The sequence below is a fragment of the Candidatus Phyllobacterium onerii genome (assembly GCF_028331445.1).
Classification (GTDB): Bacteria; Pseudomonadota; Alphaproteobacteria; order Rhizobiales; family Rhizobiaceae; genus Phyllobacterium; species Phyllobacterium onerii.
In genome coordinates this window covers 1-57,671 of the sequence record NZ_JAQMHX010000014.1, presented here as the reverse complement: position 1 = coordinate 57,671, position 57,671 = coordinate 1, and the positions used below count along the sequence as shown (strand labels likewise).

Annotated in this window: 54 protein-coding genes and 2 pseudogenes (1 of these 56 running past the window's edge); 38 read left to right on the top strand and 18 right to left on the bottom strand. The window is 58.1% G+C overall.

Going from position 1 to position 57,671, the window contains the following annotated elements:
- The 6 genes from PHA01_RS24050 to PHA01_RS24025 all read right to left on the bottom strand — a co-directional run.
- On the bottom strand, positions 1-93 hold the 5' portion of the coding sequence (locus tag PHA01_RS24050; RefSeq protein WP_271898824.1) for an ABC transporter permease. It extends 918 nt beyond the left edge of the window; the window shows 93 of its 1,011 coding nt (coding positions 1-93); it begins with the start codon at positions 91-93; its stop codon lies beyond the left edge, outside the window.
- A complete protein-coding gene (locus PHA01_RS24045; protein WP_271898823.1) occupies positions 90-1,637 on the bottom strand; it encodes a sugar ABC transporter ATP-binding protein in 1,548 nt (515 codons plus the stop codon). Before PHA01_RS24045 ends, PHA01_RS24050 begins: the two co-directional genes overlap by 4 nt.
- On the bottom strand, positions 1,637-2,809 hold the full coding sequence (locus PHA01_RS24040) for a Gfo/Idh/MocA family protein (protein WP_271898822.1): 1,173 nt from the start codon (positions 2,807-2,809) through the stop codon (positions 1,637-1,639). The genes PHA01_RS24045 and PHA01_RS24040 overlap by 1 nt, the downstream gene beginning before the upstream one ends.
- A gap of 11 nt (positions 2,810-2,820) precedes the next feature.
- A complete protein-coding gene (locus PHA01_RS24035) occupies positions 2,821-3,876 on the bottom strand; it encodes a sugar phosphate isomerase/epimerase family protein (RefSeq protein ID WP_224506574.1) in 1,056 nt (351 codons plus the stop codon).
- Positions 3,877-3,903: 27 nt separating this feature from the next.
- Positions 3,904-4,920: a LacI family DNA-binding transcriptional regulator gene (locus tag PHA01_RS24030; RefSeq protein WP_224506654.1), complete on the bottom strand. Its 1,017-nt coding sequence runs from the start codon at positions 4,918-4,920 to the stop codon at positions 3,904-3,906.
- Positions 4,921-5,020: 100 nt separating this feature from the next.
- Complete coding sequence (locus tag PHA01_RS24025; RefSeq protein WP_271898821.1) at positions 5,021-6,046, bottom strand: Ldh family oxidoreductase; 1,026 nt, start codon at positions 6,044-6,046, stop codon at positions 5,021-5,023.
- A gap of 85 nt (positions 6,047-6,131) precedes the next feature.
- On the opposite strand from PHA01_RS24025, the gene PHA01_RS24020 reads away from it, so the two are divergent.
- The 7 genes from PHA01_RS24020 to trhA are packed head-to-tail and all read left to right on the top strand — an operon-like array spanning position 6,132 to position 13,260.
- Positions 6,132-6,842: a GntR family transcriptional regulator gene (locus PHA01_RS24020; protein ID WP_271898820.1), complete on the top strand. Its 711-nt coding sequence runs from the start codon at positions 6,132-6,134 to the stop codon at positions 6,840-6,842.
- A 54-nt stretch (positions 6,843-6,896) separates the two neighbouring features.
- Complete coding sequence (locus PHA01_RS24015; RefSeq protein WP_271898819.1) at positions 6,897-7,829, top strand: SMP-30/gluconolactonase/LRE family protein; 933 nt, start codon at positions 6,897-6,899, stop codon at positions 7,827-7,829.
- Positions 7,830-7,870: 41 nt separating this feature from the next.
- Positions 7,871-9,001, top strand: a complete 1,131-nt coding sequence (locus PHA01_RS24010) for a sugar ABC transporter substrate-binding protein (protein ID WP_224506578.1) — start codon at positions 7,871-7,873, stop codon at positions 8,999-9,001.
- Between the two features lie 56 nt (positions 9,002-9,057).
- Positions 9,058-10,584, top strand: a complete 1,527-nt coding sequence (locus PHA01_RS24005) for a sugar ABC transporter ATP-binding protein (RefSeq protein WP_417021027.1) — start codon at positions 9,058-9,060, stop codon at positions 10,582-10,584.
- Positions 10,581-11,561, top strand: coding sequence for an ABC transporter permease (locus PHA01_RS24000; RefSeq protein WP_271898818.1), 981 nt, complete (start codon positions 10,581-10,583; stop codon positions 11,559-11,561). The genes PHA01_RS24005 and PHA01_RS24000 overlap by 4 nt, the downstream gene beginning before the upstream one ends.
- On the top strand, positions 11,558-12,544 hold the full coding sequence (locus PHA01_RS23995; protein ID WP_271898817.1) for an ABC transporter permease: 987 nt from the start codon (positions 11,558-11,560) through the stop codon (positions 12,542-12,544). The genes PHA01_RS24000 and PHA01_RS23995 overlap by 4 nt, the downstream gene beginning before the upstream one ends.
- Before the next feature lie 59 nt (positions 12,545-12,603).
- The gene (gene trhA / locus PHA01_RS23990) at positions 12,604-13,260 is read left to right on the top strand and encodes a PAQR family membrane homeostasis protein TrhA (RefSeq protein WP_271898816.1); all 657 of its coding nucleotides are present in this window, start codon (positions 12,604-12,606) and stop codon (positions 13,258-13,260) included.
- Here trhA and PHA01_RS23985 read toward each other — a convergent pair whose 3' ends face one another.
- Both PHA01_RS23985 and PHA01_RS23980 read right to left on the bottom strand, forming a co-directional pair.
- Positions 13,261-16,371, bottom strand: coding sequence for an efflux RND transporter permease subunit (locus PHA01_RS23985; RefSeq protein WP_271898815.1), 3,111 nt, complete (start codon positions 16,369-16,371; stop codon positions 13,261-13,263).
- On the bottom strand, positions 16,368-17,591 hold the full coding sequence (locus PHA01_RS23980; RefSeq protein ID WP_271898814.1) for an efflux RND transporter periplasmic adaptor subunit: 1,224 nt from the start codon (positions 17,589-17,591) through the stop codon (positions 16,368-16,370). The genes PHA01_RS23985 and PHA01_RS23980 overlap by 4 nt, the downstream gene beginning before the upstream one ends.
- 260 nt (positions 17,592-17,851) lie before the next feature.
- Here PHA01_RS23980 and PHA01_RS23975 point away from each other — a divergent pair, with 260 nt between their 5' ends.
- The gene (locus PHA01_RS23975) at positions 17,852-18,886 is read left to right on the top strand and encodes an ABC transporter ATP-binding protein (protein ID WP_271898813.1); all 1,035 of its coding nucleotides are present in this window, start codon (positions 17,852-17,854) and stop codon (positions 18,884-18,886) included.
- 99 nt (positions 18,887-18,985) lie between these two features.
- Here the strand turns inward: PHA01_RS23975 and PHA01_RS23970 are convergent, their stop codons facing one another.
- Both PHA01_RS23970 and PHA01_RS23965 read right to left on the bottom strand, forming a co-directional pair.
- Positions 18,986-20,737, bottom strand: coding sequence for an ABC transporter permease (locus PHA01_RS23970; protein WP_417021026.1), 1,752 nt, complete (start codon positions 20,735-20,737; stop codon positions 18,986-18,988).
- A 6-nt stretch (positions 20,738-20,743) separates the two neighbouring features.
- The gene (locus PHA01_RS23965) at positions 20,744-21,718 is read right to left on the bottom strand and encodes an ABC transporter substrate-binding protein (RefSeq protein WP_224506585.1); all 975 of its coding nucleotides are present in this window, start codon (positions 21,716-21,718) and stop codon (positions 20,744-20,746) included.
- Between the two features lie 253 nt (positions 21,719-21,971).
- Between PHA01_RS23965 and PHA01_RS23960 the strand changes: the two genes are divergently transcribed.
- From PHA01_RS23960 to PHA01_RS23935, 6 genes are all read left to right on the top strand, one after another.
- Positions 21,972-23,075, top strand: coding sequence for an ABC transporter ATP-binding protein (locus tag PHA01_RS23960; RefSeq protein ID WP_271898812.1), 1,104 nt, complete (start codon positions 21,972-21,974; stop codon positions 23,073-23,075).
- Positions 23,076-23,147: 72 nt separating this feature from the next.
- Entirely contained in the window at positions 23,148-24,284 is a 1,137-nt protein-coding gene (locus tag PHA01_RS23955; protein WP_271898811.1) for an ABC transporter substrate-binding protein, read from the top strand.
- A gap of 65 nt (positions 24,285-24,349) precedes the next feature.
- Positions 24,350-25,171 (top strand): ABC transporter permease, encoded by an 822-nt coding sequence (locus PHA01_RS23950; RefSeq protein ID WP_271898810.1) that lies wholly within the window; start codon positions 24,350-24,352, stop codon positions 25,169-25,171.
- A complete protein-coding gene (locus PHA01_RS23945) occupies positions 25,168-25,980 on the top strand; it encodes an ABC transporter permease (RefSeq protein ID WP_271898809.1) in 813 nt (270 codons plus the stop codon). The genes PHA01_RS23950 and PHA01_RS23945 overlap by 4 nt, the downstream gene beginning before the upstream one ends.
- A gap of 5 nt (positions 25,981-25,985) precedes the next feature.
- Positions 25,986-27,035, top strand: coding sequence for a LacI family DNA-binding transcriptional regulator (locus PHA01_RS23940; protein WP_271898808.1), 1,050 nt, complete (start codon positions 25,986-25,988; stop codon positions 27,033-27,035).
- 20 nt (positions 27,036-27,055) lie between these two features.
- The gene (locus tag PHA01_RS23935) at positions 27,056-27,829 is read left to right on the top strand and encodes a phosphodiesterase (protein WP_271898807.1); all 774 of its coding nucleotides are present in this window, start codon (positions 27,056-27,058) and stop codon (positions 27,827-27,829) included.
- A gap of 10 nt (positions 27,830-27,839) precedes the next feature.
- Here PHA01_RS23935 and PHA01_RS23930 read toward each other — a convergent pair whose 3' ends face one another.
- Positions 27,840-28,310, bottom strand: a complete 471-nt coding sequence (locus PHA01_RS23930) for a helix-turn-helix transcriptional regulator (protein WP_271898806.1) — start codon at positions 28,308-28,310, stop codon at positions 27,840-27,842.
- Between the two features lie 420 nt (positions 28,311-28,730).
- On the opposite strand from PHA01_RS23930, the gene PHA01_RS23925 reads away from it, so the two are divergent.
- Positions 28,731-29,387, top strand: a complete 657-nt coding sequence (locus PHA01_RS23925) for a L,D-transpeptidase (protein WP_271898866.1) — start codon at positions 28,731-28,733, stop codon at positions 29,385-29,387.
- Between the two features lie 137 nt (positions 29,388-29,524).
- Positions 29,525-30,715, top strand: coding sequence for an RHE_PE00001 family protein (locus PHA01_RS23920; protein WP_271898805.1), 1,191 nt, complete (start codon positions 29,525-29,527; stop codon positions 30,713-30,715).
- 243 nt (positions 30,716-30,958) lie between these two features.
- Here PHA01_RS23920 and PHA01_RS23915 read toward each other — a convergent pair whose 3' ends face one another.
- Positions 30,959-32,584 carry an ISL3 family transposase gene (locus PHA01_RS23915; RefSeq protein ID WP_271898865.1) on the bottom strand — a complete coding sequence of 542 codons (1,626 nt, stop codon included), beginning with the start codon at positions 32,582-32,584 and terminating at the stop codon, positions 30,959-30,961.
- Between the two features lie 198 nt (positions 32,585-32,782).
- On the opposite strand from PHA01_RS23915, the gene PHA01_RS23910 reads away from it, so the two are divergent.
- The 4 genes from PHA01_RS23910 to PHA01_RS23895 all read left to right on the top strand — a co-directional run bounded on the left by PHA01_RS23910 (position 32,783) and on the right by PHA01_RS23895 (position 35,939).
- On the top strand, positions 32,783-33,580 hold the full coding sequence (locus tag PHA01_RS23910) for a hypothetical protein (RefSeq protein ID WP_271898804.1): 798 nt from the start codon (positions 32,783-32,785) through the stop codon (positions 33,578-33,580).
- Positions 33,581-33,711: 131 nt separating this feature from the next.
- Positions 33,712-34,128, top strand: coding sequence for a hypothetical protein (locus PHA01_RS23905; protein WP_271898803.1), 417 nt, complete (start codon positions 33,712-33,714; stop codon positions 34,126-34,128).
- A gap of 524 nt (positions 34,129-34,652) precedes the next feature.
- On the top strand, positions 34,653-35,357 hold the full coding sequence (locus PHA01_RS23900) for a hypothetical protein (RefSeq protein ID WP_271898802.1): 705 nt from the start codon (positions 34,653-34,655) through the stop codon (positions 35,355-35,357).
- A gap of 450 nt (positions 35,358-35,807) precedes the next feature.
- Entirely contained in the window at positions 35,808-35,939 is a 132-nt protein-coding gene (locus PHA01_RS23895; RefSeq protein WP_271898801.1) for a hypothetical protein, read from the top strand.
- Positions 35,940-35,949: 10 nt separating this feature from the next.
- On the opposite strand, the gene PHA01_RS23890 is transcribed toward PHA01_RS23895, so the two are convergent.
- Positions 35,950-37,527, bottom strand: a complete 1,578-nt coding sequence (locus tag PHA01_RS23890) for a GMC family oxidoreductase (RefSeq protein ID WP_271898864.1) — start codon at positions 37,525-37,527, stop codon at positions 35,950-35,952.
- A 157-nt stretch (positions 37,528-37,684) separates the two neighbouring features.
- Positions 37,685-38,356, bottom strand: a complete 672-nt coding sequence (locus PHA01_RS23885; RefSeq protein ID WP_224515537.1) for a GntR family transcriptional regulator — start codon at positions 38,354-38,356, stop codon at positions 37,685-37,687.
- A 153-nt stretch (positions 38,357-38,509) separates the two neighbouring features.
- On the opposite strand from PHA01_RS23885, the gene PHA01_RS23880 reads away from it, so the two are divergent.
- The 10 genes from PHA01_RS23880 to PHA01_RS23835 all read left to right on the top strand — a co-directional run bounded on the left by PHA01_RS23880 (position 38,510) and on the right by PHA01_RS23835 (position 47,999).
- On the top strand, positions 38,510-39,373 hold the full coding sequence (locus PHA01_RS23880) for an alpha/beta fold hydrolase (RefSeq protein ID WP_271898800.1): 864 nt from the start codon (positions 38,510-38,512) through the stop codon (positions 39,371-39,373).
- 41 nt (positions 39,374-39,414) lie between these two features.
- On the top strand, positions 39,415-40,554 hold the full coding sequence (locus PHA01_RS23875) for an FAD-dependent oxidoreductase (protein ID WP_271898799.1): 1,140 nt from the start codon (positions 39,415-39,417) through the stop codon (positions 40,552-40,554).
- 70 nt (positions 40,555-40,624) lie between these two features.
- Positions 40,625-41,218: an amino acid synthesis family protein gene (locus PHA01_RS23870; RefSeq protein ID WP_271898798.1), complete on the top strand. Its 594-nt coding sequence runs from the start codon at positions 40,625-40,627 to the stop codon at positions 41,216-41,218.
- Positions 41,219-41,251: 33 nt separating this feature from the next.
- The gene (locus PHA01_RS23865; protein WP_271898797.1) at positions 41,252-41,710 is read left to right on the top strand and encodes a YbhB/YbcL family Raf kinase inhibitor-like protein; all 459 of its coding nucleotides are present in this window, start codon (positions 41,252-41,254) and stop codon (positions 41,708-41,710) included.
- 70 nt (positions 41,711-41,780) lie between these two features.
- Positions 41,781-42,503: a class II aldolase/adducin family protein gene (locus PHA01_RS23860; RefSeq protein WP_271898796.1), complete on the top strand. Its 723-nt coding sequence runs from the start codon at positions 41,781-41,783 to the stop codon at positions 42,501-42,503.
- A gap of 117 nt (positions 42,504-42,620) precedes the next feature.
- A complete protein-coding gene (locus PHA01_RS23855; RefSeq protein ID WP_271898795.1) occupies positions 42,621-44,252 on the top strand; it encodes a GMC family oxidoreductase in 1,632 nt (543 codons plus the stop codon).
- Positions 44,249-45,178 (top strand): 5-formyl-3-hydroxy-2-methylpyridine 4-carboxylate 5-dehydrogenase, encoded by a 930-nt coding sequence (gene fhmpcd1, locus PHA01_RS23850; RefSeq protein WP_271898794.1) that lies wholly within the window; start codon positions 44,249-44,251, stop codon positions 45,176-45,178. Before PHA01_RS23855 ends, fhmpcd1 begins: the two co-directional genes overlap by 4 nt.
- Positions 45,179-45,308: 130 nt before the next feature.
- On the top strand, positions 45,309-46,139 hold the full coding sequence (locus PHA01_RS23845; protein ID WP_271898793.1) for an ABC transporter ATP-binding protein: 831 nt from the start codon (positions 45,309-45,311) through the stop codon (positions 46,137-46,139).
- Complete coding sequence (locus PHA01_RS23840) at positions 46,136-46,951, top strand: ABC transporter permease (RefSeq protein WP_271898792.1); 816 nt, start codon at positions 46,136-46,138, stop codon at positions 46,949-46,951. Before PHA01_RS23845 ends, PHA01_RS23840 begins: the two co-directional genes overlap by 4 nt.
- Positions 46,952-46,988: 37 nt before the next feature.
- Positions 46,989-47,999 carry an ABC transporter substrate-binding protein gene (locus PHA01_RS23835; protein ID WP_271898791.1) on the top strand — a complete coding sequence of 337 codons (1,011 nt, stop codon included), beginning with the start codon at positions 46,989-46,991 and terminating at the stop codon, positions 47,997-47,999.
- Between the two features lie 37 nt (positions 48,000-48,036).
- On the opposite strand, the gene PHA01_RS23830 is transcribed toward PHA01_RS23835, so the two are convergent.
- A complete protein-coding gene (locus PHA01_RS23830) occupies positions 48,037-48,462 on the bottom strand; it encodes a hypothetical protein (RefSeq protein WP_224515520.1) in 426 nt (141 codons plus the stop codon).
- 150 nt (positions 48,463-48,612) lie between these two features.
- Here PHA01_RS23830 and PHA01_RS23825 point away from each other — a divergent pair, with 150 nt between their 5' ends.
- The 7 genes from PHA01_RS23825 (at position 48,613) to pldH (ending at position 56,116) form a co-directional block, all read left to right on the top strand.
- Positions 48,613-49,590: a putative B6 ABC transporter substrate-binding protein gene (locus PHA01_RS23825; RefSeq protein WP_271898790.1), complete on the top strand. Its 978-nt coding sequence runs from the start codon at positions 48,613-48,615 to the stop codon at positions 49,588-49,590.
- Between the two features lie 80 nt (positions 49,591-49,670).
- The gene (locus PHA01_RS23820) at positions 49,671-51,242 is read left to right on the top strand and encodes a putative B6 ABC transporter ATP-binding protein (RefSeq protein ID WP_271898789.1); all 1,572 of its coding nucleotides are present in this window, start codon (positions 49,671-49,673) and stop codon (positions 51,240-51,242) included.
- Entirely contained in the window at positions 51,239-52,333 is a 1,095-nt protein-coding gene (locus PHA01_RS23815) for a putative B6 ABC transporter permease subunit 2 (protein ID WP_271898788.1), read from the top strand. The genes PHA01_RS23820 and PHA01_RS23815 overlap by 4 nt, the downstream gene beginning before the upstream one ends.
- 3 nt (positions 52,334-52,336) lie before the next feature.
- A complete protein-coding gene (locus PHA01_RS23810; protein ID WP_271898787.1) occupies positions 52,337-53,272 on the top strand; it encodes a putative B6 ABC transporter permease subunit 1 in 936 nt (311 codons plus the stop codon).
- Positions 53,273-53,319: 47 nt separating this feature from the next.
- Positions 53,320-54,126, top strand: a complete 807-nt coding sequence (gene pldA / locus PHA01_RS23805) for a 4-pyridoxolactonase (RefSeq protein WP_271898786.1) — start codon at positions 53,320-53,322, stop codon at positions 54,124-54,126.
- 27 nt (positions 54,127-54,153) lie between these two features.
- Positions 54,154-55,332: a pyridoxamine--pyruvate transaminase gene (gene ppaT / locus PHA01_RS23800; protein ID WP_334312055.1), complete on the top strand. Its 1,179-nt coding sequence runs from the start codon at positions 54,154-54,156 to the stop codon at positions 55,330-55,332.
- A gap of 37 nt (positions 55,333-55,369) precedes the next feature.
- Positions 55,370-56,116: a pyridoxal 4-dehydrogenase, SDR-type gene (gene pldH, locus PHA01_RS23795; RefSeq protein WP_271898784.1), complete on the top strand. Its 747-nt coding sequence runs from the start codon at positions 55,370-55,372 to the stop codon at positions 56,114-56,116.
- Between the two features lie 97 nt (positions 56,117-56,213).
- On the opposite strand, the pseudogene PHA01_RS29605 reads toward pldH, so the two are convergent.
- The 3 genes and pseudogenes from PHA01_RS29605 to PHA01_RS23780 all read right to left on the bottom strand — a co-directional run.
- Positions 56,214-56,402: pseudogene (locus tag PHA01_RS29605) on the bottom strand (hypothetical protein); the annotation flags it as partial.
- Positions 56,396-56,560 (bottom strand): annotated as a pseudogene (locus tag PHA01_RS23785) (helix-turn-helix domain-containing protein); the annotation flags it as partial. The pseudogenes PHA01_RS23785 and PHA01_RS29605, both read right to left, overlap by 7 nt.
- A gap of 189 nt (positions 56,561-56,749) precedes the next feature.
- Positions 56,750-57,226 carry a TetR/AcrR family transcriptional regulator gene (locus tag PHA01_RS23780; RefSeq protein WP_271898863.1) on the bottom strand — a complete coding sequence of 159 codons (477 nt, stop codon included), beginning with the start codon at positions 57,224-57,226 and terminating at the stop codon, positions 56,750-56,752.
- Positions 57,227-57,292: 66 nt separating this feature from the next.
- Between PHA01_RS23780 and PHA01_RS23775 the strand changes: the two genes are divergently transcribed.
- Positions 57,293-57,532 carry a DUF932 domain-containing protein gene (locus tag PHA01_RS23775; RefSeq protein ID WP_271898783.1) on the top strand — a complete coding sequence of 80 codons (240 nt, stop codon included), beginning with the start codon at positions 57,293-57,295 and terminating at the stop codon, positions 57,530-57,532.
- The last annotated feature ends 139 nt before the right edge of the window (positions 57,533-57,671 follow it).

Below are 57,671 nucleotides of genomic sequence, written 5' to 3'. Positions count from 1 at the left end.
AAGCGCCAGGAATGGCGCAACGGCCGTCTTGTCGAGATCCGCCAGCTTGCGGCCAAAACCGCGTGTGTCGGTGATTGTTTTCGTGTCGGTCATGCGTTCCCCGCCGAGTAAAGCTCTGCTTCGTTGATTTTGACGCCCGTGGCGTAGACGACGATTTCGTCTTCGGTCATTGCCTCGCCTGTAACCTCGCCGACAATGCGTGACGAACGCATGACGAGTATGCGGTGGCATATGCCGATGAGTTCCTGCATTTCCGAGGAGATCACGATGACCGACTTGCCGGTTTTGGCGAGATCGGAAATGAATTTATAGATCTGTTCCTTGGTGCCGATATCGATGCCGCGTGTCGGCTCGTCGATGATGACGATGCTGGGTTCAAGCAGCATCATCTTGGCCAAAAGCAGCTTTTGCTGGTTGCCGCCGGAGAGCTGTCCGGCGAGAAGGTCGCGGCGACGGGCGCGAATATCGAAATCGCTGATCGCCTTGTCGAGGCTGTTATCCTCACGCTTGCGCTCGATGAGCGGACCTCTGGTAAACTTCTCCAGCGTTGCCAGCGTGAGGTTCGTGCGCAGATCCTGCGCAAGGAGTAGCCCTTTGCCCTTGCGATCTTCGCTCAGGTAAACGATGCCCGCAGCCATACTGTCGCGAACTGTCTTGAACTTGACTGGATTGCCGTTGAGCTTGACCTCGCCATGGCCGGTGCGCAACCCGACGATGCCTTCAAGAAGTTCGGTCCTGCCAGCGCCAATCAGCCCTGCAAAGCCCAAAATCTCGCCTTTGCGCAAGGTGAACGATGCATCGCGTGCATATCCGGGAACATCGAAGTTCTGGACCTCCAGCACGTTCTGATGGCTCGCCGTATCTTCGCGCTCCGGATAGAGCTTCGACATATCACGCCCGACCATCAGCCGCGCCATATCCACCGGCTGCAGTTCCGAGGCTTCGCGCGTGGCGATGAGCTTGCCGTCGCGCAGCACCGTTATACGGTCGGCGATTGCACCAACCTCGGGCAGGCGATGCGAGATGTAAAGGATAGCCACGCCCTTGTCCCGAAGGTCGCGGATAACTTTCAGCAGCGCTTCCGTTTCGAACGGTGTCAGCGACGCGGTCGGCTCATCGAAGATCACGACGCGATGCGGCACCTGAAGTGCGCGAGCGATCTGGACCAGTTGGCGCCGGGCGATGGAAAGCCGCGAAATCTGCGTCGTCGGATCGATATCGGCTCCGAGACTTTGCACAGCCTCGGCCGATTGGCGGTTCATCTCGCGGTCATTGACCATAAGCCCGCGTTTCAACTCGCGTCCCATGAAGATGTTTTGCGCGACGGTCAGGTCCGGCGCCAGCAATATCTCCTGGTGCACCAGCACCAGGCCACGATGTTCCGCGTCGACCGGTCCGGCGAAACTTACCGGTTCCCCGTCCATCGCGACGGTGCCGCGCGTCGGCTGGAGGTGTCCGCTCAGGAGTTTCATCAGCGTCGACTTGCCGGCACCGTTTTCGCCGATGATGGCATGCACCTCGCCGGGCATGACGCGCAGGCTGATGTCCGTCAATACCTCGACCGGACCGAACGCCTTGGCTATACCGCGTGCTTCAAGCACTGGCACTGCCGCAGCCTTGGTTGGGTTGTCGCTCATCACACCTTCGTCCAAACGCCGCCCGCCTTGGACGACTTCACCGCAGCCTCGATGAATTCCATCCCCGCAAGCCCATCGTCCACAGTCGGAAAAATCACATCCTTAGGCTGCTTTTTTCCACTTCGTGCAGCAATGATCGCCTGCGCAGCCTCGGCGTAGATATTCGCGAAGCCCTCGAGATAGCCTTCCGGATGGCCGGACGGAACGCGGGTCAAACGCGCTGCCTCCCGCGATGCGCCAGCACCTCCGCGCGTGAGCAATTGCTTCGGTTTGCCGAAAGGCGTGTACCAGAGATAGTTCGGATCGGCCTGCGTCCATTCCAGCCCGCCCTTGGTGCCGTAGATGCGCAGCTTGAGGCCGTTCTCATTGCCTGGCGCCACCTGGCTCGCCCAGATCATGCCCTTGGCACCGCCCTCGAAGCGCATGAGGATCTGCACATCGTCGTCGAGCACCCTGCCCTCGCCAAAACTGGTGAGCTCAGCGCAGAGCTGCTTGAGCTTGAGGCCTGAAACGAAGCAGGCAAGATTATAGGCGTGCGTGCCGATATCGCCGATGGCACCGCCTGCACCCGAGCGCTTCGGATCAATGCGCCATTCGGCCTGCTTGTTGCCTGTGGCTTCGGTTTTTTCCGTCATCCAGTCTTGCGGATATTCGGCCTGCACAACCCGAATGTCACCGAGCACGCCTTTTGCCACCATGGCGCGCGCCTGCCGCATCATTGGATAGCCGGTGTAATTATGCGTGACGATGAAAAGCTTGCCGGTCTTGTTGACCAGCGACACGAGTTCCTTGGCCTCCTTGACCGTGGTGGTCAGCGGTTTGTCGCAGATGACGTGGATACCCGCTTTCAGGAATGCCTTTGCCGCCGGGGCGTGCATGTGGTTCGGCGTGACAATGGAAACCGCTTCGATGCCGTCAGGACGCTTGGCCTCGGCCTTCGCCATCTCCTCGAACGAGGTGTAGGCGCGGTCTTCGGCGATACCGATTTCCTTCGCGGAAGCTCTGGCGCGCGCCGGATCGGAAGAAAGCGCGCCTGCGACGAGCTCATACTGATCGTCCATGCGCAGTGCAATGCGGTGGACCGCGCCGATAAACGCGCCCTGCCCGCCACCAACCATACCGATACGGATGCGGCGGCTTGCGGATTTCTCCTTGGATGCTCCAATAGCCATTGTTCGATCCTCTATTTCAGGCCAAGAATACGGCGATTGGCCGCGTCATCGGTACCAGAGCCGGCAAAATCATCGAAAGCGCGCTCGGTGACGCGGATCAGGTGCGCGTCGATGAACTGCGCACCTTCGCGTGCGCCATCCTCCGGGTGCTTCAAGGCGCATTCCCATTCAAGCACTGCCCAACCATCGAAATCATAGGCGGTCAGCTTGGAGAAGACCGCACCGAAATCAACCTGTCCGTCGCCGAGCGAGCGGAAACGGCCTGCACGATCGACCCACGACTGGTAGCCGCCATAAACGCCCTGCCGTCCGGTCGGATTGAACTCGGCGTCCTTGACGTGGAAGGCTTTGATCTTCTCGTGGTAGATGTCGATATAGTCGAGGTAGTCGAGCTGCTGCAGGACGAAGTGAGACGGATCATAGAGCAGATTGGCGCGGGAATGATTTTTCACCCGCTCAAGGAACATCTCGTAGGTTATTCCGTCGTGCAGGTCTTCACCGGGATGGATCTCATAGGCTGCATCGACACCTTGCTCGTCGAAATAATTCAGGATTGGTGTCCAGCGTTTCGCCAGTTCATCGAATGCCGCTTCAACGAGACCCGCCGGACGCTGCGGAAACGGATAAAGGAACGGCCAGGCGAGTGCGCCGGAGAACGTCGGTATAGCCTTCAGGCCGAGGTGTTTTGAAGCGCGCGCGGCACGCTTGAGCTGATCCACTGCCCACTCTTGCCGCGCCTTTGGATTGCCATGCACTTCCGGGGCGGCAAAGCCGTCCATCAACTCGTCATAGACAGGATGAACCGCAACGAGCTGGCCCTGAAGGTGGGTCGCGAGTTCGGTGATGGTCAGGCCATGCGAAGCGGCGACACCGGCGATCTCGTCGCAGTAGTCCTTCGAATCCGAAGCCTTCTTCAGATCGATGAGGCGCCCATCCCAAGCCGGTATCTGGATTCCCTTGTAGCCCAGCCCTGCTGCCCATCCACACATGGCATCAAGCGAGTTGAACGGCGCTGCATCGCCCGCAAACTGCGCGAGGAAAATGGCCGGTCCCTTGATCGTCTTCATGTCAATCCTCCAATTCCAGATTTGCCGTCAAGGCATGTTGTCCCTGAGAAATATATCGATGCGAATATGTTCCTGACCCGGCACGATCGGACGTCCCTCGCGCAATGCAGTCAGGATGCGGGCAGCGCTGCGCGCCATATGACCCGTATCCTGATTAATGAGCGCGTCGACTGTGCCGCGTACGAGATGGCGGCGCGTCGAGGGCGTCAGTTCGTGCGCGACGAAGATGACATCGGAAACGTGGTTTGTCGCTTCGAGCGCAGCGATGACGCCTGCTTGCCCGCCGCCAGCATTGTAAATGGCGACAAGGTCCGGATGGTCCCGCAGCAACGATCGGGCAACGGCCTCAACGCGTGCGTTCTCGTCGCGCGCCTCGCGCACCGGGAGCACTTCGAGGTTTGGATATTCTCGGGAGAGTATCTGTTCGAAACCGAATTGGCGCTCGACGTGATCGCGCAATGCCAGCGACCCGGCGATCATGCCGACCTTGCCCTTGCGCGGCCCGACGAAGCGGCCGATCAGCGAGGCGGCTGTCCGTCCGGCGGCAAAGTTGTCGATGCCGACATAATGCGCCCGCCGAGAATTCGGTACGTCGGACACGAGGGTAAGGACGACCACACCGGCGTCTGCCAGCGCGTTGATCGCCTCGGTGACGGCTGGATGATCAAGCGCAACGACGGCGACACCGTCGATGCCGGACGGGAGCCTTTCGAGAGCAGCCGCCAGCGCCTCGCCGTCGAACGTATCGACGTGCTGGATCGACAGGCGGACACGCTCTTGCAATTGCCGCTCGCGCGTGGCGCGGAACTCGGCGCCAAGGGCCATCATGAATTCATTTTCGCCGGTCGGCAGAATGATGCGGAAATCATAGTCGCGTCCGCGAGCGAGCCGGGACGCATGTGGATCGGGTAGAAAGCCCAGCTGTTTGATGGCCGCATTGACGCGTTCGATGGTGCGCGCGTGCACACCGATCCTTCCGTTCACGACACGATCGACCGTTGCTAAACTGACACCGGCTTCTCGGGCGACGTCTTCGAGCGTCATCTTCCCCACGAGAATTCTCCTCCGCCTAAAGTCTTAGATCAGCGAAATGAGGTGTGCAACTCTTTTTGAGTGGTTTTGATGGGAAAAATTGGTGGTCCGACTAAAAGCCAAGAAACGCCGCTGTGTCGGGGTCGAGCGGTATGCCGTCTCGCAGGCGCTGTTCTTCCACGGCCCATTCGCGATCGCCCGGCGCCATGACCTTCCCGCCATCAACGGCGGGAACTGCCCGAAGCTGATCGAGATAGGCACGTATGCCTGCGGCGAAGATGTTCGCGCCTGCGAAGCGTGCAGGATCGATAGCCAGAACGAAATGTCCCATATTGCGCGGCGTTGAGATGTCGTCGCTGTCGACCATCGGGATAAAATCAGGGTCGAGTGTCGTACCTGTCAGTACGGCGGAAAGTAGTGTCGCGACCCCGGCAAGTCCGGCACCCTTGAAACCGAAATCCGCACCGCCAAGTGGCAACAGGATCTGCGCAACACTCGGATCGCGGGTCGGGGCGCCGGCCGCGTCCGCTGCAACGCCTTCAGGCAACTCTTTATCCAAGGAACGGTAAAGCAGGACGCGGTTGAGCGGGATGGACGAAGTTGCCATGTCGAGCAGCCATGGTTTTTCACCCTTAACCGGCGCGGCAAAGGCAAGCGGGTTGGTTCCGTGAAATGGCTCGGCACCGTCGAAGAGCGCCACGACCGAATTGGTATTGGTGGTGGCAAAGCCGATCATGCCTGCTTCCGCAATGGCGAGCGCATAAGCGCCTGCAGCCCCAAGATGTGAGGAACGGGTCGCGCCAACGGCACCTATGCCGCTTTCCCGGGCGAGCTCGATGGCGACAGCCACAGCGCGATATGCGGTTAGGTGGCCAAGCCCATTGTCGCCGTCGACCATGGCCGTGGCAGGACCCGTGCGGTGGCAGGAAACAGCAGCTCGCGGATTGACGCGCCCACCGCGCAGGACCTTGCAATAATGGGTGATCAATCGGGCGCCATGACTGTCCACGCCGAGGAGAGATGCGTGCATCAGGGCTTTTGTCGTAGCGGCTGCTCCCTCATCAGGGACGCCTTCGGCCACAAGCGCGGCCAGCAGGCGTTTCGCAAGCTCATCAGCCTTAACGAGAATTTCCGCCATCTGCTTCACCATCCCTACAAGTATCTAGGTGTCTATACGGCTAATATATGATATCTCAGATATAAGTACGACAGGAGATGTCTTTGTGACCCTGACGCTTGCAAGAGGTCCTTCACTGACGGAACAGGCGGCCGCGCATATTCGCAGCCGCATTGTACACGGAACGCTGCAGTGTGGCGAACCCTTGTCGGAACTCGCGCTGGCTCAGGAACTGGGCGTCAGCAAGACTCCGGTACGCGAGGCGCTTCTGGAACTGAAGCGTCAGGGCCTTGTCGAGATCCACCCCCAGCGTGGTACCTTCGTCTTCGAAATGAGTTCGGTCCAGGTTGTGCAACTTGCCGAGATGCGTTCCATACTCGAACTCGCCGCCGTTCGTTTGGTCATGGACCGCAATCGGGATGCCCTGCGCCGCCGTTGGGCGGAGCTTGTCGCTGACATGGACGTGGCGATGGCAAATGGAAACACGCAGGATTACCGCGTTCTCGACGGGATGTTCCATCAAGCAATGTTCGATCTCGCAGAAAATCAGTTTCTGTCCGAGACGTTCACCGTTATCGCGTTCCGCATCCAGGCATTGCGCAACCGGCTGTCACTCAATCCTGCACTCAATGAAAAGTCGCATGGAGAGCACAAGCGCCTGCTTGAGTTGGTTACGAGGGGCGACAATGAGAAGGTTGTGGAATTGCTGGCCTGGCATATGGAATGGACACGTTCTTCTTACATTGAATTGCTGGAGATGCCTGCAGCCGATAACAGACCAACACGTGAGCGGCGGCTGAAGACCGGGAAACGATAGCAGCCGTATAGGCTGCGTGAAAAGCATGACAAATCGGCATGGGAGAGCCAAATCATGGGAACGGGAGAGGACTTTCTTTCATCGGACGATGAACAGTTCGCGTCTTTTTTTCCGAATGGCGCCAGGCTGGAGCAGATCGCGACCGGCTTCATCTGGGCCGAAGGGCCGGTCTGGATCAACGAAACGCAAGAACTGCGCTTTTCTGACATTCCCAATAACCGGATGATGTCCTGGTCACAGGATAAAGGCTTGCAGGTGTTCCGGCAGCCGTCACAACGAACCAATGGCAGTACGCTGGACCGGACCGGTGCGATGATTTCCTGCGAACATGGCGGACGCTGTGTCAGCCGCACCGGCAAGGATGGCAGCTACGAGGTTCTCGCCACGCACTGGAAGGGCAAGCGCCTGAATTCTCCCAATGATGTGGTGGTCAAATCCGATGGTTCCATCTGGTTTACCGATCCGCCCTACGGCATCATTTCCGATCATGAAGGCATTCGTGCGCCAAGTGAGATCGGCAGCAATCAGGTTTACCGGCTGGATCCCGACACACATCTTGTAGAAGTCGTTGCGGATGATTTCGACAGGCCGAACGGTCTCGCCTTCTCCCCCAACGAAACTGTGCTCTACATCGCCGATTCCGGGCGTGCACGCGGTCACGGCTTCGGTTTCGACAATTCGCGTCCGCATAACGTGCGCGCTCTCGAGGTGATCGACGGAAGAAACCTTGGGAACAGCCGCGTGGTTGCGGAGATCGACATGGTGCCGGACGGACTGCGCGTCGACACCGAGGGGCTATTGTGGATATCCGCCGAGGACGGCGTTCACTGTTACACGCCTGATGGAAAAAGGCTTGGCCGGATTCTCGTGCCCGAGGTCGTCGCCAATCTCACCTTTGGCGGCCCGGAAAAGTCGCGGCTGTTCATTGCGGCTACGAGTTCGATCTATGCACTGGAGACGACACGGCGGGGTGTGCAAACCCCGTAATTGGCAAGCAAGACGATAATTAACAAGGAGGAGGAACCGAAATGAAAACGACACTTAAATATCTGTTGGCCGCTACAGCTGCCACTCTGGTGATGACGGTATCTGCCAATGCGGCGGGGCCCGAAATCGTCAAAGGTCCGAGCAAGGATGCGGAATGCTTCAAGCCGCTGACGGCGGAAACGAAGTTTTTCCAATGGCCCAAGAAGGCAGGCCCGTATCGCATAGCGCTTGCGAACGGTTTCATCGGCAACACCTGGCGTATCCAGATGATTCAGACCGCCAAGGCCTATGCTGCCTTGCCGGAGGTGAAGGCCAAGCTGAAGGAATTCAAGGTGGTCTCGACTGGCGACGATGTTGCTGCGCAGATCGCGGCAGTCGATAATTTCATCAATTCCGGCTATGACGCCATCGTCGTCAACGCGCAGAACCCGACGGCATTCAAGCCCGTCATCAAGCGTGCCAATGCCGCCGGCGTTATCCTCGTTGCTTTCGACAACACACTCGATACCGATGAGGCCGTCAATGTGAATGTCGATCAGAAGGGCCTTGGCGAATTGTGGGGCAACTGGCTTGTCAAGAATGTGCCTGGCAACAAAGGCAAGCTGCTTGAAGTTCGCGGCGTTACCGGCACGTCCGTCGATCGTGATCGTCACGAAGGCATTCAGGAAGTCCTGAAAAAATCTGGCGGAAAGTGGGAATCCGTAGAAGTTGTCGGCCGCTGGGATGACGGCACCGCGCAGAAGGTCGTGGCTGACGCCATTGCCGTGCACAAGCATTTCGATGGGGTTTCCGTTCAGGGCGGCTCGACCGGAACTGTGCGTGCCATGATCGACGCGAAACATCCCTTCGTTCCGGTGGGCGGTGAAACGGAGAATGGTTTCCGCAAGCTCTGCGCCGAATACTCCAAGGATGGATTGAAATGCACCTCTGCAGGTACTGGCCCTGCGCAGGTTGCCGTTGCCATCAAGACTGCGATTGCCGCACTTGAAGGAGAGGTCGTCCCGCAATCGATTTCGCTGCCCCTGTCCATCGTCGAAGATCCGAATTTCAAGGACGGCGACAGTTTCTATTCAAAAGAAACTGACAACTTCTTCGTTGGCAATTCCTTCCCGACCTGCGGCATCAATTTCAGTGCACAGGAAATCATGGGTCAGACCAAAGCCGATCAGTAAATCTGCAATGCCGGGGCGCAAGATGTGCGCCCCGGTTCTCTTTCTGAGGAGGTTTCGTGTCGGACGCTGCACCAATTCTGGAAATGAAACATGTCTCGAAGCGCTATGGCGGTATCGCCGCGCTGAACGAGGTGGATTTCGTCGCCTACCCAGGCGAGATTCACGCGGTTCTTGGCGAGAACGGCGCCGGCAAATCAACGCTGATCAAGATTGCCGCCGGTGTGACCGACCCGAGCGACGGCGAGGTCTTCGTCGACGGCCGGCGCGTCAATTTTCGCAATCCAACGGAGGCGATGGCCGCAGGCGTGGTCTGCGTGTTCCAGGAGCTCTCGTTACTGCCTGACCTGACGGTTGCGGATAATCTCTCGATCGTCTCCCCTCCCCTTCGCGGAGGATTGATCGATAGTGCTGGACAGCGTCAACGTGCGCGGGAACTCCTTGCGTCGATCGGCTGTGAGGATGTGCATCCGCTCGAACTCGTGCGCGACCTGCCGCTGTCACGGCGTCAGATGGTGGAAATCGCCAAGGCGCTCGGCAAAAAGCCGAAGCTGCTCATTTTGGACGAGGCGACGTCAGCATTGACAGCCGCTGATGTCGAACGTGTCTACGCGATCATTCGCAAGCTTCGATCCGAGGGCGTGGGTATTCTCTACGTTTCGCACCGGATGCATGAGATCGAGGCTCTTGCCGATGTTGCAACCGTTTTCCGCAATGGAAGGAGGATCGAAACGTTCCGGAAGGGTGAGCGCTCGGTCAGCGCCATCGTCCAGATGATGATTGGGCGCGAACTGACACATCACTATCCTGACAAGCCAGCGCCGAAGCCGGCAGAACCGGTAGCATTGTCGGCCAAAAACCTTTCATGGGGTGCCCAGTTGCGCGACATCTCACTTGATATTCGCAAGGGCGAAATCGTCGGACTGGGAGGATTGGACGGTCAGGGACAGCGTTCCCTGCTGTTGGCGCTTTTCGGTGTGCTCAAGGTTGTTTCAGGTACGGTCGAAATAATGGGCAAACCGCACCGTCTTTCGGGACCGCGTTCGGCAATGCGGGCTTCCTTGCCAATGGCGCTCATTCCCGAGGATCGAAAGACGGAGGGTCTGATGCTGCCGATGAATATTCGCGACAATATCAGTCTGGCTTCGTTGTCCCGGTTCCAGAAGGGATTGAGATTGGATGGCGGTAAAGAACATTCGGCTGTCGAAAGGATAATCGACAGCCTGAAAATCAAGATTTCCGATCTTGCCGCCGCAGTCTCCACACTGTCGGGTGGCAACCAGCAAAAGGTCGTGCTGGCTAAATGGTTGATGACCGATCCCGGCATCATCCTTCTCAATGACCCCACACGCGGTATCGATGTAGGCACCAAACAAGAGGTGTATCAGCTGCTTCGGGACCTTGCGGACAAAGGAGTGGCGGTACTCTTCTATTCTACAGACTATGCAGAGCTGATCGGCTGCTGCGACCGCGTTCTTGTCATGTATAACGGCGGCATCGCGCGGGAACTGGAAGGCGAGCACCTCAACGAGCGCACAATCATCGAGACGGCATTGAATGTCGATGACAAGGAACAGGCGGCATGAACGATCTTCGCCATCGCATCCATCACAATGGCGGGTTGCTCGCAGCTATCGGTCTCTTCATCGTGATGTTCGTTATCTATGTCAGCAATCATCCCGTCGGGCTGACGGCGGCCGTGGCGACCACGGCGTCCAACAAGGCGGTTCTGCTTGCGCTGGTCGCTATGGCGCAGACCTTGCCGGTGCTGACACGCGGCCTCGACCTTTCGGTAGGAATGGTCTTCATCCTTGCCAATTGTCTGGCGTCGGTCCTCGTGGTCGGCACGATCGGCGAAGGGTTCCTCGGTATTGCCATTGTGCTTGGTGCGGGTGCGCTGGCCGGTTTCATCAACGGGGCGATCATTGTCTGGGGCCGGCTGCAACCGATCATCACGACGCTTGCGACCGGTGCCGTATATTACGGCATCGCGCTCTATGTCCGTCCGGGCCCCGGAGGTGACGTGCAGTCGGATATCGCCGACTTTGCAACCGGCCAGCTCTTCGGCATCATACCGACAGCACTCATTGTGCTCCTTGCGATCGTGCTGATCGTCTGGGTACCTTACCGGAACTCCGTGCTTGGCCGTGCAGCCTATGCCGTAGGATCGAACGAGCAGGCCGCCTATATGTCCGGCGTTCCGGTGCAGCGGGCGAAGCTCCTTGCCTACACGCTTGCCGGTTTCCTTGCCGCCATCGGCGGACTGATGCTCACCTTCAACACCTATTCAGGCGAGGCATCGTCGCCGATCGCCGGAACCTATACGCTCAATTCCATCGCTGCGGTGGTGATTGGCGGGACGTCGCTGTTTGGCGGTTGGGGCTCGGCGATCGGATCGATCTTCGGCGCGTTCGTGCTTCGCACCATCGAAGATCTCCTGTTCGTGTTTGATCTGGATCCGTTGTGGCAGCCGCTGTTCCAAGGGGTCGTTCTGCTTGCGGCGGTAAGTCTCGGCGCATTGCGCGTCCTGCGTATTCGCAACCGCCTGGAGCTTTTCGCATGAGCGAGTCGAAACTTCCGGTCGCCACCATTCCTGCCCTGCGGTTTGCGTTCGACCGTTCGCTTGTCATCGCGTTCTCCTGCATCATCCTCATGCTGCTTGGCGGAGCGCTTTATTCCCGTGAATTCCTCTCACCGGAATATCTGCTGCAGCAACTGCAAATCAGCGCCTTTCTCGGTATCATCGCCTCGGGCGCAATGATGGTCATCCTGATCGGTCACATCGACCTTTCGATCCCGTGGACGGTGACGCTCGGCGCGATGATGGCGACGGCTATTGCGGGCTGGTTCGGCGAGACCGGCAATCTTCTCGCCATTCCGGTCGGGGTATTTTGCGGCGCGATGATCGGATTGCTGAATGGCCTTGGGGTGGCCTATTTGCGGCTGCCTTCGATGATTTTCACGCTTGGCATGAACGCCGTGGTGCAAGGGTTGATGGTGTTGCATACGGGCGGTTTTGCACCGCAGGACCATGCCACCGATGCGATGCATTTCCTGGCTGTCGGTCGGCCGATCTTCGGTATTCCGAATGCCCTGCTGATATGGGTCGTCGTTGGCGCGCTCACCATCTTCCTTTTGACTCGTACGGCATTCGGCCGGCGCGTCTATGCGGTGGGCAATCGCGAGGCTGCAGCTTACCTCTCCGGTGTGAATACCAATGCGGTGATCATCTGGTGTTTTGTTCTGTCGGGGGCGGCCGCCGCCTTTGCCGGTGTGCTACTGGCGGGTTATTCAACCAAGGCCTATCAGGCCATGGGTGATCCGTATTTATTGCCGGCCATTGCGGCCGTTGTCCTCGGCGGGACCAATATTCTCGGCGGCCGCGGCAACTACCTCGGTACGATTGCTGGCGTTATCCTGATCACCCTGCTGCAATCAATCCTCGCGGTTATGCAGATGCCGGAAGCTGGCCGGCAGATCATCTATGGCGTGGTTATTCTCGTTATGTTGCTCGCCTATGGGCGCGCCGAGATCGATCGAAAATAGCGGCAGGCGCTGGACAAGCTGCCCCCAAACGTCAATGCTAAGGCGAAATCGGAAATCCAATGCCGAAAGCGGACACTTCAACGGCGCCTGCCGTAATCTATCGGGACTACACGCTGGCTGAGCTGCGGGCCGATGGCGCTGTTCATGTCATTGGCGTTATTCTGGCAATGGGGGGCTCCATCGCGCTGCTGTTGTTCATGTTTGATCGAACGGCAGTGGGTCCTTGTGTGGCAACGACGGTCTATCTTGTTACGCTGGTTTTATCGATGTCGCTGTCGGCCGCGTACAATATCTGGCCGATCTCGCCGATTAAGCGGTTTCTGCGGCGTTTCGATCATTCGGCGATCTATCTCCTGATTGCCGGAACCTATACGCCCTTCATGGCCAAGAGTGGAACATGGTGGCTGCTGGCAGGTGTATGGGCCATTGCCATTGTTGGCGTGCTTCTAAAATTCCTGAAGCCAGACCGCTTCGACAGGCTGTCGATCGCGTTGTATCTTGCGCTCGGCTGGAGCGGCGCCGCGGCCTATCAGGAATTTTCCGACGCGCTCTCTGCCACGATCGTTTGGCTCATTCTCGCCGGTGGCGTGGTCTATTCGCTCGGTGTTATTTTCCACATTCTGGAGAGGCTGCCCTTTCACAACGCGATATGGCACGCGTTCGTGCTGGTCGCTGCCAGTATTCATTTCGCGGCGGTGTGCTCCACTCTTGCCTGACTATTCAGCCGGCGCCGGCGCGTGTGTGCCGCGCAACCGGCGGCCGATCTTGCTCAAGGCCCGAGATAAATCCTCCATATAGAGGAAAATAACCGGGGTGATGAACAGCGTGAGGATCTGGGAAACCACGAGACCACCGACGACCGCCACACCGAGCGGTTGACGAAGCTCCGAGCTTGCTCCTGCCCCAATGGCGATGGGGATCGTACCCATGAGAGCAGCGAGGGTTGTCATCATGATAGGCCTGAAACGCACGAGACAGGCTTCGCGAATGGCATCGAACGATGTTTCACCCGCTCGCTGTCGAACAAGCGCAAAGTCGACCATCATGATTGCGTTCTTCTTGACGATGCCGATCAGCATCAGGATGCCGATAATCGCAATGACGCTGAGATCGTAACCGAACAACTCCAGCGTCGCGAGTGCGCCTGCCGCGGCCGCCGGCAGTCCGGTCAGGATGGTAAGCGGATGGACAAAGCTTTCGTAGAGGATGCCGAGCACGATATAGATCGTCAGGATCGCCGCGCCGACCAGCAAACCCTGATTGGCAAGGGATTGCTGGAATACCTGAGCAGTGCCGGTAAAGCTTGATGTGATTGTCTCAGGAACACCCATCTGCGTTTTAAGCGCATCGAGTTCCTGTACCGCCTGACCGAGTGAGACACCCTGTGGCAGATTGAAGGAGATCGTGACAGCAGGCAACTGTCCGAGCTGGCTGACTGCCAGTAGCCCGGTCTTGCGCTCAACATGGGCGAAGGCCGAGAGCGGTATCAATTTGCCGGTCGTTGGCGAGCGGATCTGCATCTGATCAAGCTTGTCGGTTGTCCAGGGAATGTCCGGATCGAGCTCAAGAATGACTTCATAGCTGTCGGCGGTCGAGAATATGGTCGACGCCTGATTGGTACCGAAGGCGTAATAGAACGTGTTGCGGAGCTGATCGGCATTGATGCCGAGCATTTGCGCCTTGTCCTGATCAATCACCAAATTCGCCTGAAGCGCATTATTCTGCAGATTGCTCGATACATCGACAAAGGTCTGGCGTTCCTGCTGCATCGCCAGTAGGATTTTCTGCGACCATGGATAAAGGTCCGTCGAAGTGACACTTTGAAGGTTGTATTGGTACTGCGCATTGGAGGAGACGCCGCCGATGCGCAGATTCTGCACGGCGACAGGGTAGCTGGTGATCCCGGGAATCTTCGACAAGGTTTGGCGCAGGTCACGCAGAAGTGGTTCAAGCGCCAGTCGTTCCGATTTTGGTTTCAGCTCAACGAACATTCGCCCTTGATTGAGACTTGCGGAGTTGAAGCCACCACCAACCGTGGACACGACGTGCGCAACATATGGCTTGCTCGAAATCGCATCCGCCACCTTTTTCTGCAGCACCACCATGGCATCGAACGAGATGTCCTGCCGGGCCTCGGTTGAGATCGACAATTGCCCGATATCCTCGGTCGGCAGGAAGCCCTTGTTAATCGTCGTGAAGAGATAGCCGGTCGCGACGACAGTCAACAGGAACACGCCGAGGATGACGGGGCGTGCGCGCAGGCAAAGATCAAGGACACGGCCGTAACCCGACTGCACCGCGTCGAAAATACGCTCGGTGAGCGGCTTCTTCTTTTCGCCATCGGTATGTTTTTCGGGTGGCAAATGGCTGCAGAGCATCGGCGTCAGCGTGAGGGATATCAGCGCCGAGGCAACGATAGCCACTGTCACAACGACGGCGAATTCGTTGAAGATACGCCCGACGACGCCGCCCATCAGCAGGATCGGGATGAACACCGCAACAAGCGACGTGGTAATCGAGATGATGGTAAAGCCGATCTCCTCGCTACCTTTGAGTGCCGCCTCGAGCGGAGCCATGCCATCTTCTATATGACGCGCTATGTTTTCCAGCATGACGATTGCATCATCGACGACCAGTCCAACAGACAAGGTCAAGCCGAGCAGAGAGATGTTGTCGATCGAAAACCCGAGCACATACATCGCGCCAAGTGTGGCGATCAACGAAAGCGGGACAGCCACGATCGGGATCATCGTTGCGCTCACACGGCGCAGGAAGATGAAGATCACCAGGATGACCAGTCCGATCGTCAAGAGCAGTGTAAATTGCACGTCTGATACCGCTTGCCGGATGGAGGCCGAGCGGTCATTCAAGATGTGGATGGTCGCCGAAGGCCCAAGATCCTGCTGGAACTGCGGGAGGATCGCCTTGACGCGATCCACGACGTCGACGGTGTTGGCGCCCGGTTGGCGAAAAACGCCCAGAACCAGTGACGGCTTACCGTCATACCTGCTTTCGGTCTGCGTCGTTGCCACGGAATCGATAACACGAGCCACGTCGCCCAGGCGAACCAGCTTGCCGTTTGCTGATTTGACGATGATCTGGCGGAACGTATCGGCATTTTGCGCCTGCGTATCGGCTTCAATCGCCATCTGCTGCGTGGGACTGGAGATCGTTCCAACGGGGGCGATCGAATTCTTGCTGGCGACAGCAGCCGTCAGTTCGTCGAGACCTATGCCGCGTGCGGTCACCGCCTCCGGATCGACCTCGACGCGCACCGCATATTGTTTGGTGCCGAAGACCTGGACTTCTCCAACACCATTGATCGTCGAAAATGCGGGAGACATCACGTTTTCGGCGTAGTCGTCGAGCTTCGACAATTGCATCGTGTCGCTTTGCAGCGCCACGAGAACGACCGGTGCATCGGCAGGATTGCTTTTCCTGTAATTCGGCGGGTCGGTCATATTGGCCGGCAGACGGCGCAGCGTGCTGGCGATTGCGGCCTGAACGTCGGCGGCGGCCTGATCGATATCACGGTTCAAATCGAATTCGAGCGTAATATGCGTTGCACCCTCGGTGCTCGTCGAACTGATTGTCGAAATGGCCTGGATAGTTGAGAACTGTTTGATCAACGGTGTCGCAACGGCACTCGCCATCGTATCCGGTGCTGCGCCAGGAAGCTGAGCGGAAACCGTTATGATCGGGAAATCGACTTCAGGCAGCGCAGCGACGGGAATGAATCTGTAGGCGAAGAGTCCCGATGCGGCGAGCGCGATGGAAAGCAGGATGGTTGCAATTGGCCGGCGAATGAAGACCGATGAAATGTTCATTTAACGGCCTCTAAGGCTCCGGCATCCGGACTGTCGATCGACGATGCTATGTCTGCCGCTTGCGTGGTTGTCTGGACAGGTGACCCGTCTTGCAAGTGAAGCTGGCCATCGACAACCACCTGGTCACCAGGCGCTACACCGGAAGCGACAACCGCGGTGTCGCCCACCGTGTCGGTGAGGGTGATGTTCTGCTTTGCAACGGTTTTGTTGGAATGGACGAGGAAGACGAACGAGCCGTCATTTCCTTGTTGGATGGCAACGAGCGGTACGGTCGTTGCATTCTTGTGAACCGTGAGTTCCACTACAGCCGTAACATATTGTCCGGGCCAAAGCGCACCGTCCGTATTGGTGATGTCCGCCTTCAGTACAACCGTGCCGGAAGAAGTATCGACACTCGAATCGATGAAATTCAGAGTGCCCGTAGCAACCACATCGTTGCTGCCCGGGAGTTTGACATGGACAGGAGTCGGATGATCCGCCACCGCTGCTCTCAGGGCAGGCAAATCACGCTCAGCGATGATGAAGGCGACACGCAGCGGCGCCATTTTGGTTATGGTAACAAGGTCGTTGGCATCATCGGTCCTAACAAGGTTGCCGACAGACGTATTGACGACGCCCACGCGCCCGTCGATTGGCGCCGTAATCGTCATATAAGACAGTTGGACCTGATCAGCTGCAATCTGAGCCTTATCCATATTGATCGTTGCTTCCAGCACCTTCACGGCGGCTTCGAACTGATAGACCTGCTGATTGGTATCAACGTTGCGTTTTTGCAAATCTTGAGCACTCGATAGATCAAGGTTTGCAGCAACCAGGCTCGCCTGGTCCTTTGCAAGCAATGCTTGATCCTTATCGATCGTGGCGCGAATTGCCCGGTCGTCGAGTTGAAACAGTACGTCTCCGGTCTTGACCATTTGACCGTCGGTGACTTTGCTTTCGATCACGACACCATCGATCTGAGGTTTGACGGCGACCGTGTCGATCGGCTCCATCGTGGCGACGACCGTCTTCGTAACGGGCACATCTTCCGATTTGGCAGATGCAACCACGACGGAGGCCGTTCCTCCCCCTTTACGAGCCTTGCCGCCCCCAGATGATGCATCGACAGATGATGTGCTTTGCGCCGGTGAAGATGAACTTGGGTATAGTTCGGGGTAGACGACAAAATAGCCAATACCGGCAATGAGTGCTGTGGCGATCAGAAGGCCTAAACGCTTCATGACAAATTATCTCTTTCGTGGCGGTACGCCGTGGGAGCCCGCCTTCCCCTAATGCGCAAGCACTAACGACTCCGAAGGCCATTTCAAATTATAGTTTCGTAATGATTTGAACCTTCGTGGCAGTGCTTCCGGCGCTAATCACAGGCGCTATCTGGGTTTTTTGTAAGGCGCACGCCCGACATCAACTGCTCGTCACACAAATGTTACGCAAACGCAGCATAGCCGGTGTCAAATTGGAGAAAGAATTGTAAAACCTGCGCATGACCGAAATCCGCATCCAGAACCTGACAAAATGCTTCGGCGACGTCACCGCGCTCAACGATATCTCGATCGATTTCCCCGCCGGATCGTTCACTTCATTGCTCGGCCCATCCGGTTGCGGCAAGACCACCTTACTGCGCCTGATCGCTGGATTCGAAGCACCGGATGGCGGGCAGCTGTCGTTTGGTGACGAGTTGATCGCCGATGCGAAGAGCCAGAAAAAGCCGGAAGAACGGGGTGTCGGTGTCGTCTTCCAGTCTTATGCACTCTGGCCGCACATGGATGTGGCTGCAAATGTCGCCTATCCCTTGAAGACGCGAAAGGTGGGCAAGGGCGAGGTTGCGAGCCGCGTCGCTGCCGTCCTCGACTGTGTGGGCCTCGATGGTTACGCCAAGCGTGGGATCGAGGAGCTTTCCGGTGGTCAGCGTCAGCGGGTTGCCCTCGCCCGCTGCCTTGTTGCGGATGCGAAGATTATTCTCTTCGATGAGCCACTCGCCAATCTCGACATGCATTTGCGGGCTTCGATGGTCGAAGCATTTCGCGATATACACCGGCGCACGCGCGCAACGATTGTCTACGTGACGCATGATCAATCGGAAGCACTCGCGCTATCCGACCGTGTCGCGGTCATGAGTTCGGGAAATATTTTGCAGGTCGCCTCCCCTTCGCAAGTCTATCATTCGCCATCTGACCGAAAGGTGGCAGGGTTTATCGGTCGCGGGACGGTTGTCTCCGGCACGGTCGTGCGCAGGAACGGCCAATCAACCATCGTCGATATCGGCGGCACACAGGTCACTGCGCGTGGGCAGGCCAACGATACGGATAGTGTGCAGGTCCTGCTGCGTCCTGAGGCCGTCACCCTTTCCGATCGAGGTCTCGCGGCAGTCGTTCAGCAAAGCACCTATCGTGGACCGGTGCACGAAACGTGGCTTGAACTTGCCAATGGTGAGTGGCTAACACTCGATAGCCCACATCCCCTCGCTCTTGAAAGCAAGGTACATCTCGGCATTAGCGACGCCTGGATCATTCCCTAGAGCAACTCCGTTTTTCTTTGAATCACGGAGTTGCTCTAACTCTTTTTTACGCAATTCCGGACGGAAAACCGGTTCCCACTTTTCCTGGGATTGCTCTGGTCAACGCCAAGGCAGGACACCCGCCGGGAGCCTCCTGCCGAGCCGGTCCAGGACAAGAAGCAATACCACGACGACGACAATGGTCGTGACTGCGATTGCCGCAGCTTGCGTGCCGAGCCCCGCTTCCTCCAGGCTGAACAACACGACGCCCAGGGTTTCGTTACCGCTTGACCACAACAATGCGGAGACAGTCAGCTCGTTGAAAGCGCTCATGAAAACCAGGAGTGCGCCAGCGACGGCGGCTGGCGCGGCCAGCGGCGCGATAATCGTCATCATCCGGCGCAAGGGGTAAGCACCAGAAACCGCCGCGGCCTCGTCCAGATCTCGCGACATCTGGCCAACGGCCGCGGTGACCGGCTTCATCGCGAGTGCGAAGAAGCGCATGAGATAAGCGGCGAGGATTATCCATGGCGTTGCATAGAGGCTACCGATGAATGGCAGCGGTCGCAGAAACAGAAGAATGCAGGCAATGGCGAGGACGATGCCCGGTAGCGCATAGGGCAGTTCGATCATCCCGTGCAGTATTCGTTGCGACAGGCGCGAAAAGCGTTCAAGACCGATCGCCAACGGAATGGCGCCGAAGGCGAGGAGCAATGCCGTGCCGCCAGCCAGCATTGTAGAATTGCGGAAGGCACGATTGGTCGAAGCCTGACGAAACAACACTTCCTCAAAGTTGGAGAAGGTCAAAGTAGCCCAGTTGAGCGGAACACCGAATGACGGAATAAGTGCAGTCGTTACCAAGGCGAGAACAGGAAGGATGAGCATGAACAATATGGCGACCCAGCCCAGCAGCGCGAGCGGCAACCGCCAACCTCCCAGGGTGAAACGCGCAGGTGTCCCAACTGTGAAACGATGACCAGCGCGGCGCATGGCCAGCGCTTGCAACGTGACGCCGAGGAGCGCCAGGATGGCAATCAGCACGGAGAGCGCCGCAACTTGCGGCAATACACTTGGGCCGAAGCTGGAAATTCGCTGATAGATCAGCGTTGTCAGCGTCAGATAGTTGACCGGCATGCCGAGCAGCGCAGGAATGCCGAAATTGCCGACGCCAGAGACGAAGGCAAGCGCCGTTGCGGCGACGATATAGGGCCGGACCATCGGCAGGATAATGGTGAGAAGGACACGGAGCGGTGAAGACCCCGATGAGCGCGCCGCTTCAACCAGATCCCGCGGAACACGCATAAGCCCTGCTCGCAACGTGATAAAGATGATCGGTGCGTGTTGAATGGCATAAAGCAGGATAATGCCATTGCGGCCGAGCAGAGGATTGGCAGTGCCCGGGAGAGGCGAGAGATTGAAGGCTCCAAGCAAGGTGCTCGATGGACCGAACAAGTGCAGCCAGGACAGCGCCATGACCTGCGGCGCGATCATCAACGGCAGCAGCAGGAGGAAACCCAGCGTCCGGCGCCCTGGCAAGTCGGTCATGGATAGGGCAACGGCAAAGGGCGCACCGATCACAAGGGCCAGCAACGCGCCGAAGAAGGACGTGTCAAGGGTATTGAACGTTGCACGGATGACCGCCGGGCTCGCAAGGCGGCTTGCGAAAGCGGTCAGATCAACTTCGCCGCCGGGAGCAATGGCCGTCGACATGAGGCGCAGCACAGGGACCAGGCTCAGCAGAAAAATGACTACCAGAACGGCCAGTTTCGAAAGCCGCGTATCGTAGCGAAGCTTTCGCCACAGGATTGGGAGAAAACCCGCGTCGCGTGACGCGGGTTGTTCGCCAGGGCGGATAGATTGGGAAACAGCCAAAGAGCTTTACTGCCCCATAACGTCGCTGAATTTTTCCTTGTTCGCCGTGTCGTTTGTCAACGCGCCAGCTGCGTCGAACGCCAGGACCTTGATGGTGGAACGATCCGGATAACCTGCCGGAAGGCCGGCATCGGGACGCGCAGGGATATAGCCCATGCCGACCGCAAGCTTCTGGCCTTCTTCCGACAAAAGGAAATTGACAAAGGCCTTTGCAGCCTCGGGGTTCTTCGCCGTGGAGAGAATGGCGACCGGTTCGGTTACGGCCGAGACGCCTTCCTTCGGGAACACGAACTCGACCGGCGCGCCCTTGGCCTTTTCGCGGATCGGCATGTAATCGACGATCATGCCGAAAAGTTTGTCGCCGCCGCTGACAGCTTTGAGGACATCGCCATTGCCGCCTGCGGCCTGTGCACCATTCTTGGCGAGCTCGGCATAGAAGTCCCAGCCCTGTGGCAGGTTTTCCGTCAACGTCACAGTATGGATCATTGCGGCACCCGATGTTAGCGGGCTCGGCATGCTGACCAGATTCTTGGCCTCAGGCTTGGTGAGGTCGCTCCAGCTCGCGGGAACGAATGGTGCCTTGGTGTTGTAGACGATGCCTGTAGTGATAAGTTTGGTGGAGAAATACGTTCCGTCCTTGTCCATCAGCGCCGGGTCGATGCCATTGGTATCGGCATCCTTGAACGTGAGAAGGCGACCCTCTTTCTTCAGCCCTTCCATTGTCACAACATCGGAAAGCAAAAGAACATCGGGTTGAGGATTGCCCGCTTCGATCTCGGCGCGCAGCTTGGCCATGATCTTCGGCGTCCCGTCACGAACCCATTCGACCTTGATGCCGGGGTTCTTTGCCATAAAGGCGTCTGTCGTTTGTTGTGCGTCGGTGTTGGGCTGACTTGTATAGAGAACGAGTTTACCATCAACGGCGAAGGCTGGATGCAGCCCGGCGGCCAATAAAATTGCAGCGGCGAGAAGTTGACGCACGATGATTCCCTTTTATCAAACGAGACAAGCCCGCTTCTCTTTTATGCGGGCACAAACGGATTGGCCACCCTTATACAAGCCGGATAACGGTTCTATGACATATATACGAAAGTCGCACTTTCCCTGTCGGGTGTCATCAGGCTGGCGCAATTGTGCATTTGCAGCTTCAATATTTTTCGCTTGTCACGTGGCTGTTATGAACAGACAGTACAAGGAAAAATTGCACAGCTGCGCAATAGGGTGGAACTGAAGTATGCGGCCATTTCTCTCGGTCGAGAAGATGAGCGTTGGCTATGGCACAACGACCGTTCTCGATAAACTTGACCTCGGTATTCGCAAGGGCGAATTCGTCGCTCTGCTGGGCTCGTCCGGCTGCGGAAAGACAACGCTATTGCGCACGATCGCAGGATTTACCAAGCCATTTTCCGGTTCCATCCGGGTGGCGGATCGCGACGTTACGCAAATGCCGCCGGACAAACGCGGCATGGCGCTTGTTTTCCAGTCCTATGCTCTGTGGCCGCACATGACTGTTGCCCAGAACATCGGCTACGGGTTGAAGTTGCAAAGGCAGTCGCGAGAAAACATCGACGCGCGGGTCAACGAGATGCAGAATCTGCTCGGCCTTGCGGGTCTTGGCGATCGGAAGCCTGGACAGCTTTCGGGCGGACAGCGGCAGCGCGTTGCGCTCGGTCGGGCCTTGGCAATCGATCCGGAAATCCTGCTCCTCGATGAGCCACTTTCCAATCTCGATGCGCGCATTCGCCTGACGGTGCGCCACGAAATTCGTTCTCTGCAGAAGCGGCTCGGCATAACGGCTATCCATGTCACCCATGATCGCGAGGAAGCGATGGTGATGGCAGACCGCATCATCATCATGAATACGGGTCGTATTGAACAGGAGGGGTCGCCGGAAGACGTTTATAACAAACCCGCCTCCCCTTTCGTGGCAGCATTCATGGGGGCTGAGAATCTTCTGTCGATGCAGGCGCGTGTGCAAGGCGAGCAGGTCGAACTCATGGAAGGTTCGTTCAACCCTTCGATCGTCACAGCACTTGCCGGACGGACATTGGCAACCGGCCCGATTGAACTGCGTTTCCGTGCCGAGGCGGCACGTCTTGCCCGTTCTGAGGATAAGACGGTCCTGCAACCTGGCACGCTGGAGTTACGTGGCCAGGTTACAAGCGTCAGCTATCCGGGTGGCCATTGGCGTCACGCAATCAGGCTGGGTGAGAACGAGATCCTTGTCGATGCTGATACGCCCTTCAATCAGGGCGAGGCAGTACGGGTATGCATTCCGGCCAAGTCGCTTTTTATCTTCAACGTTGTCGAAGGCCTGGCTGAGGCACGCGCGCTGTAAACAAATTGGATGCCGGAAACCTGGCCGCCAAAACAACACTGCACTGTTCACTTTTCTCAAGGGAGATAACAAATGAAGACACTTCTGCAGGCCTCTCTCATCCTCGGACTGGCGGGGACCCCCGCTGCGGCTGGCGATCTTACGGTTTTGACAGCTGGCGACCAAAACATGGTCGACTACATCAACGACTATCTCGGCCCTCTCTTCGAGAAGGAAAATCCGGGGACGACGGTTCGCGTCGTTGGCACAGGCCCAGGGGACGCCGGATCGCAGAAGATCGTCGAGCGGTTCGATGCACAGGCAAAGGCCAATGTCGACAAATGGGACGCTGACGTCGCCGTTGTGCATGAGAAATTCGCCGGGCCGTTGGTTAAGGACGGTTATCTCGAATCGTATCGCTCGAAGATACCTTCTGGCGAGATGGTCACCAGCGAAAAGGCAAAGATGGCGCTAGGCGCAAATGTCGATGGTTATGTCATGCCGATGTTTTCAAGCCAGACGGCGATCGCCTACAACCCGGCGCTCATACCCAACCCGCCAAAGAGCTATGAGGAGCTTGTTACCTGGGCCATGCAGAATCCGAAGCAGTTCGGCTATAACGGTATCAAAGGCGGCGCTTCCGGTGTGAGCTTCGTCATGGGCTGGATCTATGCGTTTGGTGATGGAGACGCGAACAAGCTGATGAATGGTCCGTTCGAGGAAGCCGAGACCAAAAAGTGGGACAAGGCCTTCGCCAGTCTGAAGGATTTCACGACCAACGCCACCCTTACCCCGGGCAATGCTGGCACATTGGATATGCTCAGCCGCGGCGAAATCGCCATGGGGCCGGTCTGGGTCGACATGTTCTATTCGTGGCAGGCAGATGGCAAATTGCCACCGGAGATGAAGTTGTTCCTGCCTGCGCCGGGTATGCCCGGCCAACCGATGCACTATGTGATTCCGTCCAAGAGCTCGAACACGGAACTTGCAGAGAAGTTCGTTGCGCTCGCCACGAGCCCGAAAGTTCAGGCCGATGGTATCGTCAAGCGATTCAACTGGTACCCCGGTATTGATGCGAAGTTCGTGCAGCCCGAATTGGACAAGGCCAGCTGGGACAAGCTCTTCGTTGATATTTCCCCTGCTGATCTCGCAACCAAAGCCAAGCCTTTTCCCATCGCCCCTTACAACTCGGCGATCCTCGAGGCTTATGAAAAAAATGTAGCCAACTAATATGTTCTGTTTCATGGGCCATTGACATTTGTCGGTGGCCCCCTCCCCTCCCCCGGAACATTTTGATGCAGACGCGCTTCCTCGCCCTTCTCCTTGTTCTTCCGGCACTGATCATGATCGTGCTGTTTTTCATCCTGCCGCTGTTTGCGTCTATCCTCGGTGCATTTGAGGTCGGCGACAGTTTCGGCCTTGGCAATTTCAGCAAATCGTTCGACCTCTATTCCAAGGACATGATATTCACAGTCGTCATCGTCTCCATTTCGACCGTGCTCATCGGACTTTTGTCTATCGCGATTGGCGGATATCTTACCCTCGGTGAAAATCCGCGTTCCGTGGCTATCCTGCGCTGGCTTTATCGCTGGCCCATGTTCATTCCCTTTATTGTCGTCGGCCAGGTCTTACGCACCTTTCTTGCCAAGAACGGGCTGATGAACAACATCCTTGTGAGTCTCGGAATATTGACGCCGTTGCAGACGACCGGATTTCTCGACTGGCGCGGTATTGTGATTGCTTTTGTCTGGAAACAGACGCCGTTCGTAACGCTGCTTGTTGCCGGGGCCATGGCATCCCTCGATCGCAGCACCATTGAAGCCGCACGCAATCTTGGCGCTTCGCGCCTGCGTATTCTCATTGAGATTGTCGTGCCGCAGATCTCCGGCACGTTGCTCGTGGGTCTGATTCTTTCCTTCGTCACCATGATGTCTGTGCTGTCCGTCCCGCTGATGATCAACGCTCAGTCGCCAACAATGCTGACCGCCGATATCGCTTTTCGGATCAATGCCCATGGTGACTATGGCGTCGCCAATGCGCTCGGCGTGATTTCTTTGCTTTTGACAGCCGGTGTGGCACTGATATATCTGCGTCAGACAATGAAGGACCGCTTATGACGGCTCATATCGATCTCTGGTGGCTGCCGCGAGCCTTCATTCTTGGGCTCCTCGCATTCATTATTTTTGGGCCACTGACCAATCTGCTTTTGTGGACGGTGGCGGAGAAATGGTATTTCCCGCATATGTTGCCGTTGGAATACGGGTTCACTTTTTGGCAGAGGGTATTCTCTCCGCGCGGAAATGCGATGGCATCGTTGATGACCAGTATCATCGTCGCGACGCTCACCGTCATCGTGTCGCTGGCTTTGGCCATTCCTGCAGGCTACGCTCTATCGCGGCTCAAACTGCCGTTTCGCGGTTTGATCCTTCTTGCATTTCTTATCCCTCAGGCTTTCCCCAACCTTCCGGTCTACGTAAACATTGCCCGGTTTTTTTACGAGATCGGCCTTAACGGAACCATTGCCGGCGTCGTCATGGTGCACGTTACGCATGGTCTGGTGTATGCGGTATGGATTGCCACGGCGGCATTTTCGGCAGTGGATATAGATCTCGAAGAAGCGGCGCGTTCGATTGGTGCAGGGCCGCTTCGCGCGTTTCGCGACGTCACGCTCCCCCTTGCCGCTCCCGGTCTTATGGCCAGCGCCATTTTCGTTTTCCTGGAATCGCTCGACGAATTTACCGGCAGCTATTTCGTCGGCGCGCCTGTCGTGAATACCCTGCCGCTATTGCTATACACTGCGGGTTCAGGTGGAAATTATCAGATTGCGTCGATCACCGCTCTGCTATTACTCGTACCCTCGATTGGCTTTATGCTGGTGGTGGAGCGATTCTTGCGGGCAGATGTTCTTTCCAAGGTCGGACATTGAAAAATATGAAATCTAAAAACAAGCACGCTTCCAATGACGACAAGCAGTACGTCAGTGCGCTGCAGGTTGCGAAACACGCGGGTGTATCCCGCTCTGCGGTGTCGAGAGCTTTTACACCAGGTGCAAGTGTATCGGCTAAAAAGCGCGAGAAGATCATGGAGGCCGCGGAAGCGCTTGGCTATCAGGTCAACGATCTAGCGCGTGGTCTTCTGGCTCGAAAGAGCCGGCTCGTGGGGTTGGTCGTCACCAATCCCGAGCTGGGCTATCGCGCGCATTTGGTTGCGGCGCTGACCAAAGCGCTCATTCACCGGGGCAGTGTTCCCATAGTGATCAATACCGGCCGCACCGAAGAAGAACTGGTTGCGGCACAAAAGATGCTTTTTGGTTATCGCGCGGAAGCGACGATTATCCTCTCTGGTTCGCCTCCCTCGTCGTTCGTCGATCTTGCCCGCCGCAATGGCCAGCCATTGATCGTTCTCGGACGCTCGGAAACAGGAGCAGATGACGTCAATATTGATAATGAAGGTGCCGGCCGTGAGGCCGCACGGTTTTTTCTCGCCGATGGTACAACGAAGTTGGGCTTTGCCGGGGCTCTGCCAGCCACTCCCACGACGATCGAACGGGAACACGGTTTCCGGCGGGAAGCCGAACTTCATGATGCCACTGTTCTGACCGGAAACGGCAAGAATTCGGATTACGCGGGCGGGCAGGAAGCCGCTCAGCAGCTCTTCGCCGTTGAGAGCGACCGCCCGGATGCCGTGTTCTGTGTGAATGATTTAATGGCATTCGGCTTGATTGATTATGTGCGGAAACACACGCAACTTTCGATTCCGGAAGATCTTTCCATTGTAGGATTCGACGATATTCCGGAAGCGTCATGGGACGCCTACAATCTTACGACGTTTCGGCAGGATGCGAACACTATGGCTGCGCATGCAGTGGCACTTCTTGATCGCCGCGAGGCTGAACCTGACCGCCCGCCCGCTCATGAACGCTTGAATACTCGTCTTATCCTGCGCGGCAGCGCGCGTATTCCTGAGTCGTATAGATCCTAGAAACCCTTGGAACTTCCTGCATGAAAATCATCCAAGTGACTGATCTGCATCTGGTGGAGCCGCGCGCAACCCTGTGTGGACTTGATCCATTGGTGCGCCTGCAGGCTTGCATCACCGACATCAACCAGAATCACGGCGATGCCGAACTCGTGATCTTTACCGGCGATCTGAGTGACACGGGCGAGGAGATTACATATCGGGTTCTGGCGGAGGAGCTCACAAAACTGCTCCCGCCCTTCCGTCTGATGCTCGGCAACCATGATAACCGCAATGCTTTTCTGAACGTGTTTGATACTGTCCGTGCGGAGGACGGCTTTGTTCAGAGTGTGAAAGACACTCGCGAAGGCAGGTTGATCATGCTCGATACGCTGGTTCCTGGCCGGCCAGAAGGTCGTATGGATGAAACGCGATTGCGCTGGCTCCAGCAGCGCCTTCTGGAGGCCAGGGACCGTCCGGTATTTCTGTTCTCACATCACCCGCCCTTTCCAATCTACATGCCGCTTTTGGACCGGATGGGCATCATCGAAGCAGATGCGCTCTACGCGCTGCTGAAGGTACATGGCAATGTCCGGCATATTTTTGCCGGCCATGCACACCGGCCGATCGCCGGGAGTTGGCGGGGTATTCCCGTCAGCGTCCTGCGCGGCACCAACCATCAGTCGGCACTGGATTTTTCACCGGATAGAATTGCCGTTACGCACGAGCCGCCCGCCTACGCTGTGATCTTCATCGATCGGGACAGCGTCATTGCGCACTTCCATGACTTTCTGGATCGAACGGCGGCTTATCGCTGATACGCTTGACTTACGCTGGCAAATCGCGCGAATTCGCCCTGCCTTGCTGGGCGCGTATTTGTTCAGATGGAACAACCGAATAGGTTCTCCGATAAAGCTTGGAAAAGCGACCCGGATTGGAGAAATGAAGCTTAGCCGCGAGCTCTCTCACGGATGTTGCTTTCCCGCTGCAGATGATTTCGTGGGCTGCAGCAATGCGGCCATTCAGCAGGACCTGAATTGGAGTGGCACCGCGGTATTTGCGAAACAGGCGCTGCAAGGCGCGGATATTGATGCCGGCGGCATTGGCGATGTCTGAAATGCTGACAGGATTGAAAATATTATTTTGGATAAACTCTTCCGCCAGAACCAACTGCCGCTGGGTGTCGCGTGAAGAGCCTGTCCTATTCTTGAGCGTATGTTGCACGCGGTTTGTGGGCGCGCTCGATTCTTCGAGGCTGAGAACTCTGTGCCTGAAACTGTAAGCCGTATCATCTGCCATTGTGAAATACCTGATCGAGCGCGAAGGAGATCCAAACCTGGGAAGGTTACAATCTGGCGTAGAAAAATTGTAGGCGTAAAACGCAGGATTGCATCACTAAATACTTCAGAGTCGGGGATTTGAAAATTCGACCTTAGTGTTTGTCCCCGAGCAAGCTGCGTTGACAGCTGTCAACTAAGCGGGTGGGCTTGCTGCGAGGGAAGCCCTGCTAAGCTGCGTTGACAGCTGTCAACTCCATCTTTGAGATGGTTAAGGCGCTCTTTTTCGATTCATCGTTTGTAAACCACATTTCCATACAGTTTAAACGATTGCCAATATTTGTAAGCGAGTACGAAATTGTCCCAGCATAAACAGGCATCCACGACCACACAGCCGCTTCCCGCTATTTCCCGCCGTCATCTTTTGGCGGGTGCAGGGTCTATGGCCGTGCTTGGAATGACCGGCTGCACTCAAACGACCCTCGAACTGCCGTCCATGGATATAGACGCGATGCCGACCAGTGGCATACGGCCACAAATCAGCATTGATAAATCGGTAACTGTTCCGGAGGTTATGTACGCCGCTGTGCAGGAGGGCCCGTACTCGCTCCCAGCGGTTCCGTATCAAAAAGTTCCAGTCCAGTTCCGGCGCCAGATAGTTGTCGATCCCACAGGCGAGCAGCCGGGTACGATTGTCGTCCGCCTGCAGGAGCGCTTTCTTTACTTGGTCCAAGCCGGCGGCGATGCCATTCGCTACGGCGTCGGTATCGGCAAAGACGGCTTTCTTTGGAGTGGGCGCGCCAATATCCAGTACAAGAAGGAATGGCCCCGTTGGACACCGCCACGCGAAATGATTCAGCGCAAGCCGGAATTGGCCAAATACCAGAATGGCATGGAACCTGGACCGCAAAACCCGCTGGGAGCCAGGGCTCTCTACATTTTCAAGGACGGCGTCGATACCGGCTATCGGATTCACGGATCGCCAGAATGGTGGTCGATCGGGCAGTCGATGTCATCTGGCTGCGTGCGTCTGATTAATCAGGACATCATCGATCTTTACAGTCGCGTCTCTGGAAAAGCGACGGTCGTGGTTGGCTAGAGGCGCCAAACACGCTAATAATGCGAATCAGCCCTCCCAGACGATTCATCCCGTTTATCCGGCGGTACCTGCACTTCGCCCAACGGAAGCGAAATTCATTATAGCATCCGTTTAAGCAATTGTTTACCATAGTTTCAATGGTTTATGATTCTGGTGAGTTACCTCTCAAAGATCTGCTTCAACCCGTCATTGCTGCTGAAGACGCGTTGGCGCGGCTTGACGACAGGGTCGGTCGCAAGAATGATCTCGGCGACACGAACGGACGCCGGACGCGCGACGGACTTTTGCGCGAAAATGAGGGCTGGATAGAACGCTCGCATTTCATGGAGGCGTGTAATGCTCTCTGGCTGGCGGGGGAGCTTGTTCATGTCGAAGATTTGGTTCTCCATGATGCACGCATGGACATCCGCACTCCGACGCATGAGCTGACAAGGGCCCATGCCATTTTGCGTACGCGACGCCAGATCGCTGCTAGCCCGCCGGCTTGGTCGTTCAGTTCGAAAGGTCTCGCTAGTCTGCGCGGGCGGGCAACCAGCGAGTTTGCCGTGCCATCTGCTGAAACCATGCCAGCGGTTGAACCCGTTACGGACGATGAGACCGAGGTCAAATCTGATGCCGAAAACGCTTTCGAAGACGAATTGGCGAAATTGGATGCGTTGCTGGTCCGCTCGTCGCGGCTGCTTGCGCAACCAGCGGAGGTTGGCGGGGGGAGGGGAGGGAGCAGGCCTCCACCGGCCGAGGTCGCACTGGATGGTGACCCGCTGGTATACGACCCGGATTGGGATGAGGATGCGCGGATCGAGCGGTGGCTGGCGGTTCATGACCGGAGCCGTGATTTGCCACCACTACTTGCGGCTGCAGTAGTCTGGGACGCATGGGAGGATATCGAACCGTTGCAACACCAGCACTGGCTGGGTCCAATGCTCGTGTCCGCCATGCTCAGAGAACGGGGGAAGACGAGATCGCATCTCGCAGCCTTCAACGCGGGATTGCGCTCCATTCCGCGTGATCGTCGCCGTGCCCGCGATCATACGACACGGCTGATTGCTTTTCTGGAAGCGGTTCAGATATCGAGCTTGTCAAATCTGAAGGAAGTCGAGCGGCTGAGTCTTGCTCGGATGCAAATGGAACGAAAATTGAAGGATCGACGCTCCACATCAAGCCTTCCCGGCATGATCGATCTCATTTTGTCACGGCCCATGGTCTCAACAGCTCTGATTGCCAAGGAATTGAAGGTTTCCCAACGCGGGGCGCTAAATCTCATCGGTGAACTTGGCGTGCGTGAAATGACGGGCAGGGGACGTTACCGCGCTTGGGGTATCGTCTGAAATACCCGGACAGCCGATGAGACGTGGGATCGGTTCATTCCGGAACTCTAGGCAGAAAAGCGCCTAGTACACGACCGGAAGTCACCAGAAAACGGTCGTTTGAAAATGCCGATAATAGGTGAACGGGCATCTCTAGGAGCGACAAAACGCCCGAAATACAAGGAAAAAGGGCGTTTGGATGACCGGAGATGCGCACTTCAGGTCGATTGCTATTCTGACGGCAACACCTACATGGGTTCTTCCTCAATTTCTGTGATTCAGCGGCATCATTCTTGCTCTCATCAGTTCCGGGCCGGCGCGACCGTACATTGCTCGCTTCAGCATCTTGAGGCGGTTGATCTGCCCTTCGGCTTGACCGTTGCTCCAAGGGAGTTCGATCCCATTTTTGACGGCATCAATATCCCGACGCAAAACGCTGGCGAAACGCATGATCGCCGTGAGTTCGGTGTCAATGGCATCGTCGATCCATTCATCCAGTGCCGCCGAATTCCTGCTGCGCAAGATGCCGTTGAAACGCATGGCCAAGTCACGCATTATGGCGAACACTGTCGAGCCCTGCTTCAAAGCATTGACCTTTCTGGTCTGAATATCTGTCAGCAGGCCACGCGGTTTTATGCACAAAGCTGCGGCCACCACAGACGAGATCACATGGCCGGTATCAGGATCACGGACGGGTTCTGAAACATACACATCTACAGGCGGGTCGTCGGATTGGATGTTTTCGGCTTCACGCCACACCTTCAACAAGCGCTCCAGATTGGAACGACTGCCCGTGTAGCCGCGGTTCTTGATATCGTGAAACAGATGGCGTCCAATACGATTTCCATTCTTCCAGCATTCAGCCAGAAAAGTTTCAAAATACAACGGCGATGTCGGATTCAAGGCTGCCCGGTTTCTGTCTCGAGGTGCATTAGAAGTGAGCCAATTCGCGATGCTGCGGCGCTCGTATCCGGTCCGCCTTGCAATCTCGCTGTAGGTGAGGCCCTGCTGGCGCAAAGCTTGAAGCGTGGCAAATATTTCCTGACGGGATTGTCTGTGCTGCAAGCGGGCTCGGCGGTGTTGTGCCGTAGCGCTGGCGATCGCATCTTCGGAGAGAATAGGTCTAACATGGGCGTGGCCATAAACGCTCATCTGTTCCTTGATCGCCACCCTGAGATTTTGGACCAGATGAAAACGGTCAGCCACCTGGCGGGCCTGCGGTGCGCCCTCCCGGGCTGCCTGGGCATACAGGCCGCAGCGATCTCGGCTAACAACTTCGATCGTCGGACGCTCTTGAAACCATGCTTTTGCGCTCTCAACGCTGCGGTCGTCCAAAACATCGATGACCGATTGACGCTCAAGATCGACCATGATCGTGCCGTACCGCGAGGAATGCCGCCAGCTCCAATCATCAATGCCCACAACCCGAATATTGTCTTCTTGCATGGACGCAGGATTATTGCGCTTCAATTGCCGCAAGATCGTGTCGTCACTGACCGGCATGCCGAGCCGATGCAACAAATATTCACCCGGGTGACCGCCCATCTTGTGGCCAATCAAACGTACAATCTCGGCCATCCGTTCTGTTCGTCGCGTGTAGGGTGAAGCAATCTCGGGCAACCTGTCGGTGAAGGTTCGTCGCCCGCATTTCCGGTGCCTACACTGCCACCTGTTCAGTGCGAGTTTGATTTCCACAACTTGACCCTGAACAGGCAAGTCCTGGAGGCGGCGGTTGTGCCAGCCATGCCGGTGCCGGCTTCGCCTTCCGCAATCCGGGCAGATACCGACAGGTTTCGCAGCGGCAGAAACAACCCAGTTTTCTTTATCTTGAAGGGTGATACCCAAAACTTTGACCCCTGGGCCGGGTGACCATTTCGATTTCGTTCGCATCCCCGCAGATAGCAATCGCGGCGCTAACACTTTGTTAACCACAGAAATTGAGGAAGAACCGTCAATTAAGAGGCCAAGAAAGAAATAATGGTAATACAATTGGTTAGGTGGGTTTCGCATTCGACACCGAATTCCGCAACTTCAAATGGCTGCAGAAACCTCTTTTAAATCTTTTCGTTTCGTACGGATGAGAGCTTCATGTCTAGTGCAGCAATAGTATTTCTGGCTGTCAGTTCAATCTCATTTATGAGCTTTGTGCCAGCTATGGCAGCCCCGAAATGTGAACACACGAGTGCCGTTTCAAGCAATGGAGCTGGCAAGCCAGTGTTAACAGACTCGGCAGCGCATTTGCTTTCCGAGGAACATTTCTTCAACGTAAGAGGAACCTTGTTAAAAGTGCCATTTGGCTATCTAAATCCTTGGCCCAGTACCCATCTGGAAAAGATTGCCGCAAACCCCAAAGACGGGGACGCGACCCACAAAATTCCTGGACTGGCTTTTGCCTTCTGGATGCCGAATCTGCGCTATTCGGAACTTGATAGATTTAACACGCCTTGGTATCGGCCTTGTGAAAAGGGGCGAACAATACCGCAAGATGGAGAGTATATCGTCGAAGCTTCGCTCAGTTCTCCATGGCTGCCCCTCGATACACCTGGATTGCAGTTGCCCGCCCAAAGTTTCAACAAGCGGATCGCTCGGCAGAACGGTGATATGAAGTTGGCTGCCGAATTTGGATTACGAAGGACAACCGGCGGTCCGTTCATACTTTATGGAGCCGAAGCAAGCGGGGATGATCCTGAGGTCTCTGTTCGATGTTGGCGCGAACCTCAAGAATTTCTAAATCCATCGTGTCTCGGTGAGTTCTTGTGGCGCAACGACAGGCTTGGTTTGACGATCCGTTTTCCGCAATCGGAAATTTCCAATTGGTCCGATATCGCCGTTGGGGCGCGGACACTTTTGTACCGCTGGCGCGAAAATGCTTATCTGCACCAATAGGCTAAATCTGTTTAGGCCATGGCAAATCTTGGTTGCACAAGACTTAGATACCTCTTGGTGAGCGACCTTGTGTTGGTAAATCCAACGGTAACTCTCCGCGGTAGGTTCATGCTGCCATCGAGGTGAAACGGGTGACTCAAGACAATACAGCAGGGCAGATCGACCCGCTCGAAGGCAGCCCTGAACTCAAGGCAGATTTGAGCAGGAGTCTGGAATTCATCGCAGCTTTACAAAACGACCACATGATGTGGACGGCCTACAATCTGCTCATACAAAATAAATGGGTCAGGCCTGGTGGTACTGTAGCACACCACATCGGCACGAATGGTTCCGTTGGGGAGTTTATCGCCAAGCTGCGTGGCAAAGGCGAAACGTGCCTGTCTATCCAATGCTATGGAGATGACGGTCCACCTTTTGAGCAAAGTGAAAAATGGGAGCATGTCAGTAGGTTTGGAAAACTGTTCTCGCAACTCGGCTGGGTTTCTGATCCAAACCAGGAGCGACAGGATTTAATCTGGTTTGATGGCCCACTGGGCACAAGAGGCTAGCCTGGCTTGCTAACCTATTTTCTGGTTGCAATTGTTAAATCCGGTCGCAACGTCGGACCGATAACCTAAGCCCTTATTTCGACACGGCGGGAGATAAAAAATCCAGCGGGGATCAATTGGGGAATCACGCGCATGTTGAAGAACGTTTCGGTCGCGCTACCGCTCATCGCGTGGTTTTCGTCTACGGCCTGCGGCGACCCGGCCACCCTGCCAAAACCGTACTCGGTGAAAATCTGGATCGGGAAACCGGATCAATCCCATCTTGAGGGAACAGCGCAATGCGATGCAAGTCAGGATTGCAGCGTCGCAATCGGGATTTTATAATAAATGTGAATTCTACATATAGTAGGCTATCTCGACCATATCTCTTAAAGTAGAATTCGGAACTACGCGGAATTTTATATTAGCTTGCGGGTGTCGTGGTCTCGAACGTGCATAAAGTTATTTATGCTTCTGCTGATGATGGCTTCGTTTTTTTCTTTCAATAGGATCATGTTCCGGCAAGGGGCACTCGGGGAAATAAATTGCCAAAGATTGTGTATTGGTTTGGCGCAGTAGCCGCGCTTGTTTTGGCCTTTGGGATATACTTATATTTTTATTCTCCAACATACGTTTTTCGATATCAGGTAACGGTCGAGGTTAGCACCCCGGACGGGACAAAAACGGGTGCATCGATCAATGAAGCAATATTTGAGAGATCAAAATTTATGGAGGTTATTTTGGCGCATCCTATGACCGCCTCCGACACCAGTGGTGAGGCTATTTTTGTAGACCTCGGGCGCGGCCGTAACATTTTTCTTTCTTTGACTGCATTCGGATCTAAATCACCAAAAGCACGTTCTTTCAGCGAACTTTTGGTGTCCCTCTATGGCCTTCCCTGGCCCGCGCTCCGTGACGACTATACTTCGATGTCTGCAGCAATAGACCGCGCGCAACATCTAGGTCCAAGAACTGTACCATTTGATAGGTTGCCCTTGATGGTTACGTTCACTGACTTGAATAATCCAATCTCCTTCAAACCAGTCGATCCGCAACATCTAGACGCGACATTCGGTCATGGCTATGGGCTAAAATCCGTCATCCTTCAGGGAACGCAAGCCGCAACAACCGAAAAGATCGAGAAACTTCTTTTGTGGCTACCCCGGCTTTATAAGAAAGCCTTGGATGGAGGCCCTCCCACCGACAGATACCCTCCGCTTATGATTAGCGCATCAAACTTTAAAAGATAGGGCTTCAGGAAATGACAAACGCAACGCTCCTTAGTGCAATACTAGCCATGGATGCTTATAACCGAGGAACCAATCCCGCGTTAGATATCGGGAATGCGCCCCAAATAGGCGATGCAATCGTGATCGCTCAAGCCAATGACGACGAGACGGGTTTCTCTGCGACAATGGCTCCGGCGACGATTGCTGCGTGATCATTGCGAGCGTTGAGTTGAGCGCCGACTACGATCAGCAAGGCGCAAAGCAGCCGTTCGTTTGGCTCCCTTTCGGTGTAGAATGAAGTATCGACGTAGATTGTCGACTTTTGAGCTACAATCAAACATGCCCGAAATTTGCCTATTATCGGCATTTTCAAAGGAACGATTATCCATACGTTACGACTTTGGACAAGACCCTCAAACGATTATGTGCTTCGCGCTTAAAGACAACCCTTGACCTTGGTGAATTCCAGACATGAACCGGCGTAGTGTCGAAAACAGCTTGGGTAAGGCATCACGATGGCCAATCGCGCGGGCCGTCGTCAAGGCCTGGCAGTCGCTTCGCGCCGGCTTTCGCGTCGCGCGCAACCTTGCTGCGCAGCCCTAGATGATGCCGTTCATCGCATCGGAATTCTTTCCGGGTCCATTTTCCGGTGCGATCGAGCGAAGGTCTCGGCGATCGCGAGCACCGCAGCATGAATCGGTCCTGCGGTGAGGTTGGGCATAATTGACGCGTCCACTACAAAAAGATTGTCGAGCGCCTTGAGTCGTAGATTTGGATCAACGACGGCGTCCGGGTCATTACCCATCCTGCAAGTACCACAGGGATGATGGTGTGTGATGACGGACTGCGCGATGAAGTCGTCCATCTCGGCCGCACTGTTCAGGGTGCTTGGCAGGAGTTCGCGCTCTCTCCAGCCGGCGAGTTCATCTTTATGCCCGATTGTCCGTGCAGCCGAGAGAGCTTGGCGAAACAGCTCGCGGTCCCGACCGGTTTGCAGGTATGCCGGGTCGATGATCAACCGGTCGCCGACCTCCGGCCCACTTATGCGTAGGCTGCCGCGGCTCGTTGGATGGGTGATCCCGAACAGCAGTGAATATGCAGTGCCAGCGGCAGGCGCCTGAAAGCGTTCGGACACGATCGGCGCGACGCCGCAACCAACGACAATCTCGGGTTGACCAGTAGCGGTGAGCCCGTCAGCTCGCATATAGGCCATCGACTCCGAGTGTTGGAGGCGCGATGGAGGAACCGGCTTGCGTGACGCATAAAGGTTGCCGGCACCAAGCAGGTGGTCCTGAAGGTTTCGACCGATTTCAGGCATGTCGATCAAGCAGCCAACGCCTGCGGCGTCGAGTACATCGTGCGGGCCGATGCCCGAACGCATCAGCAAAGCCGGACTTTCCAGCGCGCCGGCACAAAGTACAACTTGATCCGCAAAGACTTCGACCGGACCCTGTCGCCCTACGACCTCGAGGCTGCGGACCTGATTGCCCTCCAGGTTGAGCCGCCGCACCCGGGATCCCGTAAGGATGGTTAGGTTTTTGCGGCCTCGAACGGCCTTTGTGAGCCACGCGTCCGCCGCCGTAACCCGCCGCCCGTCGCGAATGTTCAAAGAGTTCGGGGTGACACCGATCATCTCTCCACTGTTGTGACCCTCAAGGCGAGGCAGACCCAATGCTGCGCCTGCCTCGATGAAGGCACGAGCAAGCGGACTTACTTCGTCCGCCGGTAAATGGATCGGCAACGGCCCGCCCTTGCCGTGAATGCCGTCGCCACCAAGCGGGTGGTCTTCGATAGCCTGGAAAACTGACAGCAGTTCATCCCAGCTCCATCGGCGATCCCCAGTCGCGTCGACCCAAGTCTGGAAGTCGGAGGGATGACCGCGCATGTAGCCCATGGCGTGCAGGCAACTCGAGCCGCCGATCAACCGCCCGCGCGCCCAATGATGCACTCGGCCTGCGGTGCCGGCTTGCGGCTCCGTGCGATAGTCCCAATCGTAGCTGCGGCCCTGAAGCGTCGGCCAGGCAGCGGGCTTCCAGATGTCGGGGTCCGCCGCCTCTTCGCCTGCCTCGATAAGCAGAACGCGACTGTTCGGCTCTTCACTCAGTCGCGCGGCAAGCAACGTGCCGGCCGACCCACCGCCGACGATGATGATATCGCAATTCGGTTTGCGCTCAACATTGGCCATGGTCATCATCACTCCATCTGCCACCTGCTGGCTTCGATTGCCGGCATGTCTGACACCGACATGGTGAATGCCCCGCGCACTGATTTGCGTTCGGCAGATACCCGATCCAAAACGTCATGAAGGACTTCGACTCTTCAGACGGAACCACAGTCTTGCGACGAACTCAAAGTCCGCTGTCCATGGATATCTTCGCTGCGGCCTTCGCCTTCAAGACGTGCTGTTTCGAGGCTTCTCGGGCGGCTTTCTCGTCGCCGGCGGCGATGGATTCGAATATCTCCCTCATCTCCGCGAGGCTGCTTTGTGCTCTGCCCTCCAATGACATCGATCGTCCTCGAAAAAAGCTTATCCTGGCCACCAGACCACGATGGACTTCCTCGAGGATCGGATTCCCGCAATTCGCGAGTATGATTGAATAGAAGTCTGCGGCGGTCATGACCCGCGCGAGGCTGTCATTGCTGGATGCCGCCGCTTCGAATGCGGAAAGGGATTTCTCAAGTTCAACCAACTGTTCCGGGGAAATTCTCGACGCGCATCGCCCCGCTGCCTCGACTTCCAACAACTCGCGAACCTCGTAGATGGCGGTTGCCACCTCCCACGAAAGTGCCGGTATCGACGGTCCGCGGTTGGGTACGATCTCGATCAGGCGCTCGGCCTCAAGACTTCGCAAGGCCTCTCTCAGCGACGGACGGCTGATGCCGAGCTGTGTGCATAGCTGACTTTCGATGAGACGGCTTCCCGGTTGGAACAATCCGGAGAAAATGGCGAGCCGTAACTTATCTACGGTCTCCCGTTGCACTGACCGTGGCGAAATTCGCAAATTCAAATCTGGGGGCATTGGTAACGTCTCATGAGCCTTTGGGTCGCAATCTGACGCTTAATACGCCAAGCGTCTAAACTTGATAGCAAGATGGTCTGATTGTCAAATCTGAAGATTGCAAGAATGTCAGACAATCGGCTTGACCTGCCCCACCTTATATGATCCTCTTGGATGAGAAACGGGCAGCGGCGGCGAGAATATGACATGGCGGCAGACATACCTTGCGATCACTTCATCTCGCGACGCATCGACACTGGCCGCATCACCTTGAACGTGCGCGAGAAGGGTAACGGCCCATTAATGCTATTCTTTCACGGCATTACCTCCAACTCCGCCGTGTTCGAGCCGTTGATGGCTCGACTATCGGATCGGTTTACAACCATAGCGGTTGACCAAAGGGGGCATGGCCTCAGCGACAAGCGGGAAACCGGCTACGAGGCGGATGACTATGCGGACGACATCGTCGGCCTTATACGCACGCTCGATCGCGGCCGTGCCATCCTCGTTGGACATTCGCTTGGTGCTCGAAATTCCGTCACGGCCGCGGCGAAATACCCGAATCTGGTGCGGTCGGTCATCGCAATCGACTTTACGCCGTTTATCGAGACCGAAGCGCTGGACGCGCTGGAGGCGCGAGTGAATGCGGGGAGCCAGCTTTTCGAGGATGTAAAGGCCGTCGAAGCATATCTCGCCGGGCGCTATCCGAATATTCCCGCCGACGCCATCAAGATCAGGGCTCAGAGCGGCTATCAGCAGGTCGACGGCGGATTGCGTCCATTAGCCTCGCCCGCGGCCATGGCCCAGACCGCCAAGGGCCTGCGAGCGGATCTGGTGCCCGCCTACCGGGACGTGACCAAGCCAGTCCTCATCGTTCGAGGCGAGGCGAGCAAATTGGTGTCAGCGGTGGCGCTGGCGAAGACAAGTAGGCTGCGGCCTGATCTGCCGGTCGTCGTCGTTCCGGGCGCCGACCATTACGTCAACGAGGTGTCTCCCGAGATCACGTTGAAAGCTATCACCAACTTCATAGACGCCTGACGGCTAAGCGCCGTCCTCTTGTACGCAGCAGGATCCAGAAAATGGCCAACGTAAACAGAACTCCGGGCAAAACGCGTCGTGCCGAGGTCGCGGGCGGCGGCTTTGCCGGCCTGACAGCCGCCATCGCTCTCAGGCAGAACGGCTGGGATGTCAGGCTGCACGAAAAGAGCTCGGAGCTGCGGGCATTTGGCGCGGGCATCTATCTCTGGCACAACGGCCTTCGCGTGCTCGAAGGACTGGGTGCCTTGGACGAGGTTCTCCAGGGCTCGCACACGCCTCCGACCTACGAGACGTGGATGCATAACAAGTCGGTTTCCAAGGAGACGTTCAACGGTCTCCCCTGGCGCATCATGACCCGCAGCCACCTGCACGATGCCCTGGTCAATCGGGCCCGTGCCCTGGGTGTCGACATCCGCGTCGATTCCGAAGCTGTCGCCGCCGATCCGCAAGGGCGCGTGACCCTCCAGAGCGGCGAAGTTCTCGAAGCCGACTTGATCGTCGGCGCCGATGGCGTTGGTTCCAAGGTCAGGGATTCCATCGGTTTCAAACGGGATCGATGGGTTTCAAAAGATGGTCTCATCCGACTGATTGTCCCGCGCATGAAGAAACAGCTCGGCCACGGCGAGTGGGACAATACCATCGACATGTGGAACTTCTGGCCGCGTGTTCAGCGGGTTCTCTACTCGCCCTGCAATGAAAATGAGCTCTATCTAGGTCTCATGGCTCCCGCCGCCGATGCTCGCGGATCAAGCGTTCCGATCGATCTCGAAGTCTGGGTCGAGATGTTTCCTTTCTTGGAGCCATGCTTGATCGAAGCGGCCAAGCTGAAAACCGCCAGGTACGACAAATACGAAACGACCAAGCTGGATAGCTGGACAAGAGGCAAGGTCGCCCTCGTGGGCGATGCCGCGCATGCAATGTGCCCGGCGCTTGCCCAGGGTGCCGGTTGCGCGATGGTCAACGCCTTCAGCCTGTCGCAGGACCTGGAGGAAGGCTCTTCAGTCGAAGATGCGCTCGTCGCGTGGGAGACGCGCATTCGCCCGATCACGGATCGCTGCCAGGCCCTGTCTGGCGACTATGCGGCGAACCGATCGCTCTCGAAGGGAAACATGTTCACGCCAGCGGCGCTGGAAGCCGCCCGCTACGACCCGCTGCGCCGTGTCTACTCATGGCCGCAGTAGCGTCGGGCAAGCCGGCCGACGAAATTAATCGGTGCGTGCAGAAACAGCGCGCACCATTCAGGAGATAAAGATGAATTATTCCAGTGAAGTCGAAAGAGACTATGATGTCAGGGGATGGTACTCCTCCGTCCAGGAAAGCCGGCATGACGGCGGCACGCCTGGCGAGACCCTAGTCAAGGTCGCAACAGGCGTTGTTATACGCAATCCCTTCGCTGGGAAGTTCGTCGCCGAACTGTCCGATCTGACAAATCCGAGTTCAGCGATCGGTCATGCGCTCGGCGAGCGAGCCGTGGCGCTGCTCGGCAACAGGCCGGTCGAAAGCTATGGCAAGGGCGGTATCGCAGGTACATCAGGCGAGCAGGAACATGTCGTTGCCTGCATAACCACAGTATTCGGAGATCCGCTGCGGCAGCAGGTGGGCGGCGGCAAGGCCTGGATCTCGTCGGTGAGCAAGGTCGCTGTCGCCGGCACGACCATCGACATCCCGCTCGCCCACAAGGACGAACTCTATATCCGTTCCCACTATGATGCCGTCACCTTTTGCGTGCCGGATGCCCCACGCCCGGACGAGCTTTTGATCTGCGTCGCCGTCGCGTCGGGTCCGCGCGTGCATCAGCGTGTGGGGGGGAAATCCGTAGCTGACCTAAAGGCCACTGCTGTCTAGTTCGATCGAAATTGGTGAAAGGACGAATATTTTATGCCGCTGAACATCAAGGACCTCAAGATTACCTCCGAGGATTTCCAGCCGCTCGGGAAATTGCGCGATGAACATGCCGGCGACAAGGGCAACGTATTGCCCAAGCTTACCGTCAGTGGCGTCCCGGCAGGTGCGAAAGAGCTCGCGATCATCTGCCATGATCCAGACGCGCCCTTGCCTAACGGTTTCACTCATTGGGTTGTCTATGGCATCGATCCCTCGGCCACCGACCTTTCGGACGCGCAGGAGAAGTTTCGCGTAGGACCCAACGGCGCCGGCGACAAGCAATATTACGGGCCTCAGCCGCCTGCGGGCCACGGAGAACATCACTACTACTTCTGGGTCTATGCCCTGGACACCAAGGTCGACGGGACGCCCACCCGGGAGGAGTTCCTGCAGAAATATGCCGGCAACATCATCGAGCAAAACCGGATCGTCGGCATCTACGAAAACAAGTGAAATCCGCGGCCCTGGCAACCGATAACAACAACAAGAATGGTCGCCATCGCCACAATGGGAGAATTTGGAAATGATAGACAACAGCCCCGCGCACCAGAAGGTCTTCGAAGAGCTGGTTACAGCGACGAAGATTCTGCTGAACGAAGGTATCCTGGATACGTTCGGGCACATCAGTGCCCGTGACCCCGAGGATCCCGAAAGCTTCTTCCTGGCACAGAAGCTCGCTCCGAGCCTCATAACGGCCGGTGACTTCCAGCGTTTCAACCTCGACGGCGAGACCTTGGATAACAGGCCGTCCTATCTGGAGCGCTACATCCACAGCGAGATTTACAAGGCGCGGCCGGACGTCCAGTGCGTGCTCCACAGCCATTCGCCGGCTGTCCTGCCTTACTGCTTCGTCGACCAGCCGCTCCGGCCGGTCACCCATATGGGGGCTTTCCTCGGCGACGCCGTCCCAGTCTATGAAATACGCGACAAGCACGGAGACGATACCGATCTCTTTGGCGGCAGCCGGAGCGTCTGTGGGGACATCGCTGAAAGTCTCGGGAACTATCCCGTCGTGCTCATGGCGCGGCACGGCGTCGTCAATGTCGGCAGTTCTGTCCGGCAGGTGGTATTCCGGGCTTTCTATCTTGAACAGGAGGCGGCAGCGCAGACCGCCGGCCTGCGGATCGGCACGATCAAGTATCTGTCGCCGGGCGAAATCAAGGCTGCGGGAAATCTCGTCGGCGCCCAGATCGACCGTGGATGGGATCACTGGTCGCAGCGCCTCAGGGAAGCGGGCCTGGCCTAGGGTCCGCGGGTGTTTGAACATACCCCGGAAGACCCTGGTCCTAGCCCAGGTTTTTCCAGGCTCGGTTTCAATAGTTTCCTGACGCAAGAGCGTCAAACGAAGGCAATGAAACGCAACATGCCGCACGCTGAAAGCTACGATTATATCATTGTTGGGGCCGGATCGGCCGGTTGCGTGCTTGCCAACCGGCTGAGCGCCGACCAGAGATGTTCTGTGCTGTTGCTGGAAGCCGGCGGCTGGGACCGCGATCCCATGATCCATATACCGCTGGGCTGGGGCAAGATTCTGACCGAACGGCGCCATGACTGGATGTATTTCTGTGAGCCGGAAGACAATGTCGGCGGACGCAGGGTCGAGTGCGCACGCGGCAAGGTTGTCGGAGGATCATCGTCGACCAACGCCATGGCCTATGTGCGGGGCAATCGCGGAGACTACGATCGTTGGGCAGCCTCGGGGCTCAGCGACTGGTCCTATGACAAGGTGCTGCCGTATTTCCGCAAGCAGGAAAGCTGGGAAGGCGGCGAGAACCAGTTTCGTGGCGGCAAAGGTCCGGTCAGCACTCAGTTCTGCCGCTACAAGGATACGTTGATCGATGCTTTTGCGCAAGCCAGCGTGCAGGCCGGTTACGAGCAGACGAAAGATTACAATGGCGAGCGGCAGGAAGGGTTCGGCCGCCTCCAGATGACGATTTCAAAAGGCCGGCGCAGCTCGACTGCGACAGCCTATCTGCGGCCGGTGCTGAAGCGGCCCAACCTGACCGTTCTGACGGAAGCCAGCGTAACGAAGATCGTGCTGGAGGGTGCGCGCGCCACCGGTGTCACCATCAACCATCGCGGCGGCGAACGCACGGTCGTCGCCCGTAAGGAAGTGCTGCTTGCCGGCGGCGTAATCAACACACCGCAACTCATGATGCTGTCGGGTATAGGGGCGCAGGATGAGCTTGCCGCGCACGGTATCGAGACGCGGGTTAACCTGCCGGCGGTCGGCAAGAACCTGCAGGATCACGTCTCGGTCATTCTCATGTACCGTCGCCGGGCTCCGGGCGGCCCGTTCCTGCGCAACATGCGTGCCGATCGGATCGGGTTGGATTTCGTCAAGACCTACCTGACGGGACGCGGTTTTTCAGGGGATGTGCCCGGCGGTGTCGTCGCCTTTCTGAAGAGCGGCCCGGCGCGACCGTTGCCGGATGTACAGCTGCTCTTCACGGCGGCTCCGCTCGCCGCATGGCCATATTTCAAGCCATTCAAGGCGCCGTTTGCGGACGGCTTCGCAACACGCATCGTGGCCACGCAGCCTGAAAGCCGGGGAGCGGTGAAACTGGCGTCGGCCGATCCTTCTGCGGCGCCCCTGATCCACCAGAACTTCCTGGCCTCGCCGAAGGATTGGGAGTCGCTGCGGGCCGGCTTCCGGGTGGCAAGAGATCTCGCCGCACAGCCCTCCATGCAGCCCTTCATCGAGGCGGAGTTTTTTCCCGGCCCGAAGTGTCAGAGCGACGACGAGATCGACGAGCATATTCGCAAGACGTCCATCACCGTGCATCATCCGGCGGGGACTTGCCGGATGGGAGCCGATGCGGCCTCGGTCGTCGACCCGCAATTGCGCGTTCGCGGCGTCGAAGGCCTCAGAGTGGTGGACGCTTCCGTCATGCCCGACTTGGTCTGTGGAAACATCAATGCGGCAGTGATCATGATTGCCGAGAAAGCCGCCGACCTCATCGCGAGCTCGAAAGAAAGCGGGGCAGTGCAATGATCCGAAATATCGCCATCATCGGTCTGGGTACGATGGGACCGGGCATGGCCGCCCGGCTCGCCAGAGGCGGCCTTCAGGTGGTAGCCTACGATTTTGCCCCGGCAGCGATCGAGCGCGCGCGACTCGTGCTGGGCGTGGCCGAGACCGTTCTCGACGCCTTGGGTATTGCGCCGCCGCCGGCCGGCGTTGGAACGGTTCGCTTCACGGATGATATCGGCGATGCGGTATCCGGTGCCGACCTCGTCATCGAGAACGTTCCTGAAAACATTTCGGTCAAGGCCGAAGTCTATCGTACGATCGACGGCCTGATAGGCTCGGACACGATCGTCGCGTCCGACACGTCGGGTATTCCGATCACCAAACTGCAGGCGCATATCTCGCATCCCGAGCGGATGGTCGGCATGCACTGGTCGAACCCGCCGCACATCATCCCGATGATCGAGGTGATCGGCGGCGAGAAGACCGCGCCGCAAACCGTGGCGACGATCCGCGACCTGATCCGCTCGATCGGCTTGCTGCCGGTGGTGGTGAAGAAGGACGTTCCCGGCTTCGTCGAAAACCGCGTGCTCTATGCACTGCTGCGCGAGGCCGTCGACCTCGTCGAGCGTGGCGTCATCGATCCGGAGGATCTCGACACCTGCGTGTCGTGGGGCATCGGCTACAAGATCGCCGTCATCGGACCGATGGCGCTGCTCGATATGGCGGGCCTCGATATCTACAAGTCCGTCTCTTCCTTCCTCAACGCGGACCTCTCCAATCGTGACGATGTCGCGCCCATGGTGCTGGAAAAGACGAACGCGTCGAAGCTCGGCATCAAGTCGGGCGAGGGCATGTTCTCTTATACGCCCGAGCAGACCAAAGCGCTGCAAGGCGAACGGGCGCGCAAACTCGTCGCGGTGCGGCGCATCTTGGAAGGTCGGGAGTAGCCAATGGCGCATCGTGCTCACAGGATCTGCCGGGCTGGGGAGTTTGTAACGGCGGCTGTTGGTGCGAGGCGCGCCTTCGCGGACCGGACGGTGCGGCGACCGTTCACGACAGCGCATGGGGTGGCAAGCCATGCGCATTGAAACCATTCGAGCCGTCGGCGCCCGGCCGGCCCATATCCGCCATGACGACCTGATCTCTGCCAAGGGTGTTTCAGTGGTCATGGCCAGCCAGCTGGTTCTGCAGAACATCGATCTTTCGATCCCGAAGGGGTCGTTTGTCTCTCTTATTGGTCCTTCCGGTTGTGGCAAGAGCACCTTGCTCAAGGTTCTGGCGGGGCTTGTGAATCCGACGAGCGGCAGCGTTTCGATCGCCGGACTTCCGCCAGTCGAGGCGGCGCGCAAGCGCATGATCGGCCTCGTCTTCCAAGACGCCAACCTGCTTCCCTGGAAGAATGCCGTCGACAACGCATCGATGCTGCTTGGCATCGCCGACAAGTCGCTCTCGCGCGCCGATTTGCGGGCACGCGGGCAGGAGATGTTGGAACTGGTGGGGTTGGGCGACAGCGCCCACAAGCGCCCTCATGAATTGTCCGGCGGCATGCGCCAGCGCGTCGCCATCGCGCGGGCCCTGGCGCTCGATCCAGCGGTTCTCCTGATGGACGAGCCGTTCGGCGCGCTCGACGCCATCACCCGCGATTCGATGGGTCAGTCGCTGCTCGAGATTTGGCAGCGCACCGGCAAGACCATTGTGCTCGTCACCCATTCGATAGACGAGGCCATTCACCTGTCGCGCCATGTCCACGTGATGGGGATCAAGCCTGGGCGGATCACCGGGAGCCTCGACATTGGTCTGCCCTATCCGCGCGATCTGTCTTTAACGGAAGAACCGCAGTTCGTCAGGCTGTTGGTTCAGCTGCGGACGATGCTGCGCGCCAGCCATCAACCGGGAGGTGCGTCGTGAGCGATCAACCTGTCACCAATCTCTCCGAGTCGCGGCTTGCCTCAAGCTGGGGTGCGGTGACAGGCAGCTGGCTTCCAGCGGCTATCCTTCTGCTGGCGACGATCGTGGTCTGGGAAGCCGTGGTGCGGATTTTCGCCATATCCGCCTTCATCATTCCCGCCCCGTCCGAGATCGCGCAATCGCTGGTCGCGCAATGGGGAACGCTGATGCAGGCGACACTGGTAACGGCAGGCGAGATCCTGTTCGGATTCCTTGTCTCTATTGTGGTCGGCATTGCCATTGCGCTGGTCATCGTGCGCTTTGACTGGCTGGGGCGAGCGCTCTATCCGCTGGTGGTGCTGTTCCAGAACGTGCCCAAGGTGGCATTGGCGCCGATCTTCATCCTCTGGTTCGGCTACGGGCTTGCGCCCAAGATCGGCCTGATCCTGGTCATCGCCTTCTTCCCGGTGACATTATCGATGCTGGCGGGCATGCAGTCGGTCGATCGCTCGCTGTTGTCGCTGATGAATTCGGTCGGCGCCAGCCCGACGCAGATCCTGTTCCGGATTCGCGTTCCGCATTCGCTGCCGAACCTGATGGCCGGAACCAAAATCGCCGCGACGCTCAGCGTCATCGGCGCTATCGTCGGCGAATTCGCCGGCGCTTCCGATGGGCTCGGCTACGTCATCCAGTTCGCTTCGACCCAGCTCGACACCGCGCTCGTCTTCGCGGCCCTACTCCTCGTTTCGGTGCTGGGCATCGCCTTCTACTACGCAGCCGAAGTTCTCGAACGCATCATCGTGCCATGGGCACCGAAATTCAGCCACGCCTAGGTTACCTAGGACAGTCAACGACAGGAAGGATCGATCAATGCTAAGACGCTCACTCATAAAGGCAGCCACGCTTGCGGCGTTTGCCGGCGCGCTTGGCTTCTCCGGCGTAGCGCTGGCGGCGGACAAGGTCAGCGTGCAGCTCGACTGGGTGGTGCGCGGCAACCACGCCATGTTCTTCGTGGGCAAGGAGAAGGGCTTCTTCGCCAAGAACGACATCGACTTGGCCGAGATCCGCAAGGGTTCCGGCTCGCCAGACGCCATGCGGCTGGTGGGCAATGAGAACGCGGATTTCGGTTTCGGCGATCTTCCCACGCTCGCCGTTGCGCGGTCGCAGAATGTCCCGGTGGTGGCGGTGGCCGCAGTCAACCAGCACTCGCCGCTGGCGATCATCTCGCTGGCGAAGACGGTGAAGCTCACCAAGCCGGATGATCTGAAGGGCCTCACCATCGGCATTCATCCAGCCGGTTCAACCTACATCTTCTTCAAGGGCTTCCTGGCGGCCAATGGCCTGACGGAGAAGGACATGACGCTCAACAGTGTCTCGCCGCCCTATGAAAGCTATCTGCTTCTAGGCCGGGTTCAGACGGTGGTCGGCTATGTCGACGCCGAGGTTCCCGAACTGGAGGCCAAGGCAGGCGGTTCCGGTTCGCTCAGCGTCATGATGGGCGCGGACCATGGCTGGAAGGCTTATGGCTCGGGCCTGTTCACCTCTCAGAACATGATCAAGGACAAGCCCGACGTCGTCGCCCGCTTCGTTAGGGCGTACAGGGAAGCATTCGATTATGTCGTGGCCCACCCCGAAGAGGCCGCCGAGATCACGGCCAAGGCTGCACCCGGTTACGCCGACAAGAAGGATGTGCTGCTTGCGCAGATCAACGCCGATATCGCGTCGACCTTCACCGGCCCGGACACCAAGGAACACGGCCTCGGCTGGATGACGAAGACGCAGTGGGAGGAAACGCTGAAGACGCTCACCGATCAGGGCGTGCTCAAGACGGCTCTCTCGGCGGACGATGTCTTCACCGACACGTTCCTGGCAAAGAAGTAAGAGGCACCGGTGTTGGGACGGGCAAGTCGATGAGCGCCTACCGGCAGACCAGGCTGTCCTGCCTCGTGACACAGGACACGGCGCGTTCGCCTTTCGCGGCGTCGGCGCGGTCGAGCGTGATCTGCACGCGTGTGGCATATGCGCGACCCGACAGGCCGCACCGCAGCCGCTCGACGGGCAGGTTCTCGCGCTTGTCGTTGAGGATCGTGAACGTGCCGGTCTTGGGGTCGAACCAGAGTTCGAGGCGCGCGCTCTCGCCCGGTTCGACCGTCGCGATCCCGGCGGAATACCAGTGGGCGAAGTCGGCATTGCAGGACAGTCCTTCATTGCCCACGTTCGAAATCGTCAACGGCACCATGTCGAGCCCGTCGGTGCCCTTTCGGACGATGATATGGTGCAACTCAACCGCGTTGGCGAAGGATGTGAACGCCAGCGCCACAGGGAGAACATAACGAATCTTCACTTTGCCTGAGCTCCATGGGTAAATTTACTCATGCAGTCTACCTCGCATATGCGCAATAACAACATAATATTGATTGGTAAATCAAACAGAGAGGGTAATATGTTAAAGATTCTGAAGAGTAGTGTGAGTGCGGCTATACTGAGTGGCGTCTTGCTGGGCAGCGCGCTTGCCGGTGAAGTCAAGTCGATCGCCATCCTGACGCCCGAAGAAGGCACCGATTACGGCTGGAATCAGCAGGGCATCGATGCCGCCAAGGCGGCGGGCAAGGCCGCCGGCGTCGAAGTGGTCGTGGCCCAGGGCCTTGGCTATGGCGATGTTCGTCCGACGCTGCGGGAGCTCGCGTCTGATGGCGCTAGCTTGCTGATCGCCCACGCCAGCGGTTACAACACTTCGGGGCCTGAAATCGCCAAGGAATTGAAGGTTCCGGTGGCGATCGTCGATACGCCGAGCGGTCTGGAGAAGGGTCTCGTCGCCGACTACACGCTGAGCGGTCACGAGGGCGCCTATCTCGCCGGCCGTCTTGCCGCCAAGATGTCGCGCTCGAAGTCGGTCGGCATCGTCGTGTCGGGCGAACCGCCCTCGTGGAATTCGCAGTCAGCGGCGTTCGCGCAGGGCGTGAAGGCGGAGAACCCAGAGGTCAAGATCACCTATGCGGTGATCGGACCCGCCGCCTACAGCGACGCAGCCGGCGGCAAGCGCGTCACCGAAAGCGTGATCGCGTCGGGCGCCGACATCATCTTCGGCCAGGGCAATGGTTCGAGCTTCGGGATGCTGCAGGCGGTCGAGACGACCAAGGCGGCTGACGGCGGCAAGGTCTATTTCATCGACGTCATCGGCGACAAGACGCCGATCGACAAGGGCTTCCTGCTGTCGTCGGTGGTCTGGAACATTGAGCCGGTCTACGCGGCGATGATCGACGACCTGAAGGCCGACACGTTCGGCACCAAGAGCTACTCGATCGGCCTCAAGGATGATTCGGTCAAGCTTCTGAAGACCGCTGCAATCCCGGACAATGTCTGGACCGAGATCCAAGCGCTGCGCGACGAAGTCATTTCCGGCAAGATTCCGGTCGAGCCGGTCTATGATGCAGCGGACGTCAGGGCGCTGATGACCAGCGTCGCCCAGTAGGGCAATCCAACCGGCTACTGGAAGGGTGACCAGTTCATCCCTCCGGGCCGATTTCATGTTTTTAAAGGTTCTGAGCTTTCATGGGCAGTCTTTCTTCATTACCGGACGCCGACAAACGCGACATCGTCGTGCTTGAAGGCGTCACCAAACGCTTTCCCGGCATCGTCGCCAATGACAGCATCGACCTGTCGATCCGTCCCGGTGAGGTGCATGTGCTGCTCGGCGAGAATGGCGCGGGAAAATCCACCTTGATCGGCATGCTGTCTGGTGTGCTGCAGCCGGACGAGGGCCGCATACTGGTCGACGGCAAACTGACACAGATCACCTCGCCGCGCCATGCGCTGGCGCTCGGTATTGGAACCGTCTTCCAGCACATGATGCTGGTGCCGGCTCTGACCGTGGCCGAGAATCTTTTGCTTGGCGGGCCCTGGTGGCAGCGCCCCAGGACCGAGGAGCTTGAGGCGCGCGTCGCCGAGATTACCCGCAGCCTCGGCATCACGGTGAAGCTGCATGCCAAGGTGTCGGAGCTTTCCCTTGGCGAGCAGCAGCAGGTGGAGATCCTGCGCGCCATGGTGCGCAACAGCCGGCTACTGATCCTCGACGAATCCACCTCTATGCTGACGCCGAAGGGCATCGACGAACTGGGCACGCTGATGCGCCGCCTCGTCGAGCAGGGACTGGCGATCGTCTTTATCACGCACAAGCTCAAGGAGGCGGCGGCCTTCGGCGACCGCATCTCGGTGCTGAAGCTCGGCCGTAAGGTCGGCGAGATTCCTTCCGAGCGCTTCCGCGCGCTGGGCGAACAGGAGATCATCTCGGAGATCGTGGAATTGATGTTCGGCAAACAGAAGGACGATCCGGAAGCGGTCGAGTGCCCCATCCGCACAATCTGCGTCGAAGCCGCTCCGCTGCTTCAGGTCGCGGATCTCGCGGTCGCACCTACGGACAACGCACCGGGCCTATCGTCGATCTCCTTTGACATTCGTCCAGGTGAGATCCTTGGCATCGCTGGCATCGATGGCAACGGCCAGAAACAATTGGCGGAGGCCTTGGCAGGGCAACGCGTGGCGACCGGTGGTTCGGTGCGGCTGGAGGGAACCGCGATCGAGATGCTGAGCGTTGGCGAACGCCGCCAGCGCGGTCTTCGCTATCTGACCGACGACCGGCTGGGCGAAGGCACTGTCGCAACTTTCCCGGTTTCGATAAACTTCTTTCTCAAGCAGGTGGGCGCCGCTCCGTTCTGGCGCAACGGCTTCGAACAGCGCGCCGAGATCGACAAGCGCGCGGCCCAGCTCGTGCGCGAATACGATGTGCGCACGCCAAGCCTGAAGACGCCGGTCGGGCGGCTTTCGGGCGGCAATATCCAGAAAGTTCTGCTGGCGCGCGAACTGGCCGAAGGCGCCAAGGTCGTCATCTTCAACAAACCGACCTATGGGCTCGATCTCGCCAATACGCTGGCGTCGCGCCAGCGCATCCGCGACACCGCAGCGCGCGGTCTCGCCATATTGCTGATCTCCACCGACCTCGAGGAACTGCTCAGCATGTGCGACCGTATAGCCGTCATCGCCAACGGAGCGCTGGTCGGCACCGTCGAGAACGTAGACGACGTCCGCACCAAGGTCGGTCGCCTGATGATCGGACTAGCCGCATGAGCATCGACACCCCCACGGTCAATGCTACCGCACTCGATCCCACAAGCGCGGGGGCCGCGCGCCGTGACATCCTCCACAGGCTGCTGATGACGCTCGGCCCGATCCTCGCCGCACTGGTCATCGCCGGTTGCATCCTGCTTGCCGTCGGCGTCGACCCGCTCGCCTATTATGGCTATGTGTTGGAAAAAGGCCTGTTCTCGCCGCTTGGCATCCAGCAGACGCTGACGCGCATGGCGCCGCTGCTGTTTCTTGCCGCCGGCCTGATCGTGGCCTTTCGCGCCGGGACTTGGAATCTGGGCGGCGACGGCCAGTTCCTGCTTGGTGCCGTCACGGCAGCCGCCAGCGCCCCGGTGTTCGTCCAGTTGATGCCGGCCTGGCTGGCTCTCATCGGGTCGTTCCTGATCGCCGCGGTGGTAGCGATGATCTGGTCGCTGGTGCCGGCGCTGCTGCGGGCCTATCAGGGCGTCAACGAGATCATCACCACGCTGATGATGACGTTCCTGGGCACCTCGCTCGCCAATGTTCTGGTCAAGCTTGTGTTTCGCGATCCCGGCACGACCGTTCCCCAGACGCGCACGCTACCGGTGGAAGACCGGCTGCCGCGCCTGTTCGATACGACCATCACCAGCGGCCTGCTGCTCGGCCTGGCAGCAATCATCATAGTGCATCTGGTGATGACGCGCACGGCCTTCGGGCTGAAATTGCGGATCGTCGGCGCCAATCCGCGAGCGGCGATTCATGCGGGGCTCGGCGTACCTGGTCTGACTATTGCCGTCTTCGCCATTTCCGCCGGGCTCGCGGGCCTTGCCGGTGCCGTCGACATCATCGGCGTGCAGGGAAATGTCCGCGCCGACTGGAATCCCGCTTACGGGCTGGCCGTCATTCCGGCCGTGTTCCTCGCCCGCATGAACGGTTTTGCCGCGATAGGTTTCGTGTTCCTGCTTTCGGTGTTGTCGATCGGCGGCGAAAGCGCGGCACGGCGGCTTGGTGTGCCCAATCATTTCACACTGGTGCTGGTCTCCATCGTGCTGATCGTGCTCGCTCTCGCCGAGTATGTCGACCACCGTTACAACCAGTCGAGAAAGGCTTAGGGCATGACCGGGCTATTCAGCGAAGTCTTTCTCAGCGCGCTCATGTTCGGCGCCGTCACCGCGGCCATCCCGCTGCTGCTGGCGGGCCTCGGCGAGCAAATGTCGGAAAAAGCCGGCGTGCTCAACATCGGCATCGAAGGCATGATGCTGGCCGGTGCCTATCTTGGCTTCGTCGGCGCGTTCTATTCCGGGTCGCTGTGGCTGGGGTTCCTAACAGGTGCCGCCGGCGGCGTCGCGGTGGCGCTGATCATGGCGCTGCTCTGCGTGCGCATCGGGCTGAACCAGATCGTCATCGGCATCGCGCTGACACTCGGTCTCGAAGGCCTGACGGCGCTGCTTCATCATTTCCAGTTCTCGCGCAGCTATCCCCGCCTGCCAGCGGCGGACGCCACCGTCATTCCGCTGCTGTCGGATATTCCCGTCATCGGGCCTGCCTTCTTCAAGCATCACCTGATCGTCTATCTGGCGCTCGCGCTGGTGTTCGGCATGGGTTACCTCTATCGGCACACGCAGCTCGGCCTCAACCTGCAGGCAGCGGGCGACAAGCCGGCCGCGCTCGACGTCGCCGGTATCGACGTCATCAAGACCCGGACCATCGCGGTGCTGACGACCGGCGCGCTGGCCGGGCTCGGCGGCGCCTATCTCGCCAATGTCGGGGCCGGCCTGTTCATTCCGTTCATCAGCAACGGCGCCGGCTTTCTCGGCATCGTGCTTGCCATGCTGGCGCGCGGCCGTCCGGTCTGGGTGCTGTTCGGCGCCCTGCTGTTCGGCGTCTGCCTGTCGCTGACGACGGCCATGCAGGTAGCGGGCATCAACATACCGACCGACGTCATCCAGATGCTGCCATTCCTGGCGGTGATGATCATGCTGGTGTTGTTCGGCCGGCGGGCCAGTCTACCGGCGGCGCTGGGCATTCCATATGAGCGCGGTACGCGCTGACAACAATCAGATGCGCGGAAGGGACCCGCGCCAAACAGGAGGTAATAATGTCGGATACCAAGATCTACCTGCTCGATGGCGGCTCGCTCGTTCTCGACGGCTATCATGTGTTCTGGAATCGCGGCCCTGGCGGCGAAGTGCGCTTTCCGGTCTATTCGATCCTGATCGAGCATGCCGAGGGCCGCTTTATGATCGATACCGGCTATGACTACGGTCACGTCATGAAGGTGCTGCCCTTCGAGAAGCCGATCCAGGAAAAGCACCAGACCATTCCCGGCGCGCTTGCCTTGCTCGGGCTCGAGCCCAAGGACATCGACGTTGTCGTCAATTCGCATTTCCATTTCGACCATTGCGGCGGCAACAAGTATTTTCCGCATGCAAAGAAGATCTGCCACCGGACCGAGGTGCCGCAGGCTTGCAATCCGCAGCCTTTCGAGCACCTCGGCTATTCCGACCTGAGCTTCTCGGCGGAGGCCGCGGAAGCACGTGGCGCGACCGCGCAACTGCTGGAAGGCACGACGCGCGCCAACTCGACCTTCGAGGGCATCGAGGGCGACGTCGATCTTGCCAAGGGTGTAAAGCTGATCTCGACGCCCGGCCATTCGATCGGCCACTACAGCTTGCTCGTCGAGTTCCCCAAGCGCCAGCCGATGATGTTCACCATCGACGCCGCCTATACCCAGAAGAGCCTTGAAACGCTGTGTCAGGCGGCTTTCCACATTGACCCGGTGGCGGGCGTCAATTCGATGCGCAAAGTGAAGAAGCTGGCCGAGGACCATGGTGCCGAACTGATGTATTCGCACGACATGGAAAACTTCAGGAGCTACAAGACCGGCACGCAATTCTACGGCTGATCGCCCGCCAAATCAGGAGAGAAGATGATGCGCTATCTCGAACACGCCGATCCGGTCATCACCCTGACCTCGGGGCCGGTGAACGCCTATGCCGAAGTGCTGCGTGGTCTCGGGCGCACGGTGCTTTACGACTACGACCCGGCGTTTCAGCTCCTCTACGAGAAGGTGGTCGACAAGGCGCAGAAGGCGATGCGGCTGTCGAACAAGCCGGTCATTCTGCATGGCGAGCCGGTACTGGGCCTCGAGGCCGCCGCAGCCTCCCTGATCGCGCCCGACGACGTTGTGCTCAACCTTGCCTCCGGAGTTTACGGTAAGGGGTTTGGCTATTGGGCGAAGCGCTATTCGCCACATCTCATCGAAATCGAGGTGCCCTACAATGAAGCGATCGACCCGCAGGAGGTTGAGGCAATGCTGAAAGCGCATCCGGAAATCACGATCGTTTCCGTGTGCCATCATGACACGCCGTCTGGCACGATTAATCCGATCGATGCCATCGGCGCGCTGGTCTCGGCGCATGGCGGTTATCTCATCGTCGACGCCGTCTCGTCCTTTGGCGGCATGAAGACGCATCCGGAGGATTGCAAGGCCGATATCTATGTCACCGGCCCCAACAAATGCCTGGGCGCGCCTCCCGGCCTCACCATGATGGGCGTCAGCGAGCGGGCCTGGGCCAAGATGAAGGGAAATCCTCTGGCGCCGCGCGCATCGATGCTGAGCATCGTCGACTGGCAAAATGCGTGGTCAAGGAACGAGCCGTTTCCGTTCACGCCGTCGGTCTCGGAGATCAACGGGCTCGATGTCGCACTCGACCTTTATCTCGATGAGGGACCGGAGGCGGTGTGGGCGCGCCACGCGCTTACTGCCAAGGCAATGCGCGCGGGCGTCACCGCGATGGGCCTGTCGATCTGGGCGGCCAGCGACAGGATCGCATCGCCAACCACGACCGCCGTTCGCGCCCCTAAAGGTGTCGACGAGAAGGCGCTTCGACGGGTCGCGCGCGCCCACTACGGCGTGGTGTTTTCGTCGGGCCGCGGCGAAACATTGGGGAAGCTGACGCGCATCGGCCATATGGGCCCGACCGCCCAGCCGATCTATGCGATCGCCGCGCTGACGGCGCTTGGCGGCGCCATGAATGCTTTGGGCCAGAAGCTCGCGATCGGCAAAGGCATCGAGGCGGCGCTCGCCATTATCGACGCCGACGCATGAGATGAATTCACAGGATCACAAATCATGGAGCATGGACATGACTGAACGGTTTGCGGGGAAGACGGCGCTGGTTACCGGGGCCGCACAAGGCATCGGCAAGGCCATCGCCGCGCGGTTGGCCGCCGATGGCGCGACCGTCATCGTCAGCGACATCAACGCGCAAGGCGCCAAGGCGGCCGCCGCATCGATCGGTGGAAAAGCGAAGGCGATCGCCGCGGATATTTCCGATCCGGCATCTGTTAAGGCACTGTTTGCCGAAATCCAGACGCTGACGGGCGGCATCGACATCCTGGTCAACAATGCCAGCATCGTGCCGTTCATTGCCTGGGACGACGTCGATCTCGAACATTGGCGCAAGATCATTGACGTCAATCTGACCGGCACCTTCATCGTCAGCCGCGCGGGAACTGACCAGATGCGCGACGCCGGCAAGGCCGGGCGGGTGATCAGCATCGCATCCAACACCTTCTTTGCCGGCACGCCGAACATGGCGGCCTATGTCGCGGCCAAGGGCGGCGTCATCGGCTTCACCAGGGCGCTCGCCACGGAACTCGGCAAGTACAACATCACGGCAAACGCGGTGACGCCCGGGCTAATCGAGAGCGATGGCGTCAAGGCAAGCCCGCACAATGAGGCGTTCGGCTTCGTCGAGATGCTTCAGGCGATTAAAGGCAAAGGGCAGCCTGAACATATCGCCGATGTGGTTTCGTTTCTTGCTTCCGAAGATGCGCGCTGGATCACGGGCCAGACGCTGAATGTCGATGCGGGAATGGTACGCCACTAGCCTGATTGGGATTATTCGGGGCGATGGTTCCGCTCATTTCAAGGCAGACATTTGAAGTGAGATTTCCGATGAGCCATGGATATGCATCATCTACCTGTCATTGCGGCAACTGAACTAACGCTATAAATGACCAAGATGGGGCCGTCTGCGGACAGCCGTTCAGTTCAGCCGTCCGAACCTGCATGAGCATGTGAGCGCCATGGAGAGACCAGCGCATCTGCTGCTTCTTGACCATCCGCTTGGCGACAAGTGAATTCACCGCCGACTCGGCGAGGGTGGTGGCGACGCGAAGCTCGTGAAAGCATTGCGTCGCAGCTCGCGGAAAATCGTCGAGCGATGCCGTCCGAGCTTGTCGGCAATGACATCACCACTGATACCAGCCGTTCGCCACCGCGCGATCTTGCGGCATTCATCCATATCAATCTGGGAGTAGGTGCGTTCCATGGGCAAGTCCTTGCATGTGATAAGCCATTGTTATCTATCGCAAGTCGCACTTCATCCTTGAACTCACCATTTCAACTTTGAAAATCGCATAATGTCTCGTTGGGAACCGCGCTTCAGAAAACTGCATTGAGGGGTCTGCGGTTCGGTTCCTCTCAAGGCGGTCAAGTTTCGGCATGGCAGCGTCCCCGGCTATGTCTTCGCGAGCAACAGCGCTGCTTGCACGCCCCCTTCCAAAATTTGCGCTGCCACAATCTCGTCAGAAACCGCTCGTGCAATTTGCAGGGTACCTACCATCAGACCGAAAATTGCCATGGCGCGTTCACGCGATGACGATGATGACGAAGGTGGAAGATAAGAAGCGAGTGTCTCGACGTAATTGCTCAGTCCAACCTCATATGCGTTACGGGTCGAAGCCGGTTGCCGTCCGATTTCAGGTAAAAGGGCCGCTGAAGGACACCCATCCTCGGTTCCATGCAAGTGAGCGACGTTCAGGTAATCGCGAATAACGTCTTCAATCCCCAACTCCGCCGCACCGGCTCGCTCCAGACTTGCACGCTGATCCGTCAGTGCACTTACAATCGCCTCCCTTACGAGCGCTTCCTTCGATTCAAAGTGAGGATAGAAGGCCCCGTTTGTTAACCCGGCCTCGGACATGATCCCCGCCAGGCCCGAGGCTGCCGCTTTGGCGATGCCGAGGACGACACGGAAACCCCGATCAAGCCGCAGCAGCTTTTGATCCCGCGCCGCTACGACGACAAGGCCAACGATCTGTGGACCACCTTCAATGTCACACAGGAAAACGTCATTCGTGGCGGTCTGCGCGGCATGCTCCTGGACGAGCAGGGCAGACGGGTGCGCCGCGTATCGACGCGCGCCGTCAATGGCATCGATCAGGATATCAAGCTCAACAAGGCGCTGTGGGTCCTTTCGCAGAAGATGGCGCAACTGAAGGCTATCAAGGATGCACCCTGACGCTCATTTGGTGGCGGGGGGGGGGGGCCCCCCCCCCCCCCACACCCCCAACAACCCAAACACCCCCACCCCCCCGAAGAGGTAAAGCGGGGGGGGGGGGGCCCCCCCCCGGGGAAAAAATAACAACCCCACAGGGGGG

Bases quoted from the DNA above. Each gene is read 5' to 3' on its own strand.
- PHA01_RS24045 (WP_271898823.1), bottom strand. From the start codon at position 1,637: ATGAGCGACAACCCAACCAAGGCTGCGGCAGTGCCAGTGCTTGAAGCA.
- PHA01_RS24040 (WP_271898822.1), bottom strand. From the start codon at position 2,809: ATGGCTATTGGAGCATCCAAGGAGAAATCCGCAAGCCGCCGCATCCGT.
- PHA01_RS24035 (WP_224506574.1), bottom strand. From the start codon at position 3,876: ATGAAGACGATCAAGGGACCGGCCATTTTCCTCGCGCAGTTTGCGGGC.
- PHA01_RS24030 (WP_224506654.1), bottom strand. From the start codon at position 4,920: ATGACGCTCGAAGACGTCGCCCGAGAAGCCGGTGTCAGTTTAGCAACG.
- PHA01_RS24025 (WP_271898821.1), bottom strand. From the start codon at position 6,046: ATGGCGGAAATTCTCGTTAAGGCTGATGAGCTTGCGAAACGCCTGCTG.
- PHA01_RS24015 (WP_271898819.1), top strand. From the start codon at position 6,897: ATGGGAACGGGAGAGGACTTTCTTTCATCGGACGATGAACAGTTCGCG.
- PHA01_RS24010 (WP_224506578.1), top strand. From the start codon at position 7,871: ATGAAAACGACACTTAAATATCTGTTGGCCGCTACAGCTGCCACTCTG.
- PHA01_RS24000 (WP_271898818.1), top strand. From the start codon at position 10,581: ATGAACGATCTTCGCCATCGCATCCATCACAATGGCGGGTTGCTCGCA.
- PHA01_RS23995 (WP_271898817.1), top strand. From the start codon at position 11,558: ATGAGCGAGTCGAAACTTCCGGTCGCCACCATTCCTGCCCTGCGGTTT.
- trhA (WP_271898816.1), top strand. From the start codon at position 12,604: ATGCCGAAAGCGGACACTTCAACGGCGCCTGCCGTAATCTATCGGGAC.
- PHA01_RS23985 (WP_271898815.1), bottom strand. From the start codon at position 16,371: ATGAACATTTCATCGGTCTTCATTCGCCGGCCAATTGCAACCATCCTG.
- PHA01_RS23980 (WP_271898814.1), bottom strand. From the start codon at position 17,591: ATGAAGCGTTTAGGCCTTCTGATCGCCACAGCACTCATTGCCGGTATT.
- PHA01_RS23975 (WP_271898813.1), top strand. From the start codon at position 17,852: ATGACCGAAATCCGCATCCAGAACCTGACAAAATGCTTCGGCGACGTC.
- PHA01_RS23960 (WP_271898812.1), top strand. From the start codon at position 21,972: ATGCGGCCATTTCTCTCGGTCGAGAAGATGAGCGTTGGCTATGGCACA.
- PHA01_RS23955 (WP_271898811.1), top strand. From the start codon at position 23,148: ATGAAGACACTTCTGCAGGCCTCTCTCATCCTCGGACTGGCGGGGACC.
- PHA01_RS23950 (WP_271898810.1), top strand. From the start codon at position 24,350: ATGCAGACGCGCTTCCTCGCCCTTCTCCTTGTTCTTCCGGCACTGATC.
- PHA01_RS23945 (WP_271898809.1), top strand. From the start codon at position 25,168: ATGACGGCTCATATCGATCTCTGGTGGCTGCCGCGAGCCTTCATTCTT.
- PHA01_RS23940 (WP_271898808.1), top strand. From the start codon at position 25,986: ATGAAATCTAAAAACAAGCACGCTTCCAATGACGACAAGCAGTACGTC.
- PHA01_RS23935 (WP_271898807.1), top strand. From the start codon at position 27,056: ATGAAAATCATCCAAGTGACTGATCTGCATCTGGTGGAGCCGCGCGCA.
- PHA01_RS23930 (WP_271898806.1), bottom strand. From the start codon at position 28,310: ATGGCAGATGATACGGCTTACAGTTTCAGGCACAGAGTTCTCAGCCTC.
- PHA01_RS23925 (WP_271898866.1), top strand. From the start codon at position 28,731: ATGGCCGTGCTTGGAATGACCGGCTGCACTCAAACGACCCTCGAACTG.
- PHA01_RS23920 (WP_271898805.1), top strand. From the start codon at position 29,525: ATGGTTTATGATTCTGGTGAGTTACCTCTCAAAGATCTGCTTCAACCC.
- PHA01_RS23915 (WP_271898865.1), bottom strand. From the start codon at position 32,584: ATGCGAACGAAATCGAAATGGTCACCCGGCCCAGGGGTCAAAGTTTTG.
- PHA01_RS23910 (WP_271898804.1), top strand. From the start codon at position 32,783: ATGTCTAGTGCAGCAATAGTATTTCTGGCTGTCAGTTCAATCTCATTT.
- PHA01_RS23895 (WP_271898801.1), top strand. From the start codon at position 35,808: ATGAACCGGCGTAGTGTCGAAAACAGCTTGGGTAAGGCATCACGATGG.
- PHA01_RS23890 (WP_271898864.1), bottom strand. From the start codon at position 37,527: ATGACCATGGCCAATGTTGAGCGCAAACCGAATTGCGATATCATCATC.
- PHA01_RS23885 (WP_224515537.1), bottom strand. From the start codon at position 38,356: ATGCCCCCAGATTTGAATTTGCGAATTTCGCCACGGTCAGTGCAACGG.
- PHA01_RS23880 (WP_271898800.1), top strand. From the start codon at position 38,510: ATGAGAAACGGGCAGCGGCGGCGAGAATATGACATGGCGGCAGACATA.
- PHA01_RS23875 (WP_271898799.1), top strand. From the start codon at position 39,415: ATGGCCAACGTAAACAGAACTCCGGGCAAAACGCGTCGTGCCGAGGTC.
- PHA01_RS23870 (WP_271898798.1), top strand. From the start codon at position 40,625: ATGAATTATTCCAGTGAAGTCGAAAGAGACTATGATGTCAGGGGATGG.
- PHA01_RS23865 (WP_271898797.1), top strand. From the start codon at position 41,252: ATGCCGCTGAACATCAAGGACCTCAAGATTACCTCCGAGGATTTCCAG.
- PHA01_RS23860 (WP_271898796.1), top strand. From the start codon at position 41,781: ATGATAGACAACAGCCCCGCGCACCAGAAGGTCTTCGAAGAGCTGGTT.
- PHA01_RS23855 (WP_271898795.1), top strand. From the start codon at position 42,621: ATGCCGCACGCTGAAAGCTACGATTATATCATTGTTGGGGCCGGATCG.
- fhmpcd1 (WP_271898794.1), top strand. From the start codon at position 44,249: ATGATCCGAAATATCGCCATCATCGGTCTGGGTACGATGGGACCGGGC.
- PHA01_RS23845 (WP_271898793.1), top strand. From the start codon at position 45,309: ATGCGCATTGAAACCATTCGAGCCGTCGGCGCCCGGCCGGCCCATATC.
- PHA01_RS23835 (WP_271898791.1), top strand. From the start codon at position 46,989: ATGCTAAGACGCTCACTCATAAAGGCAGCCACGCTTGCGGCGTTTGCC.
- PHA01_RS23820 (WP_271898789.1), top strand. From the start codon at position 49,671: ATGGGCAGTCTTTCTTCATTACCGGACGCCGACAAACGCGACATCGTC.
- PHA01_RS23815 (WP_271898788.1), top strand. From the start codon at position 51,239: ATGAGCATCGACACCCCCACGGTCAATGCTACCGCACTCGATCCCACA.
- PHA01_RS23810 (WP_271898787.1), top strand. From the start codon at position 52,337: ATGACCGGGCTATTCAGCGAAGTCTTTCTCAGCGCGCTCATGTTCGGC.
- pldA (WP_271898786.1), top strand. From the start codon at position 53,320: ATGTCGGATACCAAGATCTACCTGCTCGATGGCGGCTCGCTCGTTCTC.
- ppaT (WP_334312055.1), top strand. From the start codon at position 54,154: ATGCGCTATCTCGAACACGCCGATCCGGTCATCACCCTGACCTCGGGG.
- pldH (WP_271898784.1), top strand. From the start codon at position 55,370: ATGACTGAACGGTTTGCGGGGAAGACGGCGCTGGTTACCGGGGCCGCA.